Source organism: Pseudomonas sp. StFLB209 (assembly GCF_000829415.1).
Classification (GTDB): domain Bacteria; phylum Pseudomonadota; class Gammaproteobacteria; order Pseudomonadales; family Pseudomonadaceae; genus Aquipseudomonas.
In genome coordinates, this window is record NZ_AP014637.1 from 4,985,942 (window position 1) to 5,042,757 (window position 56,816).

Genomic DNA, 56,816 nt, shown 5'->3' on the forward strand with positions numbered 1-56,816 from the left:
AAGTTTCGGCTTGCTGTCGTTGACGGCTTCAGCGGTGCTGGCCGGTACAACTGCGGGGCAGCTGGGTCTCCAATCATTTTCGTTGAGGAATTAAGCCGAGCTATCAACGCTATCAACGTCAAAAGGGCGGTGGATAAGATGCCGCTGGTTGAGATTGAGTGCAGTCTGATTCTTAATGACGCTGAGCCAGAGGTCATTAATATTCTGAAAGCTAATCTTGCGCCAGTATTACTCGAGCATACGTGCTCTAACTCTCATTTAAAAATTAACACTCACTACTTTTGTGAGCTTTTCGAGAGCATCTATCCCGGCATCAAAGGCCTGATTCGTGCCGAGCGTCACAAGAGTATTATCTTCAACCTTGATCAATGTGGTCACAGCCATGTGGAGACAGAGTCACTGGTTGATATGATGAGCCTCAATGAGTCTGTTGAGATTTTCTACACGTTCATGATTGAGGCGCTGCTGGCGTTCTTGAAAAAAAACGATCCAGAAGCTCTAAAAGCTCAGCTGTCTTACCTTCAATTGACCAGCCAAGACTTTGAGGTACTGGTTCAGCACACGTCCAAGCGTGAATGGCTGGGAACCGCAGAGCGGATCGTGTTCAACAGTTTCAAAAAATGCGCCAGATATGTCAGCCCATTCTCTATTAACAACCCTGATGGCTGGCGATATTGGCTCATTCATCTTGCGAATTCCCACAGGGCTCGGCAGGTATACAATGATATCTTGCACCAGGATAGTGAAACCCAGGCGCACTATGGCCGATCAGGCCTAAACATGCTTGCACACGATCCAAACCAGGGGAAAACACTTTATCTATTCAACGCTTCAGCCAGGGAGCAAGCGAATGAAGAGCTCTTGGAGGATATTCCAAAATTCCTTCACGACTCGGCACCAACGCTACAGGTAAAAGATTTTTACGAGAAGATCTACAATAACACTCCCGCTCACAGCGATGACATTAATTCCGCGCTGCTCGGTAGCAATGAGATCGTGATCAAGACTTCGACAGGTGGAACCAGACGCAAGGCTACCCAAATCCATACTGATGATGTCATCGCGTTCAAGCAACAACGAAGCTTCTTCTTCCCCAAATGAGCCGCCTCAGCCACGGGTGGCTGCCACCTGTTTCTCATTGGTAACCAGAGAAAGGTGCGCGACATGGCAATGACGCTTTCATAGATGCTTGGTGAAGTTCATGAGATATTGCGCCTAGCAGGTTGTTGAAGAAACTACCTGCGTTGCCATTGCTGAGTTTAAACATGCTCACAAGGCTCAGAGGCCGGTTGAGCGATGCGATCATTTGATCAAAGGCGGCCCAACCATACGTTCCACCAATGCTTTTCAAGGTCGGCACTTCTGAATGAAAATCAAATTACACTCGACCAGTCATGTTCGCTAGCCTCGCCGGTCTGCCAAAGGCTCTAGACGTAGTGTGGCTTGAGAGGATCACTGTCACACAAAACCCACGAAGAAATACCTTCCATTGCCACTGTCGCTCCATACGCGGTGCGCACCCATGGGGGCGCAACTACGTGTTCAGCGTCTGGCGCTTGCTAGAGGTCATCCGCTATGCAAAGCACAGTGATGAAGGTCCTGTCAATATTCACCAAGCTAGGGGCAATACTGTTCGGTTAATTACACAAATCTCGGTGAGAGTTGGCTTGCCAACGAAGACGGCAGCATATTCGCAGCAGATGCTGTGACTTTACCGGCCTCTTCACGAGCGAGCTCGTTCCCAAAGAGATTTGCGGCGCCGAAATGAACACTATTGGAGCTAGCGGGTGGAGCAACATGTCATTACTGAACACAGCCGTTTTGAAAACGAGCCAGATCGAATAAAAGATCCATCGGGAGCCGCCGCTTCTTGGGCAGAGCGAAGTGTGAATCGCTGGCAAGCGACAGCCGCAGCTTCAAGGGACTGACGAAGGTAATTACCTCGCCTACTCAGTTCATCTGGACCTACAACCGTCCAACTCAGCAAAGCGTTCAGCGGATGCTCAAGAGCAGCCAACATTCGGTTACACCTTCACAAGCGCACTACTGCCAAATCACCCCAAGCCTGTAGGACGCTTCTGAATTTTCGCGTTATCCTCCGCCCCCGCTTGTGACGGTCTCCATCGGTCGCTAATGTCCTGTCCGTCGCTCATCGCAGCGATGGGTTTAGTCGCCCACGGTACTAGAACAAGCCAGTCCCTTTTGCGTTGCCATGCCTCTGGCGTAGCAGTGCTGCTTTATGGTGGCTGTGCACGGAGCGCATTTCGGTGCGCACCGGGGTCCCTAGTACCCGGCGACTAATCCGCGCACGGCCACCACCCTTCGTTTAGTCGCAAAGCGTGATGGCTATTACTCGTTACTAGGGATATCTATCATGATCTTATCTACACCCCACCCACCGCCAATACCCACCCTCGCCCTGCCCTTACCCTTGGCCGGCCCCGGCCTGTTCAGCGTCAACCCCGGCATCCACGCCGAGGATGCGCTAATCGCCGCTGCCGATTATCTGGAATGCGCCTCGGCCGCTGCTGATGAAGTCGCCAACAGCCAAAGTATCGAATGCCGGGCAATGGCGCGTTCGGTGGTCCATCAACTGGATATGGCGCGGGTATTGATCGAAGCGACGCTGGCGGCGCTGCAGCAAACTGAGGTTGCAACGCGCAAGGGCTGATGATTTGGGACATGCGGCGGCGGTGAGAGGTCCCGCATTGTTCTGGCAAGGGCCATACGGGCCTCACTTACCCGGCCCCCTGAAGTCAATTAAACATAGGCCGCTTCAAACGCGGTCCTGCAGCCTTTTGATGTGTTGCCACATAAGCGTTGGGTTGGAATACATCGGAAAATGGCCGCACTCCGGAATGCACGCCAGATCGACACCTTGCGCAGCGATGTCGGCAAGGTAAGACAGGTGGGAGTTGCTGACGCCGTACATGTATTGCCGCGCAAATGGCAGCACCAGAAACTTGCTCATCAGCCCCGCATTGTCAGACAGCTCGACCATTGATTCGAAGATCCCGCGCACCGCCCCGGGTCGCACTTTATGTGCAAGGCTGGCGGCGTAAAGTGCGCTGGCCGGGTCAGCTGCCAAACGGGTGCGCTCAATGAAGTCATGGAAAAAGCGCTCGTCATCCTCGCGCGGGTGGTCGTGGATCTGGCGGCTGAGAAAGCAGTCCTCAGGCGCAATATTACCTTCGATATTCACGAAACTGAGCACTCGCCCAGGCTCATTATGCGCAAGCATCAAACCGGTCAGGCCCCCCATTGAGTGCCCTACCAGGTGAAACCGGTCGATACCGAAATGTTTCAGGACCACTTCCGCCGTTCTGACCAACAACGCAATGCCGACGCGCGCGAGATCGTGGCACTCAGTCGCGCCGCAACCAGGCGCATCGTAGGCAATGAAGGGATGGCCTTCGAACGCGGGTTGCAAAGTGATATCTGCGTAATCTTCCTTGGTGGAGCCAAAACCGTGCAGGAACAGGATCGGCGTTTTGGGCCCCGATCGGTGTATGACCGCTAAATCAATCTGCACACCGTCGATGTTCAGCGGTAATTTTTCGTGAGTGAAACGAGCGGAATAAGCCACGGTCATTGTTCCTGTTTATAGACCGGCTCATAGTGAACCCGACCGGCTATTTGTAAAATACGAAAACAGTAAGCTTGTCATATCCTCAAGCTATGGCTGAACGTTGCTTGGCCAGATCAATGACCGCCTCAACTAACGGGTTGTTATGCCCGGCGTGCCAGGCAATAGCGGTTGTAACCACTTTCACTTCCGGGTCGAGGGGGCGAACCAGCACGTTGTTGGGGGCAAGTTTGCCCATTGACGCTGGCACCAATGCGACGCCCTGCCCACAACTGACAAACGCTACCTGAGTAGCAACAGAACGAACTTGATGCACAATGCGTGGAGCAAACCCACTGGCTTTGCACAGCCCTACCAGATAGTCAAAATACACCGGGCTCACATCCCTTGAAGCCATGACCAGTGTTTCGTCAGCCAGTGCCGACAGCCCGATTGCTTCGTGCGCAGCGAGCGGATGATCGTTAGGTAGCGCCACTGCCAGCCGCTCTTCAGCCAACGGTATCGACTGTAGATGCCGGCCCAGATTTCCTTCCAGACGTGCCAAAGCGACGTCAATGTCCCCCGCCTCCAACGCTGGAACTGCATCGGCACTGTCAATCTCGCGTATCGATACGGTGATCAACGGATGATCTTGCTTGAACCGCTCGATTAAAGGCGGCAGCACGTCAATCATTGCCGAGGTGATGGCGCCAATTGTGAGCACCCCAGCGTGCCCGGCGACGGCTTCATGGACCGCAAGCTCGAGTCGTTCCAGCTGCTCCGCAAATTTGCGGACGGCAGGAAGGATTGCACTTCCGGCGGCTGTCAATTGTGCGCCGCGACGAGAGCGGGTGAACAACTGCACACGCAACGACTGTTCAAGTGCCTGGATCTGCTCGGTCAAGGGTGGCTGTGACATGCCCAGACGTTTGGCGGCGCGGCTGAAATTCTGGTCCTCGGCGACGGCCAGGAACAACCACAAATGGCGTATCAGACGGAAGTTGATCACGATTAGCTTCCATAGGTTTAGGATATGACAAGGTTAGCTTCTTAGTAATATACGTATGAAAAAGGTTTGCTGATACTCGTGTCTCACCTACACGAGGTCTGCAACCGATGAGCTTGAAAGCCCCGCTTGATCGCCTGGCAGCGTTGGATACCAACACGATTTCCGATGCTCTGGATTTTTTGAACCTGCCCGGCGCTACCAACGGCCTGCACGCCCTGTGGAACTGCCCGAAAATCGTTGGCCGTGCCAGTACCGTGCAACTGGGTCCGAAGCAGGACAGTGCACCTACCGTTCACTTGATTACCCCGGTTATCGAGAAAGTCACCACTGACGACCGCGTCTTGGTGATTGCCGGTGGGGTCGCCGGCATTTCGAGCTGGGGCGACATCCTGGCCAATGCCGCCCAGCGCAAAGGGATCCGTGGTTCGGTCATCGATGGGTTCAGCCGTGACATCCGGGGCAGTGCCGATATTGGTTATCCGGTCTTTGGTCGTGGGATCACCATGATCAGTGCCCGCAATCGACTGATCCAGACTGACGCGGCTGTCAAAGTGCGCATGGCCGGGGTGGACGTCGACGAAGGCGATTATGTGATTGCTGATGAATGCGGCACGGTATTCATCCCGGCAGCGGCCATCGAAAAGGTACTGGAACTGGCCGAACGCATTGACCGACGCCAGGCCGGCATGGTCGAGGCCGTCCGCGCAGGCCGTTCTGTGGAAGAAGTCATGCATGACACCCAATTCGAAGCCATCAAGGTGGAGCACTGATATGAGCCTGACAGATAAAGAACTTGTGGCCTTGTTCGAAGGCCTGGACACCCCTGGCGTGTCCGACGCCATGGACAAACTGGGGCTTGCCGGTCAGGCATTCGATATTGCCCCGCTGGCCAACTACCCCCAGGTCATAGTGGGGCCGGCGTTCACGGTGCAGTACGTCAGTGCCAGCACGCCCCCAGGCACCGTGGGCGACTTCATTGACGACGTTGCCCCCGGAGATGTCGTGGTGATCGCCAATCAGGGGCGTACCGACTGCACCGTGTGGGGCGACATCATGACCCAGTACGCCTTGGCTCGTGGTATTGCCGGCACGGTCATTGATGGTGTGTGCCGAGACGTCAATAAGGCGCTCGGTGAAGGCTACCCATTGTTCAGCAAGGGCCGCTTTATGCGTACCGGAAAAGACCGTGTGGAAGTCGTTGCGGTCAACCAGCCGATTTCGGTGGGTAACGCACGGGTGTGCTCCCGCGATATCGTTGTGGCGGACGCCAATGGCGTTGTTATCGTGCCGCGCGCACATTGCCAGGAGGTTGCTGAAACCGCTCGCCGCATCGAACACATCGAAGCGCAGATCCGCGACCAGATCGCGAATGGCAAAAGTCTGAAAGAGGCTCGTGCCGCACTCGGTTACCACACGCTGCAGAGCAAACAACAATGAGCTTTCCACACCACTACCAGAACTTGACCAAGACCCTGGGCACTTCTCGCTTGTACCAGGCTTGGGACCTGCCCTGCGCTGTTGACCCGAAGATCGGTGCTGTCTGGAGCCTGGCATGAACATTGAGACCTTGAACCACAGGCTCGAAGCGGCGAAACCCTCTGCCACCTATAAAATCATCGACCGTGTGGCCGAACGCCGTGCCGAAGGCGCCACAATTATTTCACTGTGCGCCGGTGAGCCGGACTTCGATACGCCCGAGCACATTCGTGCTGCTGCGATCAACGCCATCAACGACGGCCACACTCGCTATACGCAGGTCGCAGGACTGCGTGCCCTTCGCGAAGCGATTGCACGTAAATACCGGTGCGAGAATGGCCTGACCGTCGAGTGGAACGATACTCTGGTGTGCAGTGGCGGCAAGCAGGTCATCTTCAATGCCCTGGCTGCGACCCTCAACGAGGGTGATGAGGTCATCATTCCCGCACCTTACTGGGTCAGTTACCCGGAGATGGTTCAGCTGTGCGGTGGTGAATCACGAGTTGTCGCTTGCGGTGCAGAGTCCGGCTTCAAGCTGACCCCGCAGGCGCTGGCGCAGTCCATCGGACCGAACACTCGCTGGCTGATCCTCAATTCGCCGTCCAACCCTACTGGCGCAGTCTATGACCAACATGAGTTGCAGGCGCTGGCTGATGTGCTGTTGGCCCACCCACAGGTGCTGGTGCTGGCTGATGACATCTATGAGCACCTGATATTCGATGGTCGCCAGTTCCAGACGCTGGCTCAAGTCGAGCCACGTCTTGCCGCACGTACACTGACCATGAACGGCGTCTCCAAAGCCTACGCCATGACTGGCTGGCGCATCGGCTTCGCCACCGGCCCGCGCTGGCTACTTGAAGCAATGGAAAAACTGCAGGGCCAGCAAACCTCCGGTGCCTGCTCTATCTCCCAGCACGCTGCCATCGCTGCACTGGACGGGCCAAAGGACTTCATTACCCACAGCCAGAAAGTCTTTCAGCGTCGCCGCGACTTCATGGTGGATCTGCTCAATCAGATACCGGGTATCAGTTGCCAATCGCCAGGCGGCGCTTTCTACGCGTTCGCCGACTGCACAGGGCTGATTGGCAAACGCTCGCAGGGCGGGCGTGAGTTGGTCGACGATGAAGCGGTAGCGCTCGCGCTACTGGAAGAAGCCAATGTGGCCGTCGTACACGGCAGTGCGTTCGGCCTGGCCGGATATCTGCGGATTGCCTACGCACTTGATGACCAATCGCTGCGTCAGGCTTGTCAGGCAGTTGGCAGTTTCTGCGAGAACGCACGGTAGCGGGTTTACCGGCGCGATCAATTCAATACCGGTCGCCAGACTCTTCAAAGCATGTGCCCTGCCCAGATTCCTTCACCCACCAGTTCGGCTGCTATATCGATGAAAGTCTGCCCCACGTAGCGGGTTGCAGGACTCACGTGGCGGTCCGCAGGCGTCACCAGCACCAACTTGCGCATGGGCGTCGGATCATTCAGCGGCGCTGCGCACAAAGCACCGCTTTTCAAATGGGCATAGATCGACGCCAGCGGCAGCGCAGTGAAGCCGAAACCATTTCGTACCAGGTCGATCATCGCGCCGAAGGAATCGGCCTCGACGCTGGTGGTTATCTTGAAACCGCGCTCCAGGGCACACTGGTCCATGATCTTGCGCAGCCCGTGGCGCGGGCTGGGCAACACCATCTGGCGCTGGGCGAGTTCGATGAAAGGCACTGCTGTGTCGGCATCAAGGCCCGCTTCGGGGGGGCCGACCAGCACCAGATTCTCCATCATGACCGGCTCGATGCGCAAAGTGGGTAACGGCTGCGGGTCATAGGAAATCGCCATTTCCAACTCGCCACGCTGCAACCAGTCGAGCAGGTAACCACTGAAAGCAGATGAGAAACGGATGGACAGATCGGCGTGGGTGTCGCGGATGCGCTTGACCAGCGGCACGGTGACAATTTCGGCAATCGTGGGGGTGGTGCCGATGGCGACCATGCCTCTGAACTCTGCCCGCCCGCCGGCGACGGAGGTACGGATAGACTCGATCTCGTCCATGATCCGGGTGGCGCGCTCCAGCACCTCCAGCCCGGCAGCGGTGATCTCCATACCGCGTCCATGCCGCTCGAATAAATAAACCCCAAGCTCCTTCTCAAGTTGGCGGATCTGGCGGCTCAACGCGGGTTGCGCCACGTGTAATCGGTCCGAGGCTTTGCTCAGGCTACCGAGCTCGGCCACATGAATGAGGGTTTTAAGCTGCACTACGTCCATTGACGGCCCACTGAGAAAGGAAAGGGGTTTGAAAACAAACGTCTGCGAACAGTTTAAACAGCGCTGTCGAGCATCATCTATAGAATTTGGGCATATCAGATAGTGCATTTACGCACCATCAGGGTATTCGATACGCCACCCCAGAGTTATGCCCGCTCGCTATAACAGCAGACCGTTACTCTATTGATGAGTTAAATCCGGTATCCGTGGGCCGCACCGAAAGCCAGGTTCAACGTCAAGCGCAAGCTATGCTTTTTGGGCATATCTCAAAGAGAAAAACGGTAGTCGTCCTACGGGCTAACCCACTCCATGATGTGGGAAAACAAAAGCAGCATTGTCCCGGGAGATACCCATGTCGTCGCAAGAAGCCGAACAACACTGGCAAGAGGACGTGTTTCGCGTTCTCAAGGCCCACGATGTCAAACACGTTGTATTCGTACCGGATGCGGGCCATTCGGCCGCGATCCGCATGTCCTATGCAGACCCCGATATCAAGGCGGTGGTCCTCACGACTGAAGAAGAAGGCATCGGTTATCTGGCCGGCGCCTGGCTGGGGGGCGAGCGCGGTGCCCTGCTGATGCAGTCCAGTGGTGTAGGCAACTGCATCAACACGCTGGCCCTGCAGAATTGCGCAGCCTTTCCTTTGCTGATGGTCGTGACCATGCGTGGCGACTGGGCGGAGTTCAACGCCTGGCAGAATCCTATGGGCCAGGCCACCGAAGCGTCGCTGAATCTGATGAAAGTCATGACCTGGCGTGCCGACAAGCCTGAAGACGTTGCGCCCCTGCTCCATGGTGCCGCCACCATGGCTTTTAATGGTGATGCCGCCACTGCCTTGCTGCTCGGTCAGCGCCTGATCGGAGAAAAGAAATGGGTCAAGTAAGCGCAAACCACGTGCTGTGCCGCCGCGAAGTGGTACGTACCCTGCTCGCCGACCGCCAGGACGTGCTGGTGGTCACCGGCCTGGGCTCCGCGTCCTATGACGTGATGGCCGCTGGCGACCATGACGGCAACTACTACCTCTGGGCGGCGATGGGCAGCGCCATCACCGTCGGCCTCGGTCTGGCCAACGCCCAGCCGGACAAGAGCGTCGTTGTGATCACCGGTGATGGCGAGCTGCTGATGGGCTTTGGCGCCTTGGCGACCGTATCGCTGCAACAGCCCAGGAACCTGACGATCGTTGTGCTCGACAACGGTCACTTTGGTGAGACCGGCATGCAGGTCAGCCACGCAGGCTTTGGCATCAAGCTTGATCAGGTCGCCAACACCTGCGGCTTCGCCTGGACCGATGAAATTCGCGACATGGACGGCGTCCACAGCCTGCGCGAACGGTTCGCCAATCGCGACGGCGTCAAGCTGGCCACTGTGAAAATCAAGGCAGAAAACCCGCCAAGAGTGCTGCCGCCACGCGACGGCCCTTACATCAAGAACCGCTTCCGAGCCGCCTTGGGCTTCAAGCCTCTCTGACCGAATGTTTGGGGTGGGGCTGGTGGCGAACCACGATGACGCCACGGGTCCCGCTCGCCCAGGAGACCAGTAATGACTGACGATTACAACAACCAGGAACTCAGTGCCATTCGTGAAGGCGTTCGCGCCCTTTGCAGCGATTTTCCTGCCGAATACTGGCGCAAGATCGACGAAGAAAAGGGCTTCCCCGAAACCTTCGTCAAAGCCATGACCGACGCCGGTTGGCTGTCGGCGATGATCCCCGAGGCGTTTGGCGGGTCTGGCCTTGGGCTTGCCGAAGCATCGGTGATTCTCGAAGAAGTGAACGCCTGCGGCGGCAACTCGGGCACCATCCATGGCCAGATGTACAACATGTTCACCCTGCTGCGTAACGGCACTGACGAGCAAAAACGCTACTACCTGCCGAAGCTGGCCAGCGGTGAGCTGCGGCTGCAATCGATGGGCGTGACCGAGCCGACCACCGGCACCGACACTACCAAGATCAAGACCACTGCCGTGCGCCGGGGCGACAAGTATGTGATCAATGGCCAGAAGGTCTGGATTTCGCGAGTCCAGCATTCGGACCTGATGATTCTGCTGGCGCGCACCACGCCTCTGGCCGAGGTCAAGAAAAAGTCCGAAGGCATGTCGATCTTCCTGGTCGACCTGCGCGAAGCCATCGGCAATGGCCTGACGGTCCAGCCGATTGCCAACATGGTCAACCATGAAACCAATGAGTTGTTCTTCGACAACCTGGAAATCCCGGCCAGCAGCCTGATCGGCGAGGAAGGCAAAGGTTTTCGCTACATTCTCGACGGCTTGAACGCCGAGCGCACCCTGATCGCAGCCGAGTGCATCGGTGACGGTCGCTGGTTCATCGAGAAATCCAGCCAGTATGCCCGCGACCGCGTCGTGTTTGGCCGCCCGATCGGCCAGAACCAGGGCGTGCAATTCCCGATCGCTGAAGCCCACATCGAAATCGAAGCCGCCGACCTGATGCGCTGGCGCGCCTGCGCCGAATACGACAGCGGCCGTAATGCCGGTGCGGCAGCCAACATGGCCAAGTACCTGGCGGCCAAAGCCAGCTGGGAAGCAGCCAACGCCTGCCTGCAAACCCATGGCGGCTTCGGCTTCGCCAATGAATACGACGTGGAGCGCAAGTTTCGCGAAACCCGGCTGTACCAGGTGGCGCCTATCTCCACCAACCTGATCCTGTCCTACGTGGCTGAACACCTGCTGGAACTGCCGCGTTCGTTCTGATCCAGCTTGTCCCTCGAAGCGCCAGATCGGGGGCTTGCCATGACAAGAGAGATAACAACCATGAGCCAGTCCACGGCTGTTCGTCCCCTCGACGGTATCACCGTCATCAGTCTGGAACACGCGATTGCCGCACCGTTCTGCACCCGCCAGCTCGCTGATCTCGGCGCGCGGGTGATCAAGGTCGAAAGGCCGGGCGTCGGAGACTTCGCCCGCGGCTACGATCAGCGGGTCAACGGCCTCGCCTCCCACTTCGTATGGACCAACCGCTCCAAGGAAAGCCTTACCCTGGACCTCAAGCAAGAGGTCGCAGGGACTGTTCTCGAACAACTGCTTGAGCAGGCCGATGTGCTGGTGCAGAACCTGGCGCCCGGTGCCGCCGCCCGCCTGGGCTTGAGTTTTAAAGCGCTGCACGAGCGTTTTCCGCGGCTGATCGTGTGCGATATCTCCGGCTACGGTGCCGGCGGCCCTTACGAGCAGAAAAAAGCCTACGACCTGCTTATCCAGAGCGAAGGCGGCTTTCTTTCGGTGACCGGTGGCCCCGGCGATGAACAGATGGCCAAGGCCGGCAACTCCATCGCCGACATTGCGGCCGGCATGTACGCCTACACGGGCATCCTCTCGGCGCTATTGCTGCGGGAAAGAACCGGCATTGGCAGCCACGTCGAGGTATCGATGCTCGAAAGCCTGGTCGAGTGGATGAATTACCCGCTGTATTACGCCTATGAAGGCGCTCCCCCGCCGCCGCGCGCCGGTGCCGCCCATGCGACCATTTACCCCTATGGCCCGTTTCCGGTCGGCGACGGCAACACGGTGATGCTGGGATTACAGAATGACCGCGAATGGCGTCTGTTCTGTGAACGAGTTTTGCAGCAGCCCGAGTTGGCCGACGATGAGCGTTTCTGGGCGAATTTCAAGCGGGTCGCCAACCGCGACAGCTTGCGTGAGCTGATCGTAGCGTCCTTCGCAAGGCTGGACTTTGACACCGTCATCCGGCGCCTGGAGAGTGCCAATATCGCTAACGCCAGGGTCAACAATATGCAGGGGGTATGGCAGCACCCGCAACTCAAGGCCCGCGACCGCTTCAGAACGGTGCAAACCTCTGCCGGCAGCATTCCCGGCCTGCTGCCGCCTGCCAGCAGCAATGCCTACACGCCGCGCATGGACCCGGTACCGGCCTTGGGCGAGCACAGTGAACAGATCCTCGGCCAATTGGGGCTATCGAGCGAACGTATCGAGCAACTGCGCGCATCAGGGACTATCTGAACCCTGATATCACGCGCTGTCACGCATAACCAATGAGTGAAACTGCCATGAAAGTGCTTGTCGCTATCAAACGTGTAATCGACTACAACGTCAAAGTTCGCGTCAAGGCGGACGGCTCCGGGGTCGACCTTGCAAACGTCAAGATGTCCATCAACCCCTTTTGCGAAATAGCCGTGGAAGAAGCCGTACGCCTGAAAGAGCAAGGCATTGCCAGCGAAGTCGTGGTGGTCTGCGTAGGGCTGGCCACGGCCCAGGAGCAACTGCGTACCGCCATGGCCCTGGGTGCCGACCGTGCCATCCTGGTCGAAGCCGCCGACGGGCTGGGTTCGCTGGCGGTGGCCAAAGCCCTGCATGGTGTGGTCGAGAGAGAACAGCCGCAACTGATTATCCTCGGCAAGCAGGCCATCGACAGCGACAACAACCAGACAGGCCAGATGCTCGCCGCGCTGACCGGCTACGCCCAGGGCACTTTCGCTTCCAGGCTTGAGGTGGCTGGCGATACGGCTCGGGTCACCCGGGAAATAGATGGCGGCCTGCAGACCGTCGCTCTGAATCTGCCCGCCATCGTCACTACTGACCTGCGCCTGAACGAACCCCGTTACGCATCGTTGCCGAACATCATGAAGGCCAAGAAAAAGCCGCTGCAGACCGTCACCCCGCAGGCGCTGGGTGTGTCCCTCACCGCCACGACTACAACCATCAGGGTAGAAGCGCCGACAGTCCGCAGCGCCGGTATCAAGGTCGGCTCGGTGGCCGAACTGGTCGAAAAACTCAAAAACGAGGCGAAAGTCATCTGATGAGCATTCTGGTACTTGCAGATCACAACAATCACTCCCTCGCCCTGGCGACCCTGAATACTTTGTCTGCGGCCCGGCAGATTGGCGGCGAAACCGTGCTGCTGGTGGTCGGTCATGATGTCGCGCAGCTCGCCCAGGCGGCCGCGCAGATCATCGGCGTGAGCAAGGTGCTGGTCGCCGATGACCCAGCCTACGCGCACCCGTTGCCTGAGAACGTAGCGCCGCTGGTTGCTGAGCTGGGCCGTGACTTCAGTCATGTACTGGCGCCAGCCACCAGCAACGGCAAGAACATCCTGCCGCGGGTTGCCGCGCTGCTGGACGTTGACCAGATCTCCGAGATCATCGCGGTTGAGTCCGCAGATACGTTCAAGCGCCCGATCTATGCCGGCAATGCCATCGCCACCGTACAGTCGAGTGCGGCGGTCAAGGTCATCACGGTGCGCTCCACCGGCTTCGACCCCGTGGCTGCCGAAGGTGGCTCGGCGATCATCGAACACCTGGCAGCGTCCCGCATTGCCGGGGTTTCGGCATTCATCAGCGAAGAGCTGGCCAGCTCCGAACGCCCCGAACTGACCGCCGCCAGCATCGTCGTATCCGGCGGTCGCGGGATGGGCAATGGTGAAAACTTCAGCCACCTGTACGAGTTGGCTGACAAGCTCGGTGCAGGCGTCGGAGCCTCGCGCGCAGCCGTCGACGCAGGTTTCGTACCCAACGACATGCAAGTTGGTCAGACCGGCAAGATCGTTGCCCCGCAGCTGTACATTGCCGTCGGTATCTCTGGTGCCATTCAGCACCTGGCCGGCATGAAGGACTCCAAAGTGATCGTTGCCATCAATAAGGATGAAGACGCGCCGATTTTCCAGGTGGCCGACTACGGGATTGTCGCTGACCTGTTCGAGACCGTACCTGCGCTGACCAGCGCCCTTTAAGACTAGGACCAGCCCAATGACAAGCCCTGCCCTCAGTACCTGGATCGGCCGTAGCGAGACCACTCATGACCAGCTCAGCCATAACCTGGTCAAACGGATCGCCGCCACCTTGAGCGAACCGACACCGGCATCCGGTGACGCCCTGCCACTGCTGTGGCACTGGGCATTTTTTCAGGAACCCCTGCAAGCAAACGGCCTGGGTGCCGACGGCCACCCTGCCCGCGGTGGCTTCCTGCCCCCGGCGGACAACCGCAATCGCATGTGGGCCGGTAGCCGTCTGCAGTTCATCGGCTCACTGCGCGTCGACGCCAGGGTGTCGCGCTGCTCGACCATCCTCAACGTTGAGGAAAAACACGGACGAACCGGCTCGCTGTTGTTTGTTACCGTACAGCACGACTATGTGCAGGACGGCGAGCGGGTCCTGCTTGAAGAGCAGGATATTGTCTACCGCGAGCCCACACCACCGAAGCTCGGCGGTACTGAGGCGCTGCCCGAAGCCCACTGGCAGGAACCGGTGCAGCCGACCCCTACCCTGTTGTTTCGCTACTCGGCAGTGACCTTCAATGGCCACCGCATCCACTACGACTGGCCTTATGCGACCGAGACCGAAGGCTATCCGGGGTTGGTGGTGCACGGGCCGCTGATCGCAACGCTCAACCTGCGCGCCTTCATGCGTGCCAACCCGCACGCCAAGGTGCAGCGCTTCGGCTTTCGTGGCCTGCGGCCGTTGATCTGCCCGGATGCATTTCTGGTCGGCGGCCAATTGGTTGACGAAACCACGGCCAGGGTCTGGGCCGGCAACCAGGCCGGGCAGGCGCAGATCGGTGAAATTCAGTTCATCCAGGAGCCTCGCTCATGAACCCCGGCGTCGTGCGCAGCGCCCTGTTCGTTCCGGCCACCCGGCCGGAGCGGATCCCCAAGGCACTCGCCAGTGGTGCGGACCGGGTAATCGTCGATCTTGAGGACGCGGTCGAAGAGTCACTCAAGGAGCAAGCCCGCGACAACCTTGAGCAGTTTCTGCGAGAACAACCCGAGGCCCGGGTTCTGGTACGGGTCAACGCTGCAGAGCATTGGGCGCATGAAGCGGACCTCGCAACGTGCCAGCGCTGGCCAGGAGTCATCGGTATTCTGCTGCCCAAGGCCGAAACCGTTGCCCAGATCACACGGGCCTACGCCACCGGCAAAGCGGTATGGCCGATCATCGAAAGTGCCAAGGGCCTGGCCGCTCTAGCCGAACTGGCAGCAGCCAGAGGTGTTGATCGTCTATCGTTCGGCAGCCTCGATCTGGGGCTGGACATGGGCCTGAGAACAGGCAGCGAAGCAGCCGATCTGGTACTAGGTCATGCTCGCTATGCGGTCCTGCTGCACAGTCGTGTGGCGGGCCTGGCGGCGCCGCTGGACGGCGTCTATCCGGCAATTCAGGACATTCAGGGTTTGCAGCGCCACACCCAATTTGCGCGGGACATGGGGTTTGGCGGTGCGCTCTGTATCCATCCTGCACAGGTGCAGATCATTCATGATGCGCTGAAACCTTCCGCACAAGAGCTGGACTGGGCCAGGCGGGTGCTGGCCATGGCCCAGACCAGTACCGGAGTCTTCATCCTCGACGGCCAGATGGTCGACGCACCGGTAATTCTGCGGGCCCGCGTCACTGTGCAGCAGGCAGGCTGACGCTGTTCACATCCCTGCCTTGATGTCACCGACCCCGTCTGTTCTGACAGACCGGTCACGTGACATCGGGGCATCTCTGAGTTGATATCACACATGCTCATTAACTCGTCTGAATGCAGACGCCGCTGCAAGCGTGCGATCTGTAGCGTACTGCGCGCCGTATCCAGGATGCCGGCTTATGGCTGAAGCTAGCGGTTCGGGGTCCTCTGTGCTGCTCCAGGCAGCCCGCCATCTGATCGCAGAAAACGGCTATACAGCGATGACCATGCGCCAGTTGGCAGGCCGGATGGGGTTGCTGCCCGGCAGTCTCTACCACCATGTCAGCTGCAAACAGGATCTTCTGCTGAGCGTATTGCTCGAGATCGTCGAGCAACGCATCAAAGGTTGGGAACAGGGAAGTTTTAGCAATGACCTGAGAGGCTTCATCGGTTATTTGCTCCAGCGTCAGCGTGCGCATCCTGACGAAGAGTTGCTGCTGCGCCATGAGCTACGCCACCTTGACCCCTGCCAACGCAGTTGGCTGAACAAGTCGCTCGCCCGGTTTGAACAGCCCTTGCTGCACATCATCGAACAGAGTCATCCAGGCACACGTTTCGCCGCGCACGATGCCAGCAGAATCTGTGCTGCCATTTTTGCCGTGGTCGAGGCGGCCGACAGCCTGCGTCAGCGCGGTATCGATGAAGCCTGGATCGAGACGCGAACCCATCATATGTGCAGCGTGCTGCTCGCCTCCCCGTGCAAGGCTTTGTCGTGACTCACCGGTGCCTGCGCACTCAGCTGAGTGGCTCGGCACAAACAACCAGCAGGCGTGAAGATCCACAATGCAAAACCGGGCCTTAAGGCCCGGTCATAAACGAGGGAAAACAGCTCAGGCAAGGCCGTGGTCGGTGGCACGCAACCGTTGCGAGAAACATGCGAACACTTCGGGGTTGACCATGCGCGCAGCCTGTTGGCCGGCCAGTACCTGCAAGATCTGCTCGGCGGCCCAGCGCCCCATACGCCAGCGCGCCTCAAGGGTCACCCCGGCAGTGTGATAGAGGCCCACCACGTTAGCCAGGCTGAGCAACGGGTGATCGAGCGCAGGCGGTTCTTCGTCCCAGACATCCAGGCCTGCGCCACCGAGATGGCCGCTCGCCAGAGCTGCGTACAACGCAGACTCATCATGCAAACCACCCCGTGCGGTGTTGATGAACACAGCACCTTTACGCATACCCGCGAAGCGCTCGGCATTCATCAGGTTGCGGGTGGCAGCGCTGCGTGGGCAATGCAGCGACACCACATCGCTTTGTTCCAGCAGTTGCATCAGCGGCACCGCAGAGGCGCCCCGACGTTGTACCTCCCCGGCGTCGAGCAACGGATCATGAGCAATCACGCGCATACCCAACGCCTGGGCAATGCGCGCAACCCGCGTACCGATTTGACCCAGGCCGATGATGCCAAGGGTTTTCTCATAGACTTCGGTGCCCATCAGGTCTTCACGGGAAAAACCGCGTACCGAACGCAGTCTGCGGTCGGACTCACTGATGCGCCTGGCGCAGTCAAGCATCAGGCCAATGGTTGCCTCTGCCACCGACTGCGCATTGGCACCGGATTGGTTGACCACCAGCACCCCGGCCCGGGTGCAGGCATCGACATCCACCGTGTCGTAGCCGGCCCCATTGGTCGACACACATAACAGCCTGGGCAACTGCTCCAACAGCTGCCCGGTAACGTGCCAGGGCGACGGCAGCTCATCTCGGGCAGACGGCACCTGATAGACATGACTGGCCTGCAACGCGTTCAGAATAACGTGGTGACTGGCGCTGCGCGCCACCGTCTGCAACGCCACCCCACCCGCCTCGGCAAACGTCTGCGCCATGATCGGGTGGTACCAGACGTCAAACCGCGTGATCGTTTTTATCTCGGCATTCATTCAAACACTCCGGTTCAGTGACCAACCTGGTTGGGTACCGACCTGCGGCCGATGAACTTGCGTATGCCGATGTTTTCTTCAACCTTGCCGTCGCCATCGAGATAACCATGCTTGGTCAAATCCGGCATCAGCAAAGCGGAGATCAAGGTAACCGCGCCAATCAGCGATACATAGACGTAGAAGTGCTCTTCCATGCCCATCGAGCGGAAGGTCAGCGCCACGTACTCAGCCGAGCCACCGAACATCGCCGCTCCGACGGCGTATGGCAGGCCGACACCCAAGGCACGTACGGTCGGTGGGTAGAAATCGGCCTTCAGCACACCGGTAACCGGGGTATAGAACGCCGCAATGATCAGCCCGGCCACTACCAGCGCGAAAGCGCTATAGGGGTCGTGCACGGCCTTGATGGCAGACAGCAACGGAATGACCAGAAACGTCGAGAGCAAACCAAAGATGATCATGTTACGGCGTACGCCAATCCTGTCAGCAAGCAGACCGAAAATCGGCTGACACAGCATGAAGATCACCAAGGCCGAAGCCATCAGGATGCTCACCGTCGGCGCTGGCAGACCTACGCTGACGACCAGGAATTTCTGCATGTAAGCCGTGAAGGTGTAGAAGTAAAGCGAGCAACCAATGGTAATGGTGAAGGTCAGCAGCACCGCTTTCTTGTGTTGCATCAATGCCTTGATCGACCCGGACTCCTTGCGCTTCATATCCGCTTCAGTGGCGGTCTCACGCATGGTGCGGCGCAGGTAAACAACCACGATTGATGCCAGCGCACCGATCATGAACGGCACACGCCAGCCCCACTCCTTCAGATCCTGCTCGCTGAGCAGCAACTGCAACAGCGCGACGGTCAGCAACGCCAGCAGTTGGCCGGCAATGATGGTCATGTACTGGAACGAGCCATAGAACGAGCGCCGCCCTGCCCTGGATACCTCGCTGATGTAGGTCGCGCCGGTGCCGTATTCAGCCCCGACCGACAGCCCTTGCATCAGCCGCGCAATGATCAGCAATGTCGGCGCGGCGACCCCGATCGACGCATAGGTCGGCATGACGGCGATCATCAACGAGCCGCCGCACATCATGAACACCGAGATGATCATCGAGATCTTGCGTCCACGGGTATCGGCGATATAGCCGAAGATCCAGCCGCCAAGCGGGCGCATGAAGAAGCCGACAGCAAATATGCCTGCCGTGGCAAGCAACTGGCTGGTCTGGTCGCCGGAGGGGAAAAACAGTGAAGCGAAGTAAATCGAGGTGTAGGCGTAGATGAAAAAGTCATACCACTCCACCAGATTGCCGGAACAGACGCCGACGATTGCGGTGGTGCGCTCTTTGCGAGTCAACGGCTGTGCCGTGCCCATATCTGCATTCATGTTAGTACCCTGTTGTTATTGTTTTACTGACTCGGGTACAGCTTTGCACAGCGTGATTTTCGCGGAAGCCCCGCCAGCGATCTATCAGTTATGCCCGTCCGGCATGTCCAGAACCTCGAATGTCTGCGCCCGACTTTGCGCAAGGTACGCCGCCACCTGACCCGCAGCAGCGTCCAGGCACCCTTTGAAAAAGTGATCCGCCCCTGCAAATACCGAAACAGCGCGGTGATCAGCAGCAGCCCAGTTCATCAGGTTGGCCAACGGCGCCATTTCATCGCGCTCGCCGTGCAATAGCAGACAGTCTTGGGGCAAGGGCAACGGCTCGTAGTAGCGCTTGCCCGGCACGTCCCCAACCGGAAGTCCAAGCAGCGCGACAGCCCGCAACTGTTCCCGGAGCGTGCAGGCGACTCTGGCAAAAACATGCGCCCCGAACGAAAACCCGACCAGTGCTACAGACAGCTGTGGCAACTCCTGCGAGATATAGCGAATCACAGCCAGGGTGTCCTGGGCCTCACCGATGCCGTGATCATGTACCCCCTCCGTCTGGTCAACACCGCGAAAACTCGGCCGTACCACTAACCAGCCGGCGGCACTCAGATGACGGGCCAGGGTCAGCGGCACAATATGCCGCGGGCTACCGCCCAGCAGTGGCTGAGGATGGCTGAGCAGAACCACACCCTTGAGCGTTTTGCAGGGATGATCGATCGTCAACTGGATGTGCCCCACCGGACCATCGATAAGGATTTGCTTGCGTTCGCTGTCTAACATGGCTGCCCCTTCTGAAAACTTAACTGAACAGTATTGCGGCAAGCCCCGTATCAAGGATGGTTTTGCGGCTGCGCGAAAGTCTAAAGAGCCAGTGTCAACGCCGCTATAAAATCGCGGCATTTCAGCTATGCCGATACGGCTGACGAAGCCGCCGTTCGCAGCCCACATGAATTCCTCCCGCCAAACCTTGACAGCCTCTCCGTGCGCAACAAATAATTTGTAAGAATTTATGTGCATGACCCTGTAACAAGGTCAGTCGGTAGATGAATGCTCAACCCAGCGGTACTCGCGCGCTTGTATGTCCTTTTTCCGCCATCTGTCCGGAGCAATCCGGGCTGTTGCGGTAACCGTTTCTATCCCCGCTCTTGCGTCCCTGCACATGACTAGGCCGGTGGCCTTGCCACAAGGGCGATGCTCTTTTGCAGGCTGCGACGCCCTCCCCCTGCCTATTGATGCTGAGTGCAGCTTGCGCACCAGCCCAACCGAGATCTTTTCATGACCCCGTTAGATATTCAGCTCTTGATGACCGCACTGGTCAGTGTTCTGGTGCTGGTGGCACTCATTGTTTCGCGCCTGAAGATGCATCCGCTGCTGGCTCTGCTGGTGGTGTCCGTGGGTGTTGGATTTGCCACCGGCATGGAGCCCGGCTCGATCGTGTCACATGTGGTTGCCGGTGCTGGCAAAACCCTGGGTGCCGTAGGTGTGGTGATCGCGCTGGGGGCAATGCTGGGCAAGATCCTGGCTGACGCAGGCGTTACCGAGCAGGTCGCCGGGGTCATCCTCAAACGCACCCCGGATCGCCTGATTCCCTGGGCGATGATGCTGGTGGCGTTCGTCATTGGCATCCCGATGTTCTTCGAGGTCGGCCTGGTGATCATGCTGCCGCTGATTTTCAGTGTGGCCCGCAAGCTCGAAGGCCAGGCTCGCTTCAAGGGCTCTGCCTATGTCTACGTGGGCGTGCCGGTGATTTCCGCGCTGGCCGCCATGCACGGTATGGTGCCGCCGCACCCTGGCCCGCTGACCGCTATCGCCGCGCTCAAGACCTCGGTCGGGCCGACCATGCTCTACGGTTTCCTTGCCGCTGTCCCGGCGATGATCTTGGGCGGCCCGCTGTATGGCATGTTCATCGCACCGCGTATGACCACCCGGCCAGATCAGGCGTTGCTCGACCAGTTCACCCTCACGGAAAAAACCGATGGCAAGCCTCTGCCCAGTGTCTGGATCGGCGTGCTGGCGGCCTTGCTGCCGGCGATTTTGATGCTGGTGCATGCGGTCGCCGAGATGCTGTTGCCCAAGGGTAATGCAATGTTGCAGATGGCGGCGTTTGTGGGCAACCCGCTGATTGCCATGCTGCTGGGCGTGCTGTTCGCCGGTACCAGCCTGGTGCTGTTGCGCGGCGGCGACACCGACAAGCTGCGCGCGGCGCTGGGCAAGAGCCTCATGCCCATCGCCTCGATCATCATGATCATTGCCGGCGGCGGTGCTTTCCAGGAGCTGCTGACCAGTGCCAAGGTCGGCGACGCCATTGTTCACCTGACCCAGCAGTCGGCCATCCCGCCGCTGTTGCTCGGCTGGTTGATCGCGATGCTGCTGTCGGTGTCAACTGGTTCGGCTACTGTCGGTATCGTCGGCGCTGCCGGCCTGCTGGCGCCCCTTGCCGGTGCTGACCCTACTCTAAACCTGCCGTTGCTGGCGCTGTCCATCGGCTGCGGTTCGCTGTTTTTCAACTATGCCAACCATGCGGGCTTCTGGATGGTTAAAGAGTCGTTCGGTATGACCATGGGCGAAGCCACCAAAACCATCTCGGTGGTGCAATCCATCGTCTCCTTGGTGGGTTTGATCATGGTGTTGATTCTGAACGCCGTCATCCCGGTGACTTGAACCGGGATACCGCTACCCAGAGGCATTTATTGCAGCACTGGCAGGAAGCGACCTGTCAGTGCCGCTGCCTTCGTAAACCATGAACCTTTCCTCCCTGTCGCTTTCCTAGAAGCACACCATTTTGGAGAAGCCCATGACTCATCTGGCATTGATCGTCGGCGCCAGCGGCATCGTCGGCAGCGCAACCACCCAGCTTCTGCTGGAGAACGGCTGGCAGGTCGCCGCCCTTTCCCGTAACCCCGCCAGGCAGGAAGGGGTGATACCCGTGGCGGCCGATCTGCAGGATCCGACGTCCGTCACGGCCGCGCTGAAAGACCTCAAACCCACGCACGTGTTCATCACCACCTGGTCACGGCAGGCCACCGAGGCCGAAAACATCAAGGTCAATTCGGCGATGGTGCGCAATGTGCTGGATGCCCTGCGCCCGGCTGGCAGCGTAAAACACGTGGCCCTGGTGACAGGCCTGAAGCACTACCTGGGCCCGTTCGAGGCCTATGGCAAAGGCAGCCTGCCGCAGACGCCGTTCCGTGAGCAACAGGGTCGTCTGGACGTCGAGAACTTCTATTACGCGCAGGAAGACGAAGTGTTCGCCGCGGCGGACAAAGACGGCTTCACCTGGAGCGTCCACCGCCCGCATACGGTCACCGGCGTTGCGGTGGGTAACGCGATGAACATGGCCACCACGCTTGCGGTTTACGCCACGGTTTGTAAGCACACCGGTCGGCCATTCGTGTTTCCCGGCTCCAGGGTGCAGTGGGACAGCCTCACCGACATGACCGATGCCCGGCAGTTGGCCAGGCAGCAACTGTGGGCGGCCACCACGCCAGCGGCGGCCAACCAGGCGTTCAACATCACCAACGGCGATATCTTTCGCTGGAAGTGGATGTGGGGGCGGATTGCCGAGTACTTCGGCCTTGAAGCCGCTGACTTCCCCGCTTCGCCCGCGCCACTGGAGTCACAGATGGCCGACGACCAGAAGGTCTGGAGCCAGATCGTGGCCGAGCACGGCCTGCAAGAGGCGGACATTGATCGGCTGATTTCGCCATGGCATACCGACGCCGATCTCGGGCGTCCCATCGAAGTGGTCACCGACATGTCGAAAAGCCGGCTCATGGGCTTTAACGCCTATCAGGCCAGCGATCAGGCGTTTTTCGATGTGTTCGACAAATTGCGGGCTGATCGGCTGATCCCCTGAGGCTCAGACCCACGCAAGGCAAAAGGCCCATGAAGTTCATGGGTCTTTTTTCATGACTTGGTTTTTAGCCGCTGGCGCGGCACCATCGTCCAGGCTTTGTAAACCCACAGGTCTGCCCGATGCTGCACTCCACCCTCACTACCCTGAACGCGGTGTCGCTGATCCTCGAAACCTTGCGTGAGGAGGGTATTGCTGCCAGCGAGCTTCTGGCCGGCAGTGGCATCGAGGAAGCCGACCTGATTCGTCCCGACCCACGCATTACCACAGCCCAGGAGGCACGGGTGTGCGCCAATGCCCTGGCATTGCGCGAGACGTTCGGTCTGCAATTGGGCCAGCGGATGCACGTATCCGCGTATGGCCTGCTCGGTTACGCCATGTTGCTCAGCGATACACTGGGTGCTGCCCTGGAGCTGGCGCTGCGTTACCCGGCGTTGCTTGGCACCCTCTTCGATCTGCGCCTGGAGGTGCGTGGCGACGTCGCCTGGCTGCTGGCCACGCAGTACCATTCGCGCCCCGAGCTGGCCGTGTTCAATGCCGAGCTGTGCCTGGGATCATTGAAGGTGATCTGCGACGACCTGCTGGGCCGTCCCCTGCCCTTGCTGCAGGCCTGCTTCGCCCATCCGGCGCCCACCTACAGCAAGCGCTATCGGCGCAACTTTCCGTGCCCGGTGCGTTTCGAGGCGCTGCAACACGGCTTTGCCTTTGCTGCGCACATGCTGGAGCAGCCCCTGCCGCTGGCCGACCGGCTGACGCACCGGATCATGGCCGAGCGCTGCCGTCAGCAAAACTCCGAGTTCAGCGGCCGCCAGGCCTGGCTGGGGCGTATTCGCCAATACCTGGCCGAGCATCTGGCCAATCCTCCGGGGCTTGAAGGGCTGGCCCGGCAGATGAACTGCTCAGCGCGCAGCCTGCGCCGGCACCTGCATGACATGGGCAGCAGTTATCAGCAGTTGCTTGATGCCCTGCGTTTCGAGCGGGCCAAGGTGCTGTTGGTCGAACAACAGTGGCCGGTCCAGCAGGTTGCCGAAGCCTTGGGTTATAGCGAAACCGCCAGCTTTCGCCATGCGTTTATCCGTTGGAGCGGGGTTGCGCCCAGCCAGTACCGCACCTGAAGCGTGCAGCGCGCCCTTAAAAAGGGCGAAATTCGGTCAAATCTATTGGCCATATCTATCCCCTTCTGGCCGTTCATAACGTTCTCCAGCAGGCGTTTCTGGCGAAACAATGCTCGTCGTCACGCCACACGGAGCACGACCATGCTGACTGTCTATACCGACGACCATCACCTGCACCACGGCCGCTGCGAGCTGATCAACGGGCAACTCATGCCCTGTTTTGAGATGCCCTCGCGCGCTGATCATGTCCTGGCCCGGGTCAAGGCCCGTGAGCTGGGGCCAGTGCAGCCGCCAAGTGACCATGGTCTGGGCCCCATCGCTCGTGTGCACAGCGCCGACTATCTGACGTTCTTCCAAGGCGCGTGGGCGCGTTGGCAAGCCATGGGCCAGGACGGCGACCTGTTGCCCTTCACCTGGCCGGCGCGCACGCTGCGCCGCGTGAAGCCCCAAGGGTTGCACGGTGAGCTGGGCTACTACAGCTTCGACGCTGGCGCCCCCATCACCGCCGGCACCTGGCAGGCCGCTTACAGTGCTGCACAAGTGGCGCTCACCGCCCAGGCCCACATACAGAGCGGCGCCGACAGCGACGTCATGGGCGGCTATTTCTACCTGAACAACGCAGCTATCGCCGCCCAGGCGTTTCTCGACCAGGGCCGCCAGCGCGTGGCGATCCTCGATGTCGACTATCACCATGGCAACGGCACCCAGGCGATTTTCTACGACCGCAGTGATGTGTTTTTCACCTCCATCCATGGCGACCCGGCCAACGAGTTTCCGTTCTTCCTGGGTTATGCCGATGAAACCGCCTGTGCAGCCATCGACAGCTACGCCGCCGAGGTACTGGTGGTGTCGCTGGGGGTGGACACCTTCAAGCAAGATCCGATCTCGCAGTTCACCCTCGACAGTGGCGACTACCTGGCCATGGGGGCGCGTATCGCGGCACTCGGCCTGCCCACGCTGTTTGTGATGGAAGGCGGTTATGCCGTCGAAGAAATCGGCATCAATGCCTTGACATCCTCCCCGGCCTGAAGGCCGGAGATTCCTACGGCGCTCAGGCGCGGCATCGAGCCGCCCCCGAGTCGCTTCGGTGGGTTCCTGCTGCTGGCGCCATGACCTCTGCGCTCACTTCACAGGCTAACCGGGCGTGTCCCGCCCTTAGTACATTGATCGCCCCGACCACATCGGCGTTGCCTTCGAAACCACATCCCACACACCTGAACAGCGCTTGCGTCTGGCGGTTGGCCGCCGACACATGGCCGCAACACGGGCACGTGCGGCTGGTATTTTGCGGCGGCACGGCAATCAGCCAGCCGCCGCGCCACGCCAGCTTGTAGTTCAGTTGGCGGCGGAACTCGAACCAGCCCTGATCGAGAATGGCCCTGTTCAGGCCAGATTTGGCCCGAACGTTTCTTCCCGGTGCCTCGGCCGTGCCTGCCGCCGACCTGGACATATTGCGTACCTGCAAGTCCTCGATACACACCATCGCGTGGTTTTGGCTGATCGTGGTGGAGCACTTGTGCAGGTAGTCGCGGCGGGCATTGCCGATTCGGGAATGAATGCGCTGGACGCGGGCTTTCGCCTTTTTCCAGTTGCGGCTGAATCTGACCTTGCGGCTCATCGCCTGCTGCGCTTTGCACAGCGCGGTTTCATGACGTTTGAAGCTGTTCAGGGGTGCGTAGAAGGAGCCATCCGAAAGCGTGGCGAACCGGGCAATGCCCATGTCGATGCCAACTGCCGCCCCCTGCGCCGTGGGCTGCTCATCGATCTCTCGTTCGGTCTGGATGCTCACGAACCACTTGCCACACGACTGGCTCACGGTGATGTTCTTCACAGTACCAGGCACCTCGCGGCTGTTGCGGTAACGCAGCCAGCCCAGCTTGGGCAAGAACAGGCGGCTGTTGGTCTGGTCGAGCTTGATCTGTTTCGGGTCGGGATAGCGGAAACTGTCGCGCTGCCCCTTCTTCTTGAACCGGGGAAAGTCGGCTCGCTTGGCGAAGAAGTTGGTGTAGGCCCGCTCCAGATCCTTGAGGCTCTGTTGCAATGGGTGAACAGGCGCATCGGCCAGCCATGCGGTTTGCGGGCTATTGCGCCACTCGGTCAGCAACTTGCACAGGCCCGCATAGCCGAGCTTCTTCTCGCCTTGCTCGTGGCGCTGTTTCTGCAACGCCAGTGCCTTGTTGAAGACGAAGCGACAGGAGCCGGCAAAGCGGCGCATTTGCCGCTCCTGCTGGCCGTCTGGCATGAGTTCGTACTTGAAGGCTTGAAGTCGTTGCATGCTGCTCTTGAGCCATGAGCAATGAAGGCGACATTAGGCGCGGGCGGCACGGTGTTTTCAAGGTGCATGCCCATGGGATCTTTGTAACGAAATACCGCCGTAGAGGGCATACTGTGTCGCCGTGTTACTGCGCATCATCCTGTGGCGGTGCGTACACCGAACAGCAGCAGACACCCCACTGCAACCAGGGACGGCTACGCCGTCCGCGCTATCCTTCCCCGCCCTGAACGGCGGGGCTTGATGGTCAAATCGCTCAAGCACACGCTGGCCGCCGCCCTATGCGCGAGCCTGGCCTGTAGTCTGGCCGCTGGTCTGGTGCAGGCCGACGAACCGCGCACTCTCAAGGTGTACAACTGGTTTGACTACATCACTCCACAGACCCTCACCGACTTCAAGCAACAGACCAAGGTGAATTTGATCTATGACATCTTCGATACCAACGAGGCGCTGGAAGCCAAGCTGCTGACCGGCCACTCAGGCTACGACGTGGTGGTGCCGTCGAACATGTTTCTTGCCAAGCAGATCGAAGCGGGTGTGTTCCAGCCGCTGGATCGCAGCAAACTGCCGAACTGGCAGCATCTAGACCCAAAACTGATGAAGCTGCTGGATGCCAACGACCCCGGTAACAAGTTTGCGGTGCCTTACATGTACGGCACCATCCTGATCGGTTTCAACCCGGCCAAAGTCAAGGCTGCACTTGGTGACAACGCTCCGGTCAACAGCTGGGACTTGATCTTCAAGCCCGAGAACCTCAGCAAGCTCAAGCAGTGCGGCGTGGCGATGCTCGACTCGCCCTCGGAAATCATGCCGCTGGCCCTGCAGTACTTGGGCCTGGACCCAAACTCCAGCAAGTCGACCGACTATCAGAAAGCCGAACAATTGATGCTGAAGATTCGGCCGAACATCACTTACTTTCACTCCTCCAAGTACATGGCTGACATCGCCAACGGCGATATCTGCGTCGCGGTGGGTTACTCGGGCAGCTTCTCCCAGGCCGCCAACCGTGCCAAAGAAGCCAACAATGGCGTCGTGGTCGAGATGCGCCTGCCCAAGGAAGGTGCGCCGATCTGGTTCGATATGTTGGCCATTCCCAAGGGCGCGGCCAACCCGGAAGATGCCCATGCCTTCATCAACTACCTGCTGCGCCCGGAAGTGATCGCCCCGATCAGCGACTTCGTGGGTTATCCGAACCCGAACAAGGACGCCACCGACAAGGTCGCCCCAGAGATTCGCAACAACCCGGACCTGTACCCCACCGAAGCTGCGATGACCACGCTGTATACGCTCAAGCCGCTCAACCGCGAAGGTGAACGGACCCGAACCCGCACCTGGACGCGGATCAAGTCGGGAACCTGAGTTCAGCCGGCCTGCTGCCTTGCTCAAGCCCGCGACTGTCGGGCTTGGGTAATGACAAAGACCTTACGCTGCACCACTACCCCATCAATGCCCACCCCCCGGAAACAGGTTCGTATCCCCAAACCTTTCCAATAAAAAGTCATACACCAGCCTGATTCGCTTTGGCACCGCTCCGGATCGCGTCCGGTACAACACCAGGTCCAGCGCTGGCGGCGCCCATTCAGGCAGCACTTCCACCAGCGCCCCCCGCGCTAAATGCGCCTGCGCCAGATACAACGGCACCTGAGCAATCACAGCGCCCTGCAACACCATCTCCAGCTCGGTTTCCGGGTCGTCGCAGATAAAACCCGGCTGCTCGGGTATGAAACTCTGATCATCGGCAAACATCCACGGCCAGCCGCGACCGGAGCGGCGATCCAGCAACAATGACAGCGGCAGCTCTTTCAGTTCGGCCACATTTGCAGGTGTACCCAGGCTGGCAATCAGCGCCGGCGCGGCAACGACGACCAACGGAACACTGGCAACCGTTCTGGCGATAAACCGGCGGTCGCGCACCGTACCTACCCGAATGCCGATATCAATCCTGGATACCACCGCGTCGGTCAGCTCATCGTCCAGGCATAAATCGATGATGAGTTTCGGATACTGCTTGCGAAACTCGGCCAGATAACCCGCCAGATACAACTTGCCGATCGCCTGCGGTGCCGTCAGCCCTACCCGGCCCGTGATGCCCTCCCCGCTGGCTTGATCCGCCCTGTCGAACAGCTGGTCGAAGCGCTCTACCGCCAGGCGGGCATCGAGGGCAAGTTGTGCGCCGAAATCGGTGATCTTCATCTGTCGGGTGCTGCGATGAAACAGCGGCTCGCCGATGAGCCGTTCAAGCTCTTGTACCGCCCGGGTGACTTTCTGCGGCGAAGTGCCGATCTGGTTCGCCGCCTCTCTAAACGAAGCGCAGTCAGCAACCGTGAGAAAGACACGGACCATTTCAAGCCGGTTCAACATCGCCTTGTTCCGATTTATGGAATTTTCAAATCCTGAATATTCCATTCTCCGAAACAAAATCACAACTCATAATCGATCCCATCACCACCCACTGAGGTAAACGAAATGAGCAAGAATATCGAAGGTAAAGTTGTTGTGATCACTGGCGCCAGCAGCGGTCTTGGCGAGTCGACTGCACGGCACCTGGCGAGCCTGGGTGCATCAGTGGTACTGGCTGCACGCCGGGAAGATCGCTTGAATGCGATTGTGCAAGACATCACTGCCGCAGGCGGCAAGGCCACAGCCCGTGCTGCGGACGTCACCCGCCGCGAGGACCTGGAGAACTTGATCCAGCACGCCGTGGCCAGCTTTGGCCGGGTGGACGTGATGATCAACAACGCGGGCCTTATGGCGATCTCGCCGATCGCCGAATTGCGGGTGGACGAATGGGACCGGATGATCGACATCAACATTAAAGGCGTGATGTACGGCATTGCCGCTGCTCTGCCGGTGTTCCAGAAACAGAACTCCGGTCACTTCATCAATATTTCTTCGGTCGCCGGCATCAAAGTGTTCAGCCCGGGAGGCTCGGTCTACAGCGGCACCAAGTACGCCGTACGGGCGATTTCCGATGGTTTGCGTCACGAGGTCGGCAAAAGCATTCGCACCACGACGATTGAACCGGGTGCCGTGGATTCAGAGTTGAAGTTTGGCAGCGGCCACGAGGCCAGCTCGCAGGCGGTGCAAGAGTTCTATAAGAGCGCCATCCCGGCCGAGTCGGTTGCGCGTGCTATCGCATTCGCCATCGAGCAGCCTGCAGATGTCGATGTCAACGAAATCGTACTGCGGCCGACCTCTCAAGACTTCTGACAATGGGTATAGCGGAGCGCGATCTAACTACGGATCGCGTTCCGTTTGCTCAGCCGTACCGTTAAACTGCGCGCCCCGAAAAATTCAGCAAGGAAGCTTTGCATGCGTTCGCTCCTTAACGGCGCGCTCCTCGCCATGAGTCTGGCCACTCCGGCGCTGGCCGCACCGCTCTCGTATGCAGTTACCGACCCCAGTGGCCAGTATCTGGTTGAGGCCCTGTTTCCGGAGGTGCCGCAGCGTCAGGGTGAACTTGCGCACGCGCTGATCACCTTGCGTGACAAGAACAGCCTCGAACCCCTGCAGCAATTTCAGACCCCGGCAGGAAATGTACCGCCCAACCGCGATGCATGGTTGCTCGGTCCGTCAGGGCTGGTGTACATCGCGGACTTCAATTCCGATGGTCGCCTTGATGTGGCGATTCGTAATGGCACGGACACCGTCACTGATAAGTCGCAGTTCGATATCTACGTGCAAGGCCCGGATAAGCCTCAATGGACCTTGAACCGTGCCTTGACGGATCTGGCTAGAGACGCTTTCACAGGCATGTTCTCGCTCAATCCTGCCGATGGTACGTTGCACACGCAAACCGATCGCGGCTGTTGCTGGACGCGCATGTCGCAATGGAAAGTGCGCGATGGCGAGCTGGTATTGCTGCACTCTTACACCCAGGAACAGGTTCCGGCGACCCCGTTTGGCGAGAACAACAGCATGCCCCGCGGGTACATGCTGCGTACCACGGGCGATTGGCAAGATGGCGTCTGGCAAGAAACACCGAGCCTGGAAGGACCGGTCCATGAAGACCCGGAGTTACTCGCCGGAACCCTCAGCGGCAAGATTGCGGTAGAGATCTGGTTTCAGGAACAAGGCTCGGTCCTGATCGGCGAACTGCGCTATATCAAAAGTGGCAACGTTGAACCGATCAAACTGATCGGTTCCCGTGAGGATTATGACGAGCAAAGCCACGTCTACCTTCACGAATATGCCAATGACGGTAGTCGGACCGGCATCTGGCGGATGACCCGAGAGCGCGCCGAGCCGTATGGCTACACCGGCACTTGGGTATCCGGCGCGGTGGGCGACAAGCGTGAACTGCCCATTCGGTTGCGCCATGAAGATCGTGAAATCGACCTGCGCAAACTCGATGATGTTTCCCGTGACCTGCGCAGCGGCCATTATCAGATGCGCCGTGATTTCCTTGATCGTGACGGCGACCTGGACTTGAAAATCCTGCCCGAGCGAGATGCCCAAGGCCGGGAAATCGCAGAACTGACCGTGACGCTCAAGGATGCCAAGAGCAAACAGGTCATTGTTACCGAGCATCACGTCGTGCCCATGGAAACCGCCAACCTGATCATCATCCGTGAACCGCAGGCACCGGCCAAAAATGGGCCCTATCACCTGCGCCTGGTGAAAGACTTCGTCGTCCTCGACTATAACTACGCCACGGACTCGCAAGACATGCTGACCGGCATGTATCGCAAGCAGTAAAAAGCGCCTGAGTATGTGCAGGGCTCGGCGGTCAATTCGTATTTTATTCAATGGACTTTAGTTATTACCATGGCGCTCAGACTCAGCAAACGAACGGCTATTCTTTTTCTTGCGTTGGCTCCTTGCTTTGCGATGGCGAGCGATCCTTACACCGGCCCTATGCAGTTCTCAACGTTCAAGCCTTGTAGTGGCAGCGCCAGTTATTGTGGTGTTCGCATTCTGGCGCAAGGCGCTATCGAGCATGATACGGGCCAAAAATTCGAATATTTTCTGGCCGATAAAACACGTCATCATGACGATTTACCCTCGCGACCTACTGTCGTATTCAACAGCCCTGGTGGTAGCGTCAGCGGAGGTATGGCGCTTGGTCGAGCCATCCGGGCGAACCAGATGGATACCGAGCTTGAAGACGCCTACTCCACCGAGCATGAGACGCTCGTCGAGAAGGCTGACTGTGCCTCGGCGTGTGTCATTGCATTTGCCGGCGGGATGACCCGGACGGTTCAGCCGCGTACCGCTTTAGGCATTCATCAATTCTCTGGGGGCGATCGCGACATAGGCGAGAGCCAGGCACAAGTGGCGGTCGTTGTGCTGTCTTCTTATTTCAAAGAAATGGGCATAGAAAGAGCGATGCTCGATAAAGCATCACTGACGCCTGCCTCCTCAATGCATTGGGTCACTGACCTGGAAGCAAAGCGCTATCGGATCGACAATAGCGCCGAAAATCTCTCGCCGTGGCAGATCTCACCCACCCTTGAAGGGGAAGCGATTCTAAAGGTTGATCAGGACGTCAGCTTTGGTCGCAGCCTAAGCCTGGAACTCAGCGTCTCAAATGGGAAAGCGCATCTGGTCGCGACAACGCGCCTCCAAAAAGCCGCGATACGTCCAGACCGGGTCTCCCAGTTCCCGGTAAATGAGCATGCTGAAATACAGATCTGTAGCCAGACCTTGTGTGTAAATCGACGGTCAACTGTTGCATGGTCAAGGCAGGAATCCAGCGAGTCCGTCAACTTTCGATCTGTCCTGGAGCTGACCCTAGGTGAGCTTCAATCGTTGTCGAATGCCCAACTGCTCACCATTACAGATGGTTTTCCCAAGCCCACTTCTGACGTGAGCTTGTCATCACAGCTCTCAGTTGCTGGATTCGCGCCGGGAGTAGCGCTGCTGTTGAGGCAACGCTGAATAGTTAAATTACAGACCAAGCCTGTCAATAATCCCCCACGCCTAATTTGCTAGAGACGGGCTTGTCGACGCAAAAGGCCAGCGAAATTGTTAAGCTGTTACCCCGCACTTGACGTGCGAATGCGACCGTCAGCTAGCCGGGCTCAAAGGACTATTCACGAGGTGAACATGGAAGTTAGGCAAATTACCCTAAATGACATCAATGGATTTTACTCGCTTTTTTGTGAAGTGAATGCCGAAGGCCGTTACTCAGCTCGCTCAACCCCGCCCCCTCTGGAGGCAATAGAACGAGCATTAATGCAAGTTGAAAAAAAGTCCTGGCCGGTATACGTGATAGAGCATGACGGCCAAATAGTGGGCTCGGCGGAGGCCTACCCGGAAAGTTTCTGCCGACCTGGCGGAAGCGATAGCATCGGGGTTCTAGGGATGCAAGTGAAGCAGGAGTATCGCCGCAATGGCCATGGCTCTGCTCTCCGTTCAGCCGTGATTGAGCATTGCCGAGGTGCCGGCTTCACTTCGGTGGATCTCAGTGTCTTTGAGTCAAACAAGCCTGCCAGGTCACTTTACGAAAAACTTGGTTTTACCCGCCTCGAAGACCTCCCGGTGTGCACGCTTACGTGTGGGAAGCTTGAACAGCCCATTAAGATGCGACTGGTGCTCTGACCATCCTTGAGGGCTGACATTGCCAAACCAATGGAATTGAACCCAGTCACCTAAGGGCTTTGCGTCATGAATGACACCCACAGTTCTACTTTTAAACGTTTCCTGAAATGCTACAAGGTGCTCTTTGCAGGCCTGCTTATATTTTCGGCCGTGATGACGGTCTACTTTGCTCTAACCTCTCAATTTTCCGATGCAGGAGAAACGTTGCGTAGTGCATTAATCTTCGCGGTACTGCTTTGGATTGGCATCAATGTGCACTGGATTGAGGCTCGGATCAGGTCACACGCATATACATGGGAAATACTGCGGCGGATTGAGACTGGTCCCCTTACCCCGGCCGGCCAACAGGCGCCAAACGTAACAGGCTGCCATTCGGACCATCGGTCAATACATAAATAAGGCCGTCAGGGCCTACTTTTACATCGCGCACCCGCTCGTTGCGATCTGACAGCAACAGTTGCTGGCCGACGATTTTGCCCTGCTCGCGAATCACCCGCCTGAGCGAGCGTTCCTTGAGGGCGGGCACCAGCATGTCGCCTTGCCATTCGGGGAACGCAGCGCCGCGATAGATCGCCAGGCCCGCCGGAGCGATTGACGGCGTCCAGACCAGGACCGGGTCCTCAAAGCCTGGCAACTGGCGAAAAGGCGAGACGCTGGCAAAGGGGTAGTCGATGCCACGGGTCACCAGCGGCCAGCCATAGTTACCGGCCGGCACCACACGATTGATCTCATCGCCGCCGCGCGGGCCGTGTTCGGTTACATACAGCTCATTGTTGGCGGGGTCCACAGCGATGCCTTGCGCATTGCGATGCCCCAAGCTGTAGACCTGCGGTGCGGCACCGGGCCGGTTAACCAACGGGTTGTCGGACGGCACTCTGCCGTCGCGATCCAGCCTGACCACCGTGCCCAGGTGGTTGCCAGGATTCTGCGCTTCTTCGCGCCGAGTGTTGCCGTCGCCCACCGTCAGCACCAGCGTCCCGTCTGCCAGAAACGCTATTCTGCCGCCGTTGTTGCCCAGGCCAGGTTTGGGGCTGGAACTGAATAGGACCCGGATGTCTTCAAGCCGGTTGTCTACCAGGCGAGCGCGCACCAGCCGGGTGCCGTTGGCATCGGGCTCGCCATAACCCATCGACAGAAATAGCGTCTGGTTGCGTTCGAAGTCGGGGTCCACCGCCACTTCCATCAAGCCGATGATCCCGCCGCTATGCAGCACTGGCGGTACATCATTCATGGCAACCGGCTGCACGACGCCTTTAACGGCCACAGACAACAGACGCCCGCCCATTTCGGTGACCAGCAGCCGACCATCAGGCAGCACTGCCACTGACCAGGGTCTATTCAGGCCGCTGGCAATGGTTTGTACTTGCAGGTGCTCCGCAGGCATCGAGGGCGGCCGGGGATCGGCAGGCGGCAGCATGGCAATAAAAGAGCTTGTCGGGATCGCCAGGCAGGCAAACACCAGTGCAGCGTACTGCCACTGTGGGGCCGGCCTGTTAGCGGTGCGTCGGGTTAGCCAGTGAAAGACCGCGGCGCCCAATACGCCGGTCAGTGTCATGAGCGCATAGCCCGACAGGGTTCGGGTGCCGGCCAAAGCCGGCATCGGAATCACCGAGCGCATCAGCCAGAACGCAGTGCCCATGCCCACCACCGCGGCAATCATCAGCAGCGGCAACCTGGCCGTCGCTGACACACGCCTGGCCAGCCAATGCGCGCATGACAATGCGGGCAGCAATACCAAAAATGCCATGACCAACGAAACCGGCCCGTAACGCGCGAGGTCTTCAGCGGCGCTCAGCCAGCGCAGGCTGGCTGCGACCGGTACACCCAGTTGCATCACCTCTGTGAGGACGATCTGAGTCTGTACCAGCGAGGCAGCAGCGCCAGTGGCCAGTGCCGCGATCAGTAAGGCGGACAGGTTACGGAGAAACGGGGTCATCGGTATGTCCTTGCTTCTGCCAAAGCGAGTCTGTGCTGTGTGACAGCGCGGCGCCGAGACGGCGGCTGATCGACTACACCACCGCTCGAAGGTAGCCCTTGATCACCTGCAACGGTGGCTCCAGCGAGTCAAGTGTCTGCGCCGCATGAAACTCGGTGGATACACGCTGCAGCTCACGTCCGAGCGGCTTTTCAGCTCCGCCCATGGCGTCAAGGGCCAGCAGCAGGCACTCGTTGATCTTGTGCTGGATCATCGCCACATCGCCTCTGGCGATCAAGAGTTCGAAGATGTCCCGCTGATAGTCACTCATCATCAGGTCATCGCGCAAAATCGGGCTTTGATCTTCCGTTTCGTAAGCCAGCTTGTGGCAAAAAAGAGCGACGGTTTCCAGTGCCGACTTCATGAGCCAGGTCCTTGGGAAAATTTTCTTGAGTTGGAGTAGACGCTTGAAGATCTTAACGGCCAGTTACATCGACTTGACCGACACGACTTCCACATAGCGGAATTTCTTGCGCGCAGCCTTGGTGGCCTCTTGTTCAGCCAGCAGCGTGCTCAGCGTATCGGCTTCGTGAGTGATCTCGTGCATTTCTCCTTCAAACTCATTGCCCACCCGCAGTATTACCCGCATGCGAGGCGTGAACGCTTTGGCAGCCTTCTTCTTCGGGGCGGGCGCTGGCGGCTTGGCGAGCACGACCTCTGGGGCCGGTTGTGGTGCAACGGGGGCGTTGAGCTGCTCAGCGGGGGCAGGAGCACCAAACAATGCCAGGCGCATTTCTTCTTCAGTCAGATCAGGGGTCATGCATTCTCTCGGAGGAGGCCGTAGTCAGCTGGGGAGATTCTACCAGCATGTCTGGTTGCATCGGTTAGCGATGAGTTGCTATGGGGCTACGCTGCTGATTTCGGCACTGACCGGATCAGTGGCAAACTGGCTGCCACACCACTGCCCAAGGACCATCATGGACAACCTGCCGCCCTTGCGCGCCCTACAAGTCTTCGACACGCTCGGCCGGTGCGGCAGCATTGCCGAAGCGGCGAAACGACTGGGTATTTCCGCTGGCGCGGTGAGTCAGCAAATGAGGCTTCTGGAAGATACGCTTGGTATTACCCTACTGGTCAAGGAAGGCAAACGTAACCGCCTGACCGCCGCAGGAAGTCGCTTTCATGAGCAGTGCTCTGATGCATTCGAGCGCCTGCGCATTGCCCATGCGGAAGTTGTATTGTCGCGCGACACCAGCCATTTGCGCGTCAGCGCCCTGCCCTCATTGATGTCCAGATGGCTGGCGCCGCTGGTCTTCGAATGGCAGCAAGCGAACCAGGCCGTCAATGTCTACCTCGATGGCAGCCATGCCGAGCCGCTGGCCAACGGTTACGAGATCGACTTTCGCGTCACTTACAGTGATCGGGCCATTGATGCCGAGAACAGCATCGAGCTGTTGCGCGACTGCGTAGTACCGGTCTGCAGCCCGGAACTGTTGGGCGGTGACAGGTCAAGCCTGCAGCCAAATGAGTTGCTGAACTATCCGCTGCTTGCCATCGACTGGCTGCCCAAGTTCGCCTCGCCACCGTCCTGGCGAGACTGGTTCGAAAGCACCGGGGTTGACCTGGCCCGTTTGCAGGATGCTCGCCGGGTCTTCTCGCTTTCAGCCATGGCCATCGAAGCAGCGCTTGCAGGCCAAGGCTTTGTTCTGGCGCAGTACTCCATGGTCGCCAAAGACCTGGAGGCTGGCCGTCTGCTCATGCCTGTCAGGCATGCCCTGCCGCTGCCGGCCGCCTATTACCTGACCTGGACCAAAAGCGCCTTCGACAAAGAGCATTGCCGCCGATTCCACCGCTGGCTATTGGCTCGTGGCAAAGAGCAGAGTCATGGCATTGAGGCGTTGCTGGCTGCAAGCTCCAGCGTCGTTGTTTCTTGAGCGCGCGGCTCAGCCCAGGTCCACGACCACTGAACCCAGCGGGCGTGAACAGCACAGCAGCATCGCACCCTGGGCCGACGGCTCAAGCGGCTCTTCGAAGTACTCCACCTGCCCTTGTCTCAGACCCACCTGGCATGTGCCGCATATCCCGGCCCGGCAATCGAATACCGGGGCCAGGCCGGCTTGCTCGGCGAGATCCAGCAACGAGTGACAGTCAGGGTTCCAGGCGATGCTGATCCCGGAGGGCAAAAACTTCACGGTTGATGCCTGTGCGGCTGAATCATCGACGTGTAGCGGCGTTGCAGGCTCGGCCACTGTCGGCTGGGACAGGTGTTGCTGTTCATCGCGCAGAACCGTCGCCGGTCCAAAGAACTCGTAGTGAATGCGCTCTGCGCTTATTCCCAGCTCACGCAACAGTCGCCAGTTGACCTGCATGAATTGCGGCGGTCCACAGAGGTAGACCTCGTAGTCATCCAGCGGCAACAACGCCTGCAAGGTCTGCCGGCCGATCAATCCCTGACTGTGGCAAGCGCCACGCTCAAGGTCTTGGTCCGACGGATTTCGGTAGCAGAAATGCACGTCAATCCCCGGCCGCCGGTTAGCCAGCTCCAGCACTTCATCACGCATGGCATGTACGCTGCCGTTTTCGCAGGCATGGATGAAATACACCGGCTGCGCAGTGTTGTGGCTGAGCCAGTGCAACATGCTGACCATCGGCGTCAGCCCGACGCCGCCACTGAACAGCAGCACCGGTCGAGTGCTGTTCTGGTCAAGAGTAAAAGCACCCATGGGGCCGGCGAGCTGCAGGACATCACCAACTTGGGTCTGCTCATGCAAGAAGCCCGAAGCATAGCCATGCGGTAAATCGGGTCGGTCTACGGGGGCCGACTCTCGCTTGACCGAGATCCGCCACTGCGAGGTGTTCCCAGGGTCGCCTGACAGGCTGTAGTTGCGTATCACGCTGACGCCTTCGTGGTCGGCCAGACGAAGGGTCAGAAATTGGCCCGGAATGAAAACCGCAGCGGCGCCCTGTTCGACGGGTTGCAAACCAAACGAGGTGATGACCGCACTTTCCTGCGTTTTGGCAACCACCCGGTAACCCCTGAATCCCTTGGATTGTTCCATCTCAGCCCCCCACTGCGCTGACCACAGGTGGCTGATGCGTAATCAAGCTGTTGTCCTGTTCCTGGGCAATCAGCCTGGCCAGATTGCGGCGAAACCGTAGCGGCCCAGCATCACTGGCCAGGTCAATGTTCGGGCTGCGCTTGTTGGTCATGCCCTGGTGAACAGCCGTCAGAACCACTCGGTCTTCGGCAAAGGCATGCCGCACATCCTCATCAAACTGCCGCGAGACCTCGGCATTGTCGGTATCGAAGTTGCGCACCTGAAACCAGTAATAACGGGTGTTCGCCTCGTCGATCGGGGTCATGAAATTATAGGAGTTCATCAGAAATACCTGCTCATGCAGGACGCCGTCATCAGTCCCGGTTCCTGCCGGCGTGAACACCGCCTTGATAATGGCCTGCGACGGATAGCGGACTTCATAGTGCTGCTTGCGATCACCGTTGCCGCTGAATTTGACGAACTTGGCGTAGAACGGCGCGACCTCGACATCACGCATCCAGCGCGACACGATCACTCCGTCATCAATGACCGTGGTTTTGAGCGGCTCGCTGGCGCAGGCAGCGTTGCCGAACGAACTTTGATGCACCCAGGCAACATGCGCAGGATCAAGCAGGTTGTCAGTCACGTATAGATAGTTGCACGACACCACCATGCTATCGCCGCGGTTGAGCCCCCATTGCGGATCGCCCCATTCCGGCACGTCGCAGATCTTCGCCTGGTCGGCCTGCTCGATATCGCCCATCCAGATCCAGATCAGCCCGTAGCGCAGCGCCAGCGGGTAGCTGTGAACCCGCGCACCTTTGGGAATGTGCGTGCTGCCGGGCGCCTTTACGCAACTGTCAGAGCAGTCGAAGGTCAGGCCGTGATAGCCGCACTCAAGCTGGTCCCCGATGCGCCGGCCCATGGACAACGGCAACTTGCGATGCGGGCAGGCATCTTCAAGGGCGACAGGAGTGCCATCGCTCTTGCGATACAGCACCACCGGTTCGCCCAGAATGGTCAGTGCCAGCAATTGCTCGCCCAGCTCCTTTTCGCTGGCCGCTACATACCAGGCATTACGCAGAAACATGGATAAGCCCTCATCTTTATTGTTATGGCAGTTGCCACCCTATCAGTAGATGAGCGTTAGAAAATTAAGGGATGCTTTAGTTTTTCTAAACCTTTTTTGCCCTGCGGCCGGGCGATTGTCCAAGGTGTTTGAGGCAATGGTTGACTGATTTTTTAGCCTGTAGGTCGCCTTGGACTTTTCGAACACCCACAACAATCAAGGCGCGCGCGGTCCGGTGGTATGCCCCGGTGGGAGCGACCTTGGTCGCGAAGGCGGCGCTGAGACCCATCGCTATGTGCTGATTTTTCCGGCCCTTTCGCGAGCAAGCTCGCTCCTGCAATTTAAACGTGCCCATAAGCCTCGGGCCTGGCTTCAGTACATGCCAATCGACCTACACGATAGATTTTAAAGTCCAGCAATACCGCGCCGATGCCTACAAGGATATTCACAATGTGTAGGTGAACGATGAGCAATGTATTTTCCAGGCAACTCTGTGTCGGGTTGGCTGTTGGTCTCTGCACCGTGTTTTCTGTATCTCCGGCATTCGCGTTGTCAGCCGGCTGTGCGGCTGTTAACGATTTATCGGGCGCCACCTCGTTGTCACTTGCTAAAAATAGATACCCGGCATCGGATTTTTTAGCTGGAGATACCCTGACCTTGACGTTCACCGACAGTGGACAAGCCCACGGCGGGGATCCGGTGAATGCCGACAGCGTCAGTCTTGCCCGCTACAGTTTTTCCGGTTTCCAGACGTACAACGCTGCCCACACCATCAGCAGCACACCGCATCAGATCACTATTAGCGTTCCGGCTGGCAGTCTGGAGGCTAATGGCCTTGTGGTACGGGCCAGTACATCTCACGGTCAGATCAGCAATCTGGTGTTCAACTGCCAGCGCACACGGAATTTCGATTAGCGTGTCATCAATCACACCGGGCTGATAACGCCTGGCGGCAAACTGTTCATAACACGCTTGGCGCTGTAGCAGGGTCACCAAAGCGCCCAAGCGGTTTGTTTGACGAGAATAAATGATCAGCGAACCGGCGGACCGTACTGCAAGCCGCCCTGGGTCCATAGCGCATTGAGCCCACGCTTGATTTTAAGCTCACTGCCCTGCCCCAGGCTTCGCTCGAATGACTCGCCGTAGTTACCCACCTGGGCAACGATTTTCACCACCCAGTCATTCGGCAAATTCAAATCCTTGCCCAGTGCCCCTTCGACGCCCAGCAGGCGCGCCACGTCAGGGTTCTTGGTGGTCCTGGCCAGTTCATTGACATTCTTCGAAGTGACACCCAGCTCCTCGGCGTTCAGCCAGGCAATCTGGGTCCAGCGCACGACCGAGTACCACTCTTCGTCACCACGCCGCACAGCGGTGGTCAGTGGCTCTTTGGAGATGACTTCAGGCAGGACCACGAAATCATCAGGCGCAGCGAGTTTCAGACGCTGACCATAGAGCTGTGACTGGTCGGCAGTGAGTACATCGCAGCGCCCGGACTCCAGGGCTTTAAACGACTCATCGGAGGTGTCGAAAGAGATGGGCGTGTATTTCAAGCCGTTGGCGCGGAAGTAATCAGCCAGATTGAGTTCCGTCACAGTGCCGGCCTGAATACAGAAGGTCGCGCCATCCAGCTCCTTGGCACTTTTTACGCCGAGCTTCTTGTTGACCAGAAAACCCTGGCCATCGTAGTAAGCCACGCCGGCAAACAGGATGCCCATCGAGCCGTCCCGCGAGGATGTCCAGGTGGTGCTGCGCGACAGCATGTCCACCTCACCCGATTGCAAGGCCGTAAAACGCTCCTTGGCCGTCAACTGGGTGTACTTGACCTTGTTTGCATCACCAAACACCGCCGCCGCCACGGCCCGGCATACATCCACATCAAAACCCTGGAAGTTGCCTTTGCTGTCAGCGGCAGAAAAACCGGGCAGCCCGTCACTGATACCACACTGCACAAAGCCCTTTTTCTTGATGTTGTCCAGAGTGACGCCCGCTATGGCGTCCAGCGACAATATCGACAGCAGGCCAATACCTGCCAGTGACGAAGCGCGTTTCAAGATCTTGTAGTGTTTTTTCATTTTTAGTGCCCTGTTTGAAAACAGCATGATGCTTCCAGCCCGGCGCTAAACCACCCGGCAGATAGAAACCCAAACTCATTTGCAGCGGCAGAAAACAATAGACAGGCTGTTATGGCCCGAAGACAACATTACGAACGGACAGTGAGTGTGGCATCTGGGGCCCTATTATTATTTTCAGCAACACGCGCTACTTAACGACCCGCCCTGCATCCAGTGTCGTTAGTTGCCCGACCGGACAAACAACGGGCTGAATAACGGACCTGCTAAAACCCTAGCGTTAGTTGAATCAGATAAAAAGCGAATAATTCTTCAGGGGTACATAAGCAGGGCTTACCAATTGGTGCTCATTGGAACGCCTGGGCGTGTTCCTTGAGGCAGCGGATGAACACCTGCAGTGCCGGGCTTTTCTTTTCGCCGCGCCGGTAGGCGATGGAAATCCGCCGGCGAATCTCCGGAACCAGCCGGCAGACCCGTACCCCTTGCATATCGAAGCGGGCGCGCAGCCCAGGAACGATCGCAATGGCGCAGCCCTCGCGAATCAGCGCACTGGTAACCTCGTAACCTTTGCAGCGGGCCATGATCTTGGGGCTGTAGCCCGAGCGCTGGCAGGCATCGGTGAGCATCCGCGTATAGGTCGACGAGGCGGTGTCCATGACCCAGAGTTCGTGTTCAAGGTCCGCCCAGGTCACCTGCTCCAGCCCGGCCAGCCGATGGTCCGGCGACATCATCACGTCGAACACGTCTTCGATCAGCGGGGTAATCTCGATACCGGGGTCCAGCAAGCCGGCAGGCACGTTCAAATCGTCGATTATCGCGATGTCGGTTTGCCAGCTGCGCAGGGCATTCATCCCCTCTTCCGGCTCCATCTCCTCGAACAGCACTTCAAGCATCGGATAGCTTGCGTGCAGCCGCTTGATCGCTTTGGGCATCAGGGCTGCCGCTACCGAAGGAAAAGCCGCTACCCGGATATCGCCAGCAACGACTTTCTTCAACTCGGCCATGTCAGCCCGCGCCGATTCAAGCTCTTCGAAAATCCGGTTGGCCGTTTCGACCAACTTCCTGCCGGCGATGGTCAGTTCCACACCGCGCCCGCGCCGCTCAATAAGATCGATACTTAATTCTTGTTCAAGCATCGAGATTTGTTGCGAAACCGCTGAGGGCGAAACATGCAGGGCTTCGGCCACGGCGGCCATGGTCTTACGCACGGCCAGTTCGCGAAGTGCACCCAGTTTGTTGATGTCCATGAACCTTCCACCCTGTCAGATACAGGCAGCAGATCATTAAGTTCTGCTTATGTATCACTGAAATATTATTCGCTTTTTTTGATTATGCACCGCTTGTAGGCTGGAAAACACCCCGATCCTTTAAACAAAAAAGGTGCCGCCGTAATGACCCATTCCTACTTCAATGACACTCTCGCCAAACGCGATCCACTGGTATTCAAAGCTCTGGCCGATGAAAAGAAACGCCAGCAGGGCCAGATCGAACTGATCGCTTCCGAGAACTCGGTCAGCCTGGCTTCGCTTGAAGCGCTGGGTTCGGTGATTACCAACAAGACCGTCGAAGGCTACCCAGGCAAGCGTTTCCACGGCGGCGCCGAGTTTGCCGACGTTATCGAGCAGGCCGCGATCGACCGTGCCAGGCAGTTGTTCGACGTGGGCTATGTGAATGTCCAGCCGCACTCGGGTACTCAGGCCAACCAGGCGGTATTTTTTGCCCTGCTGCAACCGGGTGATGTGGTGCTGAGCCTGGATCTGGCATCCGGCGGCCACCTGAGCCACGGCGCCAAGCCTAACCAGTCGGGCCGTTGGTTCAGCATTGTGTCGTACGGTGTGGACCGTGAAAGCGGCCGCATTGACTACGACAACGTCGAAGCCCTGGCGCTGGAGCACAAGCCCAAACTGATCATCTGCGGCGGTTCTTCATATCCACGGGAAATCGACTTTGCCCGCATGCGCCAGATTGCCGACAAGGCAGGCGCGACCTATCTGGTCGACATGGCCCACTTCGCCGGTCTGGTGGCGGCCGGTGTGCACCCTTCGCCAATTCCGCATGCCGACATCGTTACCTGCACCACCACCAAGACCCTGCGCGGTGCGCGTGGCGGGCTGGTGATGACCAATCGCGAAGACCTGTTCAAGAAGATCCAGCCGGCCGTGTTCCCAGGTGTACAGGGCAGCGCCCACCTGGCGACCATCGCAGGCAAGGCGGTCTGCCTGGGGGAAGCCTTGACGGATGAGTTCAAGACCTACGGCGCCAACGTCAAGGCCAATGCCCGGCTGTTGGCTGAGGTGTTGCAAAAACGCGGCGTGCGCATTGTCAGCGGCGGCACCGATACCCATGTGGTGCTGGTCGATGTTTCGTCCAAGGACCTGACTGGCCAGGCCGCTCAGGATGCGCTGTCGAGCATCAACATCACCTCCAACAAGAACCCGATCCCCTTCGACAGTGCCAAGCCATCGGAGTGGAAAGGCCTGCGCCTTGGCTCTTCTGCCGGCACCACTCGCGGTTTTGGTGCCAAGGAGTTCGAAGCCATCGGCCATTTGATCGCCGACATTTTCGAGGCCCAGAGTGCCGACGAAGCCACCCGCGCAGCGCTGATCGAAAAGAGCAAACAGGTAGTGACCGGCCTGTGCGCCGAGTTCCCTATCTACCCTTGAGCATCACTTGGCGGGCCAGGTGCCTTCTGGCCCGCAAATACTTCAAGTCGCAGGAATACAACAATGACAATCCAGCTTCCCAATGATCCGGCACGCGACGATGTGCTGGCTGGCCGTCCAGCGCTGTGGCTCAACCCGGACCTGACAGCCGATGGTATCGCTCAGGCACAGCTGCCGGTGCGTGCCAGTCAGGTCAAGGATGCCGAGGCCAACTGGCGACTGTTGGCGCCGCTGCTGCAACACTGTTTTCCCGAACTGGCCCAGGCCCAGGGCCGTATTCAATCGCAGTTGATCGAAGCCAAAGACTTGCGCGCTGCAATCGGCTACTCAGCCGCCAAGTACGGCCGGCTGTTCGTCAAGGCCGATGGCGACCTGCCGGTGGCCGGCTCGATCAAGGCCCGTGGCGGCGTGTATGAAGTGTTCATGCACGCCAAAAAGATGGCCGAACAGCGTGGGATTCTCACGCCGGGCGGCGACATCACCGTATTGGCCGGCGAGCAGGCCCGCCGCCTGTTCGCGCAGCACACGATTGCCGTAGGCAGCACCGGTAACCTGGGCCTGAGCGTCGGTATAGCCGCCAGGGCCCTGGGTTTTCGCGCCATGGTGCACATGTCGGCAGACGCCAAGCAATGGAAGGTTGAACGCCTGACTCGGCTGGGCGTGGAAGTGGTTCAGCACCAGGCGGACTACACCACCGCGGTGGAGCACGCCCGCATTGATGCCGAGGCCGACCCGAGCATCTACTTCGTCGACGACGAGCGCTCGCAAGTGCTGTTTTTCGGCTATAGCGCTGCTGCCAGTGAACTGGCCGCTCAACTGCAGGCAGCCGGTGTGAGCGTTGATGCTGAACACCCGCTTTTCATCTACCTGCCTTGTGGCATCGGTGGTGCACCCGGTGGCGTGGCTTACGGGCTGAAAGCGATCTTCGGCGACGCCGCCCACCCGTTTTTCGTCGAGCCAGTGCAGTCGCCTTGCGCGCTGGTGCACATGATGAGCGGCTCCAAGGACTTGGTGTCGGTCTATGACGTGGGCCTGACCAACAAGACCGAAGCGGACGGCATGGCCGTGGCACGTATGTCCGAGTTTGTTGCCCAGGTGATGAAACCGCTGTTGTCCGGTGTGTTCACCGTGGCCGATGACGATCTGTTTCGCTGGCTGTGGCAGGCCCAGACCACCCAGGGCATTCGCCTTGAGCCATCGGCCACCGCCGGTTTTGCGGGGCCGGCGTTCATTGTCGACAGCGAACAGGGCCGTGCCTACCAGCACGCTCATGGCCTTGGCGACAGACTGGCCCAAGCCACCCACGTGATCTGGACCACTGGCGGTGCCTTTGTGCCTGAAGCGCAATTCGGGCAGTTCATGGCGCACGGCGCCTCGCTGGTCGCAGCCAGTTGAGCGTAGGAGCGCCAGAACCTGCGCAGACAAGCGCCGCCACACGCCTGGCGGTTGTGGTTTGACGCCGCCAATACCCCACGCCCAGTTTCAGAGGTAATAGCGCCATGAACACAGCACTCCTGGCAGAGCGCATAGACGGGAAAGGGTTTGCAGCCACCCTTGTCAATCAACTCACCGATGAGGTGAATGACATTAAGGCAGCTACCGGACTGACCCCAGGCCTTGCGGTCGTGCTGGTCGGTGAAGACCCGGCCAGTTCGGTCTACGTAAGTGCCAAACACCGCCAGACCCTGGCAATCGGTATGCAGTCTTTCGTGCACAGATTGCCTGCCGATACGGCCCAGGCAGACCTGATGACGCTGCTTGACGCGCTCAATGCGGCCAGTGAAGTCAACGGCATTCTGGTCCAGTTGCCATTGCCTGCGCATCTGGATACGCATGCCGTGATCAACGCCATTGACCCCGACAAGGATGTCGATGGCTTCCATATCCTCAATGCCGGTCGCCTGGCGACCGGGCAGGATGCTCTGGTGCCTTGCACCCCGTTGGGTTGCCTGATGATGCTCAAGGATCGGCTGGGCAACCTGGAGGGCCTCAATGCCGTGGTGGTCGGCAAGTCCAACATTGTCGGCAAACCCATGGCCCAATTGCTGATGGCCGAGAACTGCACCGTGTCAGTGGCTCACTCCAAGAGCCGGGACGTGCCTGCGCTGTGCCGTAGCGCCGATATTCTGGTGGTCGCGGCAGGTTGTCCGGAGCTGGTCAAGGGGGACTGGATCAAGCCCGGCGCAGTGGTCATCGATGTGGGCATCAACCGTATCGAGCGCGATGGGCGTTCAAGAATCGTCGGTGATGTCGCCTTCGACGAAGCCGGCCACGCGGCCGCCATCACGCCGGTGCCTGGCGGTGTCGGACCGATGACCATCGCTTGCCTGCTGGCCAATACGGTCACTGCGTTCAAACGCCAACATCATCACGTAACAACAAAGGCCGTCGTTGCCGTTTAAGGTGATTTCAGATGAACACGATCAAAAACAATTACGTACTTTGCGTTACCTGCCCGTCGATCCGCGGCGTGACGGCGGACCTCACTGCTTTTCTGTCGAGCCGCGGCTGCAACATTCGCGACAGCGCCCAGTTCGACGACGAAAGCACCAACCGCTATTTCATGCGCCTGACTTTCCGCTCCGAAGAAGGTCGCTCGTTGCAGGATCTGGAGAAGGAATTTCAGCCGCTGGTTGAGAAGTACAAGATGCACCACGAATTCTTCGATGAGCGCACCAAGCGCAAAGTCATTCTCATGGTCTCGCGCTTCGGCCACTGCCTGAACGACCTGTTGTACCGCTGGGGCATCGGTGCACTGCCAATCGACATTGTCGGGGTGATCTCCAATCACCTGGACTTCCAGAAAGTCGTCGAAGGTCATGGCATTCCCTATCACCACATCAAGGTGACCCCGCAAAACAAGGCCCAGGCCGAAGCCGAGCAGATGCGCATCGTGCGGGAAACCGGGGCGGAACTGATCGTGCTGGCGCGCTACATGCAGATCCTTTCGGATCAGATGTGCCAGCAGATGTCAGGGCGCATCATCAATATCCACCACTCGTTCCTGCCTTCGTTCAAAGGTGCAAGCCCGTACAAGCAGGCGTTTGACCGTGGTGTGAAGCTGATTGGCGCCACCTCGCATTTCGTCACTGCCGACCTTGATGAAGGGCCGATCATCGAGCAGGACATCGTACGTATCAACCATGCGATGAGCCCTGACGATTACGTCTCACTGGGCCGCGACGTTGAGAGCCAGGTGCTGGCCCGGGCTATTCACGCCTACGTGCATGGCCGGGTATTTCTGAACCGGAACAAGACCATCGTGTTTGCGCCTTCGGCTGACTCCTACAGCGCTGAGCACATCGGCTGATAGCCCCTTTCAAACCTCCCGGCTGCCGCTGGCAGCGCTACACCCTCTGTGCCTGGGGCCCCGTTGCCAACGGCCCGGTGTGGATCCCGGCTGCCTGCAATCTGCGGTGGCCGGGCCATTCGCGGCACCGATAAAACAACAAGATGCGAGACATACAATGCAAGAAACTAGCTGGTTGTTAGGGGTTTTGTTCGCCTCCATTGCGCTGATCATTTTCCTGATCATGAAAGTGCGACTGCATGCGTTCATCGCGTTGATCATTGCCTGTTTCGTGGTCGGGTTCGGCTCGGGGATGCCGGCAGCCAGGATCGTCGCTTCGCTGGAAGCCGGTATCGGCGGGACGCTGGGCTTTCTTATTGCGATTATCGGCCTGGGCGGGATCCTCGGCAAAATGCTGGAGGAGTCCGGCGGTGCCGAGCGCCTGGCCAAGACCCTGCTGGACAACCTCGGGCCGCAACGCGCCCACTGGGTCATGGCCATTGTCGGGGCGGTTGCCGGTATTCCGGTGTTCTTCGAAGTCGGCTTCGTGCTGCTGATTGCGCTGGTGTATGTGGTCGCCCGTGAAACCCGGATCAACTTGATGTACCTGGGTATCCCGCTGGCCATCTCGCTGCTCACCATCCACTGCATTCTGCCGCCCCACCCCGCCGCCATGGCGATTACCGGAATGCTGCATGCCGACGTGGGCAAGGTGATTCTTTACGGCCTGCTGGTCGCTGTGCCAACCATTATCATCGCGGGCCCCGTCTGGGTCAGGCTGTTCTGTAGCCGCAGCGCCAGTGATCATCAGCAAGCCTTTCTTGCCTCCCACGGCGCATCCGCGCAAGTGCAGCGCGTGCTGCCCGGCATGGGCATCACCCTGTTCACCATCGCCCTACCCTTGCTGCTGATGGTCGGTAAAACCGCAGCCGCTGGTTTGCCAAGCGACTCGCCCGTGCAACATGTGGCGCAGTTCGTGGGCAATCCGCTTACCGCACTGATGATATCCGTAGCATTCGCCTACTGGTCGCTGGGTTTGCGCCAGTCGCGCAGCATGGCTGAGCTGCTCGATACCACACAGCGCAGCTTTCCGGCGCTGGCCAATATCATCTTCGTCATCGGTGCCGGCGGAGCCTTCAATGCCGTGCTGATCGAAAGCGGTGTAGGCAAAGCCATATCCGGCTTGTTGGCCGACACTGACATCAACCTGGTTATCCTGGCCTGGTTTATCGCCTGGCTGATGCACTTCGCTGTCGGCTCGGCCACCGTCGCCATGGTCAGCGCTGCCAGCATGATCAGCCCGATGTTGGCCGCTGACCCGAATCTGAAACCGGAGATCCTGGTGATTGCAATCGGTGCCGGCTCCATAGGCTGGGCCCATGTCACGGACTCCGCGTTCTGGGTGGTCAAGGAATACCTCAACGTTTCGCTTGGAGAGGCACTGAAGAAATTTACCGGTGCAACTCTGGTCGCCTCGCTGGTGGCCTTGTTGGCGACCCTGACCCTGAATTACTTTGTCGGCTGAAGGTTCGTTCACCGTGCGTTGGCTGCCTCGCCTACGTTCTTAGAGACACTTACTTGGCGAACAGCAGGCTCATGTCCTTGAACGCTTTGAACTCCAGGGCATTACCGCACGGGTCAAACAGGAACATGGTGGCCTGTTCGCCGACCTGGCCTTTGAAGCGCACGTAAGGCTCGATCACAAATTGGGTTTCGCGCGCTTTGAGACGGTCAGCCAGCGCTTCCCATTCATCCCAGCTCAGGATGATGCCGAAGTGCGGCACCGGTACGTCATGGCCATCGACCGGGTTGGTGTGTGCGGACTCCTGGCCGACCGTCTTGGGGTGCTCGTGAATCACCAGTTGGTGGCCATAGAAATCGAAGTCGACCCAGGTCGCCGCCGAACGGCCTTCAGGCAAGCCAAATGTTTCGCCATAAAACGCGCGTGCCGCAGGAAGGTCGTAAACAGGAATCGCGAGGTGGAAAGGAGAAAGGCTCATCAGTGACTCCGGACTTTATCGTTTTATTGGACGCTTCAGGCCGCGCGGGCCTGGCGCCCGACTGCATGCCGTGAATTCATCATAGGGCTAGCCGAGGAACAAGAAAAACAATATATTTTTTGGAAATAAACAAATAATATTTATCAATGATCCGCGAGCTCAAGACCCTGATTGCCGTATCCCGTGACGGCACATTTGCCGCTGCGGCGCACAAGATCGGCCTCACCCAGGCTGCCGTGAGCGCCCAGATTGCGCGCCTGGAGTCTGAGCTGGGCCTGGAGTTATTCGATCGCAGCGGGCGTAGCGCCCAGCTCAACGCAGTGGGGTACCAAACCCTGCAACAGGCGCACGAGCTGATCCGCATGTACAACAACCTCGGCTCCCCTGCCCCGGAAACCCAGGCGCCGCAGCGGGTGACCATGGGCGCCATCGCCTCGATACAACGCATGCTGCTGCCCAGTGCCCTGGCCAGTTTTCATCATCAATGGCCGAATTTCCGCAGCCGAATCCTGCCTGGGCTGTCGATGGAACTGCTCGACCAGGTCGATGCCGGCGAGATCGACCTGGCGGTGATCATCCAACCGGCGTTCTCATTGCAGAGTGACCTGAAATGGGTACCGTTGGCCAAGGAGCCCTACCGTCTGCTGGTGCCGGAAAATACGCCTAACGATGACTGGGCCGAGTTGATCACCTCGCAGGCTTTCATCCGCTACGACCGCACCTCTTTCGGTGGGCGGCAAGTGGATCGCTTCCTGCGCAAGATGCATTTCACCCCGCGTGAAGTGAGCGAACTGGATGAACTCGATGCGATCGTGAAACTGGTAGCCAATGGCGTCGGTGTGGCCCTGGTTCCGGAAACACTCGGGCATGTGGCCTGGCCGCAAGGTGTACGCGGCCTGGATCTGGGCGAACACACGTTCTACCGAAACATCGGCCTGGTGCATCACCACAATCGCAACATGAACGAGCCGGTAATGATTCTGGCCGAGCAGATTGAAGCGCTGGCCCGGCAGATTGCGCCTGGCACTTCACCAGCAGCTTGAGTGTTAAAACGCCGGGTGGCGTTTGGTTCGCTGTGCACGTTTACGATCGGCACGCAGCGCTGCGGCAAATGAGCCTTGTGCCCAGCGCACCGCGTCATGGGGATCTTCCATCAGATGATCCGGCGCCCGGTAGTAAGACAGCCCGACGAGCTTGCCTTGCCGGGTATAAGTAAACTGCTCAAGCCCTTGCTGTTCGAAGGCTGCAATGTTTTCTGCATCAGCCTTCAGGTACAGCGTGCCGTCAAATACCAGGCCGAACATCACCCCATCGCGAAAAATCCCGTGCCCGCCGAACATCCGGCGCAGAGACACAGGCCCGAACAGAGCGAAAATGTCCTCGATGTAGGCGGCGAGTTCATTCATGTTCGAGCGCTCCTGATGATGTGTGCAACCACCTGCTTGGTCGCCTCCTCGATTGTCCCCTCATTACGGCACAACACCCAGCCATGCTCGTCAACCGCACGCTCGAACGCTTCGGTGCAGGCCACATGCTCGTCCAGCCGATGAATCACCGTGCTGCTCAGCCCCCGTGTACGTGCCGCCGCCCTCGCCCATGAAATTTCCGGCGCGGTAAGCACCCCGATATGCAGGTCCGGGATTTGCACGCCGCGCTCGATATTCAACCGCAGAATCTGATCAAACGGCACGCTGCGGCGAAATGCGGCATCGGACGGGTACCAGCGATCAATCAGGATGATGCTGTTTGCGGGTTGCTCTGGCAGCACGTTACGCGAAATCCAGGCGCGGCTGTCGGCCAAGCGCTCACAGACCTGCCATTCCAGGTCCGGGCACGGGTTTCTGGCCAGCGTGTTCACCAGCGCCATGATTTCGCCCCGATGCGGATCGAGGTTTCTTTCAGACAGGCGAATGACTTTTTTACCGTCAGCCCGCAGGGCTTTGGTCACAGCTTCCAGCAAGGTGGTCTTGCCGGTGCCCTTGGGGCCGTCCATTGAAATAAACAGCGAGCGGTTCATTGTGCAAGGCTCAGGTCGCGGATCAATTCAGAGAGCGCCTGGCATTCACGAGGCGTTTTCGCGAATGACCCGGTGATTGGCCACGACTTCGTCGATCACGCCTCTGAACAGTCTTTGCGTAAGGTCAACATCAACGCCATAACGTTCGGCCAATGCGCTGTAACGCTGCGCTTGCGCGGCTTCACGGGCCGGGTCTATTGCCTCCAGACTCTGTGCTGCCTTGATCACGCCAACCTTGCCAGTGGCGATGAAACGCTGCCCCAGAAGTTTGATGATCTGCTCATCCAGGTCATCGATCTCTGCTCTTAATTGTCCGAGTTCATGGCTGCTCACGCAGGTTGCCTCCAGGTTGTTAGTAGATTGACGGCCAGAATCGGACACACCCTACACCAGAAGGCCCTTAGCGCATTGCGACTTTGTGCCTGCGACTGCACAAACACCTGCTCAAGCGTCATTTGCAGCCCAGCCGTAATCAGGTCAATTGGTGCAGGCTCGATTTGCGCTGGCGGTAAGAGGTCGCACATTGCTCCTGATTTGCCCCGCCTTAGTCGAGTTTCCTGCCGCGCCACGCTTGAGCCAGTTCCCGCTCCAGGCTCAGTTTCGAGGCGCGAATGATCGCATCGGCGTCCTTGGGCAAGTCATGCTCGACCACATAGACAGGCCTGGCCCGTTGCTGGGCCGCGCTGACAATCTCGTCCCAGGCCAGCAAGCCTTCCCCCACAGGGGCAAAATTCATCTCGTCGTCGCGCAGGCCGATGCCGGAGTTGTCCTTGGCATGCAGGGCAAACAGGCGGTCTGCATAGCGTTGGATCAGCCTGACCGGGTCCTGACCACCACGGAACACCCAGGCGGCATCGATCTCCAGCGCCAGGTTTTCTGCGCGGGTGGCGTCCACCAGCAGCTCAAAGCCGGTCTTGCCACGAAAGGTCTTCATTTCGAAGTCGTGGTTGTGATAAGCCAGTTGCAAGCCGCTTTTGCGCAAGGTGCTGCCCAGCGCGTTGAGTTCTTTACCGAGCCTCTTCCAGCCCGCCGCGTCGGTCGGGCGATCGGCCGGTTGCAGATAAGGCACCACCAGCACCTTGTTGCCAATCGCCTGATTGAAAGCAATGGTCTGAGCCATCTGGCTGCGCAAGGCGTCCAGTTGCACGTGTGCGGAAGTGACTGAGAGGTTGTACTGGGCCAGCAGCCGGTTCAGCTCGGCACTGCTGACGCCTTGATCGCCAACCAGCTCCACCGCCGTGAACCCGGCATTACGAGCCATCAGAAACTGCTGGTCGAGCGTGCCGACATTGCGCAGGGTGTACATCTGCAGGGCAATTTTGCTGTCTGCACCTGGTGACGCCATAAGCGGGCTGCCATTGAGCAGGCTGCCGGCAACCACAGTGGCCAGCGCCAGTTTCTTGATCAAACGCATCACAACTTCCTTTTGAGTGACAGAAAATCCGTTTCTGCGTGTAACCGGTTACACGCCTCAGTGGCAGGAATTTATGCGTTGCCAAGCAAGGCTGTCAATTGCGTGATGGCCCGTTATCAGGTGCGGCTGCGGTTGGCGTTCATCCGGATCATTCGCTACGGTTCCTAGACACCCGTGGTAGAGCCTTCGCTCAGATTGCTCCTTGCATGAAAGCCCATGCGAACGTACTGCTTCGGGGGCCTGTCTACTTTTAGGCTGCCCTTCTCTTTTTTGCTGAACAAGGACCGTGCCTGTGAAATCACCGATCGCCGCCGTGCTGTTGCTGTTGTTTACGTTGTGCCAGTCCGCTATGGCTCAGGACTCACCCGAGGCCGTGCTGATTCACGGCGGTCGGGTGATGACCATGGATCCGGCACTGGGTGATCTTGATAACGGTGAAGTGCTGATCCGTGACGGTCGTATCGTTGCCGTAGGCCATGACCTGCAAGCCGGAAATGCCCGGCGTATTGATGCCCGCGGGCAAGTGGTACTGCCAGGCTTTGTCGATGCGCATAACCATCTTTATGTAACGCTGATGCGTGGGCAGTTTCGCAACCAGCAGGGGCAGTTTTTCCCGGTCAGCTCCCGACTGGCAGCTGCGATGACGCCTGAGGATACCTATGCTGCGATGCGTCTGGGTGCGCTGGAGCTGCTCCACGGCGGTATTACCGCCACAGGGGATTTTTTCGATAATGTGCGCTCGCCGGCCCATGGCGAGGCCGGGTTAAGGGCGCTGCAGGATGCAGGTATCCGGGCGACGATGTTCTACGGCGGGCCGGACAAGACCACCAGACAGCCCATCGACCTGCAACAACTACAAAACCTGGCCAGACGCCAAGGCAGCGAAGCACGGGTACAGCTTGGCCTCGCCTGGCGTCTGCCGCGTGACCGTGGCGATGCGGCTAACTGGACCATGCGCCAGGCCGAATACGACACCGCGCGACGCCTGGGGCTGCCGATCCAGGTGCATGTCAGCGGCGAGCCAGGGCCGATGTTCGACGCGTTGATCAAGCGCGGTTATCTGTATCCCGGCCTGACAATCGTGCATGCCACCGACGCCACTGCCGCACAATTGCAGGCGCTGGAAAAAGCCGGGGGCAGTCTGGCCCTGACGCCTTTGAGCGAACACCGTGTCGGCTATGGCCTGACCGCGCTGGACCGGTTCGCTGCCGTGCGGCGTCAGGGCCTGGGCATTGATGGCAACTCGTTGGCGGGCAGTGCCGACATGTTCGCCACCCTGCGCCTGGCCGCTCTGACCTGGAGCGGCAGCCAGCGCGACGAGCGCGCCCCGGACCCGCGCAGCCTGCTGGCAATGGCGACCCGCGGTGGTGCTGAATCCCTCGGGCTGGAGAAGCAGACCGGTACCCTGGCACCGGGCAAACGGGCTGATGTACAGATCATCGACCTGACGGCGCTGAACCTGGCCGGTTTTGCAGGCGGTGATCCCGCCGCGTTGCTGGTCTACTCGGCGCGGCCTGAAAACGTCAGCACGGTGTTGGTAGATGGCCGCGTGATCAAGCAACACGGCCGGCTGGAGGGGGTGGATATGCCGCAGCTGTTGCGCGAGTCCGCCGAGGCCGCTCGTGGTCTGGTAGAGCGCAGTCAGTAAGGTGCAATCAGCGCGGTTGGCGCCTGGATTGTGCGCTACAGCTGTGTATTGCCTGACTGATCGTTATCTTTTACCGACGCGTTTCACTCAAAGACCCGCCCAGCAAGTACAGCGCGCCCCCGACAATCAGAAAACCTGCCAGCACATAGAACATCATCGGCGCCGGCCAGACGGCGAGCACCAGACCGCAGACAATCGGCCCCAGTGCCCCGCCGAGGTTGGACAGGTTCTGTGCCGCGAAGTACATGCCGCGCAGCGACGCCGGGGCGATACGGTCGATGAACATGTACTCGGCAGGGAACACAATGATTTCGCCCAGGGTAAACAGCAGCATGGCAAAGGCCCAGGCGGTCAGGCTCTGGGCCATGGAGAAACCGGCCAAACCTGCGAGAAACAGTACCAGCCCGGCCATCAGCCAACGGGTCAGGTGCTGCGCGTCGATGCGCTTGCCGACCCAGTATTGCAAGGTAATCACCCCGCAGGCATTGACCGCCAGCAAGGTGGTGATCACTGAATAAACCCGCTGCGGGTCGCTGGTCACCACCAGGTATTGCGACAAATAGGCACTGAACTGACCGAACACCACGGCGCTGAGAATGCCGCCCAGGGTGAAGCACACCAGGCGCCGGTCGTTGAGCAGCACCTTGCCGACCTGGGCGAAGGAAAATGGCGTGGTCTGGGCCGGCGCGCAGCCCAGCTCGCGGTCGCCGTAGCGGATGTACAGCCAGAAGAACCCCGCGCCGAGCGCTGCCGACAGCACAAACGGCAGGCTCATGTTAACCCCCGCCAACGCCGCACCGATGAACGGACCGACGGCGTAGGCCATGTTGATCAGGGTATAGCGCAATGAGAACACCCGGCTCTGCTCATGGCTGGGCAGCAGGCGTCCGAAGGCGGCCTTGGCAGTAATGTCGATGACCGAGTAAGCGAAGTTGAACAGCACCAGCGCCAGGAAGAACAGGATCAGGTTCGAGGTCACACACATGCCGATGAATGCAGCGACAAAGCAGCCGGTAAAACCCAGAATCAGCGGATAGGGTTTGAGACGGTCGGTCAAATAACCGCCGTAAAGGCTCAGCAAGGACCCGGCCACCAGCGCGCAGCCCACCGTGGTACCCACCGCAGCGATACTCAACTGGTAACGGCTGCTCAGGTAGAGCACCAGATACGGTAGCGTGATCGCCCGCCCCAGAGTCAGTACGAAGGCACTGGCCAGCAGCAGGTTAACGCCTGAGGGGTACTGCTTGAGTACGGTGAGCATATGCTGTCCTTGTGTAGCAGCCCGCGGGGCGCTGGCTATTGCCCCGCGTTACAACATCGGCAAACCTCAGTCCGCCTTATACCCAACCTTTGCGTGCGCTGTATTCTGACGACGCACCCGGTACGCCACGCCCAGCACCACAAACCACACCGGCGTCACCAGCAGCGCCTGACGGGTGTCGGCTTGCAGCGCCAGCAACACCAGGATGAAGGCAAAAAACGCCAGGCACACCCAGCACATGAACACGCCACCGGGCATACGGAATTTCGAGGCCTGATGCAGATGCCCCCACTGGTTGCGGTAGGCCATGTACGACAGCAGGATCATCGACCAGACAAACATGAACAGCAGCGCCGAGACCGTAGTGATCAGGGTGAACGCTTCGATCATGCTCGGCATCAGGTAGATCACCACTGCGCCAAAGGTCAGGCAGATGCAGGAGAAGATCAGGCCGTTGGACGGCACGGCGCTGCGCGATAGCGTACCGAAGCGCTTCGGCGCGTCACCTTCCATGGCCAGGCCGTAGAGCATGCGGCTGGTGGAAAACACCCCACTGTTGGCCGACGATGCTGCGGAAGTCAGAACCACGAAGTTGATCACAGCAGCGGCCGCCGGCAGCCCGGCCAACACGAACAATTCAACGAACGGGCTCTTGTTGGGCACCACGTCACGCCACGGCGTCACCGCCATGATGGTGATCAGCGCCAGCACATAAAACACGATGATACGGATCGGGATCGAGTTGATCGCCCGTGGCAGGTTGCGCTCCGGGTTGCGGGTTTCGGCGGCGGTGGTGCCCACCAGTTCGATACCGACAAAAGCAAACACCGCGATCTGGAAACCGGCGAAAAAGCCCATCAAACCATGCGGGAACATGCCGCCGTCGTTCCACAGGTTGCTCAACGACGCCACATCGCCACTCGGCGACTGGTAGCTGGCAATCACCATGTACAGGCCGGTGCAGATCAGCGCGCAAATGGCGACGATCTTGATCATCGCGAACCAGAACTCCAGCTCGCCGAACATTTTCACTGTCAGCAGGTTCAGCGACAGCAACAGGGCTACGCAGGCCAGCGCTGGTATCCAGGGCTGCACCTCCGGGAACCAGAACTGGGTATAGGCGGCAATGGCGATGACATCGGCGATGCCGGTCACGATCCAGCAGAACCAGTAAGTCCAGCCAGTGAAAAAGCCCGCCCACGGACCGAGCAGGTCGGTAGAAAAGTCGATGAAGGACTTGTAGTTGAGGTTCGACAGCAGCAACTCGCCCATTGCGCGCATGACGAAGAACAGCATGAAGCCGATGATCATGTAGACGAAAATGATCGACGGCCCGGCCAGGCTGATGGTCTTGCCCGAGCCCATGAACAGGCCGGTACCAATGGCGCCGCCAATGGCTATCAACTGGATATGGCGATTGGAAAGGTTGCGTTTGAGGGCGTGTTCGTCAGGTTCTTGCGCGGGGTGATCGTGAAGCGGGGTTGTCATGAATTCTTTCCTTGTGTTTCGAATTGTTTTTATACCATCAATGACACCCCCTTTCTTGACATTCTCCCCGCCCTAAAGGGCGGGGAGGATGTCAATATCTTTGCGCGTGTGCTTTCCAGGGTTCAGGTGATTTTTTTGAAAGGAAGAGAGGGTGGATCAAGGCCGTCTCAAGAGCATCAAAAGCGTATTGTCGACCAATCAAATATAGGTA

General features: G+C 59.0%; 55 protein-coding genes (1 of these 55 cut by a window edge). 33 read left to right on the forward strand and 22 right to left on the reverse strand.

From position 1 onward, the window contains the following. Both PSCI_RS22380 and PSCI_RS22385 read left to right on the forward strand, forming a co-directional pair. Positions 1-1,101, forward strand: partial view of a three-Cys-motif partner protein TcmP gene (locus tag PSCI_RS22380; RefSeq protein WP_045491186.1) — the 3' portion only. It extends 129 nt beyond the left edge of the window; 1,101 of the gene's 1,230 nt are visible here — the last part of the coding sequence; its start codon lies off the left edge, out of view; its stop codon occupies positions 1,099-1,101. Positions 1,102-2,374: 1,273 nt separating this feature from the next. Next, the gene (locus PSCI_RS22385; RefSeq protein WP_144403306.1) at positions 2,375-2,671 is read left to right on the forward strand and encodes a DUF6124 family protein; all 297 of its coding nucleotides are present in this window, start codon (positions 2,375-2,377) and stop codon (positions 2,669-2,671) included. A gap of 105 nt (positions 2,672-2,776) precedes the next feature. Here PSCI_RS22385 and PSCI_RS22390 read toward each other — a convergent pair whose 3' ends face one another. Then, a complete protein-coding gene (locus PSCI_RS22390; protein WP_231906463.1) occupies positions 2,777-3,586 on the reverse strand; it encodes an alpha/beta hydrolase in 810 nt (269 codons plus the stop codon). An 85-nt stretch (positions 3,587-3,671) separates the two neighbouring features. Next, a complete protein-coding gene (locus tag PSCI_RS22395) occupies positions 3,672-4,574 on the reverse strand; it encodes a LysR family transcriptional regulator (RefSeq protein ID WP_045491190.1) in 903 nt (300 codons plus the stop codon). Positions 4,575-4,681: 107 nt separating this feature from the next. Between PSCI_RS22395 and PSCI_RS22400 the strand changes: the two genes are divergently transcribed. From PSCI_RS22400 to PSCI_RS22410, 4 genes are read left to right on the forward strand one after another with little or no spacing between them, the layout of a single operon-like run. Next, complete coding sequence (locus PSCI_RS22400) at positions 4,682-5,344, forward strand: RraA family protein (RefSeq protein ID WP_045491192.1); 663 nt, start codon at positions 4,682-4,684, stop codon at positions 5,342-5,344. Between the two features lies 1 nt (position 5,345). Further along, complete coding sequence (locus PSCI_RS22405; RefSeq protein ID WP_045491194.1) at positions 5,346-6,011, forward strand: RraA family protein; 666 nt, start codon at positions 5,346-5,348, stop codon at positions 6,009-6,011. Next, positions 6,008-6,130 carry a hypothetical protein gene (locus PSCI_RS30015; protein ID WP_269451214.1) on the forward strand — a complete coding sequence of 41 codons (123 nt, stop codon included), beginning with the start codon at positions 6,008-6,010 and terminating at the stop codon, positions 6,128-6,130. Before PSCI_RS22405 ends, PSCI_RS30015 begins: the two co-directional genes overlap by 4 nt. Next, complete coding sequence (locus tag PSCI_RS22410; protein WP_045491197.1) at positions 6,127-7,335, forward strand: pyridoxal phosphate-dependent aminotransferase; 1,209 nt, start codon at positions 6,127-6,129, stop codon at positions 7,333-7,335. Before PSCI_RS30015 ends, PSCI_RS22410 begins: the two co-directional genes overlap by 4 nt. Before the next feature lie 44 nt (positions 7,336-7,379). Here PSCI_RS22410 and PSCI_RS22415 read toward each other — a convergent pair whose 3' ends face one another. Further along, positions 7,380-8,303 carry a LysR family transcriptional regulator gene (locus PSCI_RS22415; RefSeq protein ID WP_045491200.1) on the reverse strand — a complete coding sequence of 308 codons (924 nt, stop codon included), beginning with the start codon at positions 8,301-8,303 and terminating at the stop codon, positions 7,380-7,382. A 352-nt stretch (positions 8,304-8,655) separates the two neighbouring features. Between PSCI_RS22415 and PSCI_RS22420 the strand changes: the two genes are divergently transcribed. The 9 genes from PSCI_RS22420 (at position 8,656) to PSCI_RS28290 (ending at position 16,423) form a co-directional block, all read left to right on the forward strand. Beyond that, positions 8,656-9,186 (forward strand): thiamine pyrophosphate-binding protein, encoded by a 531-nt coding sequence (locus PSCI_RS22420; RefSeq protein ID WP_045491203.1) that lies wholly within the window; start codon positions 8,656-8,658, stop codon positions 9,184-9,186. Further along, a complete protein-coding gene (locus PSCI_RS22425) occupies positions 9,174-9,770 on the forward strand; it encodes a thiamine pyrophosphate-dependent enzyme (RefSeq protein ID WP_045491206.1) in 597 nt (198 codons plus the stop codon). The genes PSCI_RS22420 and PSCI_RS22425 overlap by 13 nt, the downstream gene beginning before the upstream one ends. 72 nt (positions 9,771-9,842) lie before the next feature. Further along, positions 9,843-11,009 (forward strand): acyl-CoA dehydrogenase family protein, encoded by a 1,167-nt coding sequence (locus PSCI_RS22430; protein WP_045491209.1) that lies wholly within the window; start codon positions 9,843-9,845, stop codon positions 11,007-11,009. A 60-nt stretch (positions 11,010-11,069) separates the two neighbouring features. Continuing rightward, positions 11,070-12,272, forward strand: a complete 1,203-nt coding sequence (locus PSCI_RS22435) for a CaiB/BaiF CoA transferase family protein (protein WP_045491212.1) — start codon at positions 11,070-11,072, stop codon at positions 12,270-12,272. A gap of 47 nt (positions 12,273-12,319) precedes the next feature. Beyond that, positions 12,320-13,069, forward strand: a complete 750-nt coding sequence (locus PSCI_RS22440) for an electron transfer flavoprotein subunit beta/FixA family protein (RefSeq protein ID WP_045491216.1) — start codon at positions 12,320-12,322, stop codon at positions 13,067-13,069. Continuing rightward, complete coding sequence (locus tag PSCI_RS22445) at positions 13,069-13,998, forward strand: electron transfer flavoprotein subunit alpha/FixB family protein (protein WP_045491218.1); 930 nt, start codon at positions 13,069-13,071, stop codon at positions 13,996-13,998. Before PSCI_RS22440 ends, PSCI_RS22445 begins: the two co-directional genes overlap by 1 nt. A 16-nt stretch (positions 13,999-14,014) precedes the next feature. Beyond that, positions 14,015-14,857, forward strand: a complete 843-nt coding sequence (locus PSCI_RS22450; protein ID WP_045491221.1) for an FAS1-like dehydratase domain-containing protein — start codon at positions 14,015-14,017, stop codon at positions 14,855-14,857. Continuing rightward, positions 14,854-15,669 (forward strand): HpcH/HpaI aldolase/citrate lyase family protein, encoded by an 816-nt coding sequence (locus PSCI_RS22455; protein ID WP_045491224.1) that lies wholly within the window; start codon positions 14,854-14,856, stop codon positions 15,667-15,669. Before PSCI_RS22450 ends, PSCI_RS22455 begins: the two co-directional genes overlap by 4 nt. Before the next feature lie 178 nt (positions 15,670-15,847). After that, on the forward strand, positions 15,848-16,423 hold the full coding sequence (locus tag PSCI_RS28290; protein WP_052483476.1) for a TetR/AcrR family transcriptional regulator: 576 nt from the start codon (positions 15,848-15,850) through the stop codon (positions 16,421-16,423). 114 nt (positions 16,424-16,537) lie between these two features. Here the strand turns inward: PSCI_RS28290 and PSCI_RS22465 are convergent, their stop codons facing one another. The 3 genes from PSCI_RS22465 to PSCI_RS22475 form a co-directional block, all read right to left on the reverse strand. Beyond that, entirely contained in the window at positions 16,538-17,581 is a 1,044-nt protein-coding gene (locus tag PSCI_RS22465) for a hydroxyacid dehydrogenase (protein WP_045491226.1), read from the reverse strand. 14 nt (positions 17,582-17,595) lie between these two features. Beyond that, positions 17,596-18,951 carry an MFS family transporter gene (locus PSCI_RS22470; RefSeq protein WP_084710075.1) on the reverse strand — a complete coding sequence of 452 codons (1,356 nt, stop codon included), beginning with the start codon at positions 18,949-18,951 and terminating at the stop codon, positions 17,596-17,598. A 96-nt stretch (positions 18,952-19,047) separates the two neighbouring features. Next, positions 19,048-19,731, reverse strand: coding sequence for an alpha/beta hydrolase (locus tag PSCI_RS22475; protein WP_045491231.1), 684 nt, complete (start codon positions 19,729-19,731; stop codon positions 19,048-19,050). 495 nt (positions 19,732-20,226) lie between these two features. On the opposite strand from PSCI_RS22475, the gene PSCI_RS22480 reads away from it, so the two are divergent. From PSCI_RS22480 to PSCI_RS22495, 4 genes are all read left to right on the forward strand, one after another. Then, positions 20,227-21,612 (forward strand): GntP family permease, encoded by a 1,386-nt coding sequence (locus PSCI_RS22480; protein ID WP_045494758.1) that lies wholly within the window; start codon positions 20,227-20,229, stop codon positions 21,610-21,612. A gap of 133 nt (positions 21,613-21,745) precedes the next feature. Beyond that, on the forward strand, positions 21,746-22,807 hold the full coding sequence (locus PSCI_RS22485) for an SDR family oxidoreductase (protein WP_045491233.1): 1,062 nt from the start codon (positions 21,746-21,748) through the stop codon (positions 22,805-22,807). Positions 22,808-22,926: 119 nt separating this feature from the next. Continuing rightward, entirely contained in the window at positions 22,927-23,919 is a 993-nt protein-coding gene (locus PSCI_RS22490; protein ID WP_045491235.1) for an AraC family transcriptional regulator, read from the forward strand. Positions 23,920-24,060: 141 nt separating this feature from the next. Further along, on the forward strand, positions 24,061-24,948 hold the full coding sequence (locus tag PSCI_RS22495) for a histone deacetylase family protein (RefSeq protein WP_045491237.1): 888 nt from the start codon (positions 24,061-24,063) through the stop codon (positions 24,946-24,948). 22 nt (positions 24,949-24,970) lie between these two features. Here the strand turns inward: PSCI_RS22495 and PSCI_RS22500 are convergent, their stop codons facing one another. Beyond that, on the reverse strand, positions 24,971-26,194 hold the full coding sequence (locus tag PSCI_RS22500; RefSeq protein WP_045491239.1) for an RNA-guided endonuclease InsQ/TnpB family protein: 1,224 nt from the start codon (positions 26,192-26,194) through the stop codon (positions 24,971-24,973). A 240-nt stretch (positions 26,195-26,434) separates the two neighbouring features. Here PSCI_RS22500 and PSCI_RS22505 point away from each other — a divergent pair, with 240 nt between their 5' ends. Beyond that, positions 26,435-27,550, forward strand: a complete 1,116-nt coding sequence (locus PSCI_RS22505) for a polyamine ABC transporter substrate-binding protein (RefSeq protein ID WP_045491241.1) — start codon at positions 26,435-26,437, stop codon at positions 27,548-27,550. 84 nt (positions 27,551-27,634) lie between these two features. On the opposite strand, the gene PSCI_RS22510 is transcribed toward PSCI_RS22505, so the two are convergent. Next, positions 27,635-28,597 carry a LysR family transcriptional regulator gene (locus PSCI_RS22510; RefSeq protein ID WP_231906469.1) on the reverse strand — a complete coding sequence of 321 codons (963 nt, stop codon included), beginning with the start codon at positions 28,595-28,597 and terminating at the stop codon, positions 27,635-27,637. 60 nt (positions 28,598-28,657) lie between these two features. Here PSCI_RS22510 and PSCI_RS22515 point away from each other — a divergent pair, with 60 nt between their 5' ends. From PSCI_RS22515 to PSCI_RS22530, 4 genes are all read left to right on the forward strand, one after another. Beyond that, positions 28,658-29,401 (forward strand): SDR family oxidoreductase, encoded by a 744-nt coding sequence (locus PSCI_RS22515; protein WP_045491246.1) that lies wholly within the window; start codon positions 28,658-28,660, stop codon positions 29,399-29,401. Positions 29,402-29,503: 102 nt separating this feature from the next. After that, positions 29,504-30,889 carry an XAC2610-related protein gene (locus tag PSCI_RS22520; protein WP_045491249.1) on the forward strand — a complete coding sequence of 462 codons (1,386 nt, stop codon included), beginning with the start codon at positions 29,504-29,506 and terminating at the stop codon, positions 30,887-30,889. 69 nt (positions 30,890-30,958) lie between these two features. Continuing rightward, the gene (locus tag PSCI_RS28295; protein ID WP_052483478.1) at positions 30,959-32,071 is read left to right on the forward strand and encodes a hypothetical protein; all 1,113 of its coding nucleotides are present in this window, start codon (positions 30,959-30,961) and stop codon (positions 32,069-32,071) included. A 168-nt stretch (positions 32,072-32,239) separates the two neighbouring features. Continuing rightward, positions 32,240-32,734, forward strand: a complete 495-nt coding sequence (locus PSCI_RS22530) for a GNAT family N-acetyltransferase (RefSeq protein ID WP_158497595.1) — start codon at positions 32,240-32,242, stop codon at positions 32,732-32,734. A gap of 328 nt (positions 32,735-33,062) precedes the next feature. On the opposite strand, the gene PSCI_RS22535 is transcribed toward PSCI_RS22530, so the two are convergent. The 3 genes from PSCI_RS22535 to PSCI_RS22545 all read right to left on the reverse strand — a co-directional run bounded on the left by PSCI_RS22535 (position 33,063) and on the right by PSCI_RS22545 (position 35,469). Then, positions 33,063-34,670: a PQQ-dependent sugar dehydrogenase gene (locus PSCI_RS22535; RefSeq protein WP_084710078.1), complete on the reverse strand. Its 1,608-nt coding sequence runs from the start codon at positions 34,668-34,670 to the stop codon at positions 33,063-33,065. A 73-nt stretch (positions 34,671-34,743) separates the two neighbouring features. Further along, positions 34,744-35,073 (reverse strand): hypothetical protein, encoded by a 330-nt coding sequence (locus PSCI_RS22540; protein ID WP_045491255.1) that lies wholly within the window; start codon positions 35,071-35,073, stop codon positions 34,744-34,746. A gap of 63 nt (positions 35,074-35,136) precedes the next feature. Next, positions 35,137-35,469, reverse strand: coding sequence for a hypothetical protein (locus PSCI_RS22545; RefSeq protein ID WP_045491258.1), 333 nt, complete (start codon positions 35,467-35,469; stop codon positions 35,137-35,139). Between the two features lie 157 nt (positions 35,470-35,626). Between PSCI_RS22545 and PSCI_RS22550 the strand changes: the two genes are divergently transcribed. Next, positions 35,627-36,583: a LysR substrate-binding domain-containing protein gene (locus tag PSCI_RS22550; RefSeq protein ID WP_045491261.1), complete on the forward strand. Its 957-nt coding sequence runs from the start codon at positions 35,627-35,629 to the stop codon at positions 36,581-36,583. 9 nt (positions 36,584-36,592) lie between these two features. Here PSCI_RS22550 and PSCI_RS22555 read toward each other — a convergent pair whose 3' ends face one another. Both PSCI_RS22555 and PSCI_RS22560 read right to left on the reverse strand, forming a co-directional pair. Continuing rightward, on the reverse strand, positions 36,593-37,675 hold the full coding sequence (locus tag PSCI_RS22555; RefSeq protein ID WP_231906471.1) for a 2Fe-2S iron-sulfur cluster-binding protein: 1,083 nt from the start codon (positions 37,673-37,675) through the stop codon (positions 36,593-36,595). A 34-nt stretch (positions 37,676-37,709) separates the two neighbouring features. Next, on the reverse strand, positions 37,710-38,777 hold the full coding sequence (locus tag PSCI_RS22560) for an aromatic ring-hydroxylating dioxygenase subunit alpha (protein ID WP_045491267.1): 1,068 nt from the start codon (positions 38,775-38,777) through the stop codon (positions 37,710-37,712). A gap of 444 nt (positions 38,778-39,221) precedes the next feature. Here PSCI_RS22560 and PSCI_RS29255 point away from each other — a divergent pair, with 444 nt between their 5' ends. Next, positions 39,222-39,671, forward strand: a complete 450-nt coding sequence (locus PSCI_RS29255; protein ID WP_144403309.1) for a hypothetical protein — start codon at positions 39,222-39,224, stop codon at positions 39,669-39,671. Between the two features lie 116 nt (positions 39,672-39,787). Here PSCI_RS29255 and PSCI_RS22570 read toward each other — a convergent pair whose 3' ends face one another. Both PSCI_RS22570 and PSCI_RS22575 read right to left on the reverse strand, forming a co-directional pair. After that, positions 39,788-40,828, reverse strand: coding sequence for an amino acid ABC transporter substrate-binding protein (locus PSCI_RS22570; RefSeq protein WP_045491273.1), 1,041 nt, complete (start codon positions 40,826-40,828; stop codon positions 39,788-39,790). Positions 40,829-41,172: 344 nt separating this feature from the next. After that, positions 41,173-42,072, reverse strand: a complete 900-nt coding sequence (locus PSCI_RS22575) for a LysR family transcriptional regulator (RefSeq protein WP_045491275.1) — start codon at positions 42,070-42,072, stop codon at positions 41,173-41,175. A gap of 144 nt (positions 42,073-42,216) precedes the next feature. Here PSCI_RS22575 and glyA point away from each other — a divergent pair, with 144 nt between their 5' ends. The 5 genes from glyA (at position 42,217) to PSCI_RS22600 (ending at position 48,302) form a co-directional block, all read left to right on the forward strand. Continuing rightward, entirely contained in the window at positions 42,217-43,488 is a 1,272-nt protein-coding gene (gene glyA / locus PSCI_RS22580) for a serine hydroxymethyltransferase (RefSeq protein WP_045491278.1), read from the forward strand. 63 nt (positions 43,489-43,551) lie between these two features. Continuing rightward, entirely contained in the window at positions 43,552-44,883 is a 1,332-nt protein-coding gene (locus tag PSCI_RS22585; protein ID WP_045491281.1) for a D-serine ammonia-lyase, read from the forward strand. Between the two features lie 104 nt (positions 44,884-44,987). Beyond that, the gene (gene folD, locus PSCI_RS22590; protein ID WP_045491284.1) at positions 44,988-45,890 is read left to right on the forward strand and encodes a bifunctional methylenetetrahydrofolate dehydrogenase/methenyltetrahydrofolate cyclohydrolase FolD; all 903 of its coding nucleotides are present in this window, start codon (positions 44,988-44,990) and stop codon (positions 45,888-45,890) included. Positions 45,891-45,901: 11 nt separating this feature from the next. Beyond that, complete coding sequence (purU, locus tag PSCI_RS22595) at positions 45,902-46,798, forward strand: formyltetrahydrofolate deformylase (RefSeq protein ID WP_045491287.1); 897 nt, start codon at positions 45,902-45,904, stop codon at positions 46,796-46,798. A gap of 157 nt (positions 46,799-46,955) precedes the next feature. Next, entirely contained in the window at positions 46,956-48,302 is a 1,347-nt protein-coding gene (locus tag PSCI_RS22600; protein ID WP_045491290.1) for a GntT/GntP/DsdX family permease, read from the forward strand. A gap of 49 nt (positions 48,303-48,351) precedes the next feature. On the opposite strand, the gene PSCI_RS22605 is transcribed toward PSCI_RS22600, so the two are convergent. Continuing rightward, on the reverse strand, positions 48,352-48,777 hold the full coding sequence (locus tag PSCI_RS22605; protein WP_045491292.1) for a VOC family protein: 426 nt from the start codon (positions 48,775-48,777) through the stop codon (positions 48,352-48,354). Positions 48,778-48,923: 146 nt separating this feature from the next. Here PSCI_RS22605 and PSCI_RS22610 point away from each other — a divergent pair, with 146 nt between their 5' ends. Continuing rightward, complete coding sequence (locus PSCI_RS22610; protein WP_045491293.1) at positions 48,924-49,820, forward strand: LysR family transcriptional regulator; 897 nt, start codon at positions 48,924-48,926, stop codon at positions 49,818-49,820. A gap of 3 nt (positions 49,821-49,823) precedes the next feature. Here PSCI_RS22610 and PSCI_RS22615 read toward each other — a convergent pair whose 3' ends face one another. From PSCI_RS22615 to PSCI_RS22630, 4 genes are all read right to left on the reverse strand, one after another. Next, complete coding sequence (locus tag PSCI_RS22615; RefSeq protein WP_045491295.1) at positions 49,824-50,183, reverse strand: TfoX/Sxy family protein; 360 nt, start codon at positions 50,181-50,183, stop codon at positions 49,824-49,826. Then, positions 50,180-50,794, reverse strand: a complete 615-nt coding sequence (locus tag PSCI_RS22620) for a dTMP kinase (protein WP_045491296.1) — start codon at positions 50,792-50,794, stop codon at positions 50,180-50,182. Before PSCI_RS22620 ends, PSCI_RS22615 begins: the two co-directional genes overlap by 4 nt. 45 nt (positions 50,795-50,839) lie before the next feature. Next, positions 50,840-51,127, reverse strand: coding sequence for a chorismate mutase (locus PSCI_RS22625; protein ID WP_052483481.1), 288 nt, complete (start codon positions 51,125-51,127; stop codon positions 50,840-50,842). Positions 51,128-51,338: 211 nt separating this feature from the next. After that, positions 51,339-52,208, reverse strand: a complete 870-nt coding sequence (locus tag PSCI_RS22630) for a sugar phosphate isomerase/epimerase family protein (RefSeq protein ID WP_045491298.1) — start codon at positions 52,206-52,208, stop codon at positions 51,339-51,341. Positions 52,209-52,500: 292 nt separating this feature from the next. Here PSCI_RS22630 and PSCI_RS22635 point away from each other — a divergent pair, with 292 nt between their 5' ends. Further along, on the forward strand, positions 52,501-53,856 hold the full coding sequence (locus PSCI_RS22635; protein ID WP_231906473.1) for an amidohydrolase family protein: 1,356 nt from the start codon (positions 52,501-52,503) through the stop codon (positions 53,854-53,856). Between the two features lie 70 nt (positions 53,857-53,926). Here PSCI_RS22635 and PSCI_RS22640 read toward each other — a convergent pair whose 3' ends face one another. Beyond that, positions 53,927-55,117, reverse strand: coding sequence for an MFS transporter (locus tag PSCI_RS22640; protein WP_045491304.1), 1,191 nt, complete (start codon positions 55,115-55,117; stop codon positions 53,927-53,929). A 66-nt stretch (positions 55,118-55,183) separates the two neighbouring features. Then, positions 55,184-56,605: a D-serine/D-alanine/glycine transporter gene (cycA, locus tag PSCI_RS22645; RefSeq protein WP_045491307.1), complete on the reverse strand. Its 1,422-nt coding sequence runs from the start codon at positions 56,603-56,605 to the stop codon at positions 55,184-55,186. Positions 56,606-56,816: the final 211 nt, after the last annotated feature.

Coding starts and splice junctions, on each gene's coding strand:
- PSCI_RS22385 (WP_144403306.1), top strand. CDS start 2,375: ATGATCTTATCTACACCCCACCCACCGCCAATACCCACCCTCGCCCTG.
- PSCI_RS22400 (WP_045491192.1), top strand. CDS start 4,682: ATGAGCTTGAAAGCCCCGCTTGATCGCCTGGCAGCGTTGGATACCAAC.
- PSCI_RS22405 (WP_045491194.1), top strand. CDS start 5,346: ATGAGCCTGACAGATAAAGAACTTGTGGCCTTGTTCGAAGGCCTGGAC.
- PSCI_RS30015 (WP_269451214.1), top strand. CDS start 6,008: ATGAGCTTTCCACACCACTACCAGAACTTGACCAAGACCCTGGGCACT.
- PSCI_RS22410 (WP_045491197.1), top strand. CDS start 6,127: ATGAACATTGAGACCTTGAACCACAGGCTCGAAGCGGCGAAACCCTCT.
- PSCI_RS22415 (WP_045491200.1), bottom strand. CDS start 8,303: ATGGACGTAGTGCAGCTTAAAACCCTCATTCATGTGGCCGAGCTCGGT.
- PSCI_RS22420 (WP_045491203.1), top strand. CDS start 8,656: ATGTCGTCGCAAGAAGCCGAACAACACTGGCAAGAGGACGTGTTTCGC.
- PSCI_RS22425 (WP_045491206.1), top strand. CDS start 9,174: ATGGGTCAAGTAAGCGCAAACCACGTGCTGTGCCGCCGCGAAGTGGTA.
- PSCI_RS22430 (WP_045491209.1), top strand. CDS start 9,843: ATGACTGACGATTACAACAACCAGGAACTCAGTGCCATTCGTGAAGGC.
- PSCI_RS22435 (WP_045491212.1), top strand. CDS start 11,070: ATGAGCCAGTCCACGGCTGTTCGTCCCCTCGACGGTATCACCGTCATC.
- PSCI_RS22440 (WP_045491216.1), top strand. CDS start 12,320: ATGAAAGTGCTTGTCGCTATCAAACGTGTAATCGACTACAACGTCAAA.
- PSCI_RS22445 (WP_045491218.1), top strand. CDS start 13,069: ATGAGCATTCTGGTACTTGCAGATCACAACAATCACTCCCTCGCCCTG.
- PSCI_RS22450 (WP_045491221.1), top strand. CDS start 14,015: ATGACAAGCCCTGCCCTCAGTACCTGGATCGGCCGTAGCGAGACCACT.
- PSCI_RS22455 (WP_045491224.1), top strand. CDS start 14,854: ATGAACCCCGGCGTCGTGCGCAGCGCCCTGTTCGTTCCGGCCACCCGG.
- PSCI_RS28290 (WP_052483476.1), top strand. CDS start 15,848: ATGGCTGAAGCTAGCGGTTCGGGGTCCTCTGTGCTGCTCCAGGCAGCC.
- PSCI_RS22465 (WP_045491226.1), bottom strand. CDS start 17,581: ATGAATGCCGAGATAAAAACGATCACGCGGTTTGACGTCTGGTACCAC.
- PSCI_RS22470 (WP_084710075.1), bottom strand. CDS start 18,951: ATGGGCACGGCACAGCCGTTGACTCGCAAAGAGCGCACCACCGCAATC.
- PSCI_RS22475 (WP_045491231.1), bottom strand. CDS start 19,731: ATGTTAGACAGCGAACGCAAGCAAATCCTTATCGATGGTCCGGTGGGG.
- PSCI_RS22480 (WP_045494758.1), top strand. CDS start 20,227: ATGACCCCGTTAGATATTCAGCTCTTGATGACCGCACTGGTCAGTGTT.
- PSCI_RS22485 (WP_045491233.1), top strand. CDS start 21,746: ATGACTCATCTGGCATTGATCGTCGGCGCCAGCGGCATCGTCGGCAGC.
- PSCI_RS22490 (WP_045491235.1), top strand. CDS start 22,927: ATGCTGCACTCCACCCTCACTACCCTGAACGCGGTGTCGCTGATCCTC.
- PSCI_RS22495 (WP_045491237.1), top strand. CDS start 24,061: ATGCTGACTGTCTATACCGACGACCATCACCTGCACCACGGCCGCTGC.
- PSCI_RS22500 (WP_045491239.1), bottom strand. CDS start 26,194: ATGCAACGACTTCAAGCCTTCAAGTACGAACTCATGCCAGACGGCCAG.
- PSCI_RS22505 (WP_045491241.1), top strand. CDS start 26,435: ATGGTCAAATCGCTCAAGCACACGCTGGCCGCCGCCCTATGCGCGAGC.
- PSCI_RS22510 (WP_231906469.1), bottom strand. CDS start 28,597: ATGGAATATTCAGGATTTGAAAATTCCATAAATCGGAACAAGGCGATG.
- PSCI_RS22515 (WP_045491246.1), top strand. CDS start 28,658: ATGAGCAAGAATATCGAAGGTAAAGTTGTTGTGATCACTGGCGCCAGC.
- PSCI_RS22520 (WP_045491249.1), top strand. CDS start 29,504: ATGCGTTCGCTCCTTAACGGCGCGCTCCTCGCCATGAGTCTGGCCACT.
- PSCI_RS28295 (WP_052483478.1), top strand. CDS start 30,959: ATGGCGCTCAGACTCAGCAAACGAACGGCTATTCTTTTTCTTGCGTTG.
- PSCI_RS22530 (WP_158497595.1), top strand. CDS start 32,240: ATGGAAGTTAGGCAAATTACCCTAAATGACATCAATGGATTTTACTCG.
- PSCI_RS22535 (WP_084710078.1), bottom strand. CDS start 34,670: ATGACCCCGTTTCTCCGTAACCTGTCCGCCTTACTGATCGCGGCACTG.
- PSCI_RS22540 (WP_045491255.1), bottom strand. CDS start 35,073: ATGAAGTCGGCACTGGAAACCGTCGCTCTTTTTTGCCACAAGCTGGCT.
- PSCI_RS22545 (WP_045491258.1), bottom strand. CDS start 35,469: ATGACCCCTGATCTGACTGAAGAAGAAATGCGCCTGGCATTGTTTGGT.
- PSCI_RS22550 (WP_045491261.1), top strand. CDS start 35,627: ATGGACAACCTGCCGCCCTTGCGCGCCCTACAAGTCTTCGACACGCTC.
- PSCI_RS22560 (WP_045491267.1), bottom strand. CDS start 38,777: ATGTTTCTGCGTAATGCCTGGTATGTAGCGGCCAGCGAAAAGGAGCTG.
- PSCI_RS29255 (WP_144403309.1), top strand. CDS start 39,222: ATGAGCAATGTATTTTCCAGGCAACTCTGTGTCGGGTTGGCTGTTGGT.
- PSCI_RS22570 (WP_045491273.1), bottom strand. CDS start 40,828: ATGAAAAAACACTACAAGATCTTGAAACGCGCTTCGTCACTGGCAGGT.
- PSCI_RS22575 (WP_045491275.1), bottom strand. CDS start 42,072: ATGGACATCAACAAACTGGGTGCACTTCGCGAACTGGCCGTGCGTAAG.
- glyA (WP_045491278.1), top strand. CDS start 42,217: ATGACCCATTCCTACTTCAATGACACTCTCGCCAAACGCGATCCACTG.
- PSCI_RS22585 (WP_045491281.1), top strand. CDS start 43,552: ATGACAATCCAGCTTCCCAATGATCCGGCACGCGACGATGTGCTGGCT.
- folD (WP_045491284.1), top strand. CDS start 44,988: ATGAACACAGCACTCCTGGCAGAGCGCATAGACGGGAAAGGGTTTGCA.
- purU (WP_045491287.1), top strand. CDS start 45,902: ATGAACACGATCAAAAACAATTACGTACTTTGCGTTACCTGCCCGTCG.
- PSCI_RS22600 (WP_045491290.1), top strand. CDS start 46,956: ATGCAAGAAACTAGCTGGTTGTTAGGGGTTTTGTTCGCCTCCATTGCG.
- PSCI_RS22605 (WP_045491292.1), bottom strand. CDS start 48,777: ATGAGCCTTTCTCCTTTCCACCTCGCGATTCCTGTTTACGACCTTCCT.
- PSCI_RS22610 (WP_045491293.1), top strand. CDS start 48,924: ATGATCCGCGAGCTCAAGACCCTGATTGCCGTATCCCGTGACGGCACA.
- PSCI_RS22615 (WP_045491295.1), bottom strand. CDS start 50,183: ATGAATGAACTCGCCGCCTACATCGAGGACATTTTCGCTCTGTTCGGG.
- PSCI_RS22620 (WP_045491296.1), bottom strand. CDS start 50,794: ATGAACCGCTCGCTGTTTATTTCAATGGACGGCCCCAAGGGCACCGGC.
- PSCI_RS22630 (WP_045491298.1), bottom strand. CDS start 52,208: ATGCGTTTGATCAAGAAACTGGCGCTGGCCACTGTGGTTGCCGGCAGC.
- PSCI_RS22640 (WP_045491304.1), bottom strand. CDS start 55,117: ATGCTCACCGTACTCAAGCAGTACCCCTCAGGCGTTAACCTGCTGCTG.
- cycA (WP_045491307.1), bottom strand. CDS start 56,605: ATGACAACCCCGCTTCACGATCACCCCGCGCAAGAACCTGACGAACAC.